Here is a 52,859-nt window from a genome sequence, read left to right on the forward strand (position 1 = left end):
TCACATCGGGGTCAAGATCGCCGCCGCGCTCGGCGCCGAGGTCACCGTGCTCGGGCATTCCCTGTCGAAGAAGGACGACGGCCTGCGGTTCGGTGCCGTCGACTACCGTGCGACGAGCGATCCCGCCGTGTTCAAGGAACTGCGCAGCCGGTTCGACCTGATCCTCAACACAGTCTCGGTCAACCTCGACATGGATCGGTACCTGTCGCTGCTGCGGCTGAACGGCGCCCTCGTCGAACTGGGCCTGCCGGAACATCCCCTCACCCTGCGCGCGTTCAGCCTCGGGGCCAACAACCGCGCGCTGGCCGGATCCAACGTCGGTGGCATCGGGGAAACCCAGGAGATGCTGGACTTCTGCGCGGAGCACGGTATCGGCGCGGAGATCGAACTGATCGGCGCCGAGCAGATCAACGACGCCTACGATCGGGTGGTCGCGAGCGAGGTGCGCTACCGCTTCGTCATCGACGCTGCGACGATCTGAGGCTCCGCACCGGCCGTTGTCAGAACTGGTCGCCGAGCTGCTCACGCAGCTGGGCCAGGGTCTTGGTGAGCAGGCGGGACACGTGCATCTGGGAGACCCCGACCCGGTCGGCGATCTGCGTCTGCGTCATGTTCCCGAAGAACCGGAGCAGCACCACCGTGCGTTCACGTTCGGGCAGGGCCTCCAGCAGCGGGCGCAGCGTTTCGTGGTTCTCGACCTCGGACAGGGCGGAGTCGTACTCGCCGAGCGTGTCGGCGAGGGTGACGCCGTGCCCGCCGGAATCGGTCTGGGCGCTGCGGTCGACCGACACGGTCTGGTAGGCGTTGCCCGCGACCAGGCCCTCGGCGACCTCCTCGCGGTCCAGGCCCAGTTCGGTGGCCAGCTCCGCGACCGTCGGCGCCCGCCCGAGCCGCTGCGACAGTTCGCCGGTCGCCTTGTTCAGGGCGATGTGGAGTTCCTTCATGCGGCGCGGCACCCGCACCGCCCAGCCGGTGTCGCGGAAGTGCCGACGGACCTCTCCCATGATCGTGGGGACCGCGAACGACACGAAATCCGACCCGCGCTCCGGATCGAAGCGGTCCACGGCGTTGACCAGCCCGAGCCGCGCGACCTGCACGAGATCGTCGAACGTCTCGCCGCGTCCGTCGAAGCGGCGCGCGATGTGTTCGGCGAGGGGGAGGCAGCGCTCGACGATCTTCTCGCGCAGGGCAGCGTGGGCCGGGTCGTCCACGCTGTGGGACTCGATCTCGGTGAACAGTGCGAGGACGTCGGCGTATTCGTCGGGGTCGCGCCTGTGCCCGGTCACCGAGCGGCACTCCCTTCGGTGACCGACAGATCGATGGTGGTGACGCTGCCGGCCGGGGTGTCGTCGACGCGCACGTCGACGGAGTCGGCAAGGGAGTTGAGGACGTGCCAGCCGAACGTGCGGGCGGAAGTCGTGGACGAGGGGCGGGTGCCGGCCGACACGCTGATGCGCAGGGCGGGTGCGATCGCCTGGAACCGGCAGGTCACGTCGGTCCCGTCGACGGCGCTCATGATCAGGCGCGTGGCGGCTTCGTCGAGGGCGAGCTTCACATCGGCGACCGTGTCGAGATCGAAGTCGTGCTGCAGTGCGATCGCGGCGGCGACAGCTCTCAGCACGGGGAGCTGTCCCGGGTCGGCGCGGACGCGCAGTTCCACGATGGGATGCGTGTGTGCGCGGTCCGAGTCGATCGAAGCGGTCGTCGCCATGGGTCCGGGCCCTTCCAGTCGGATTCTCGGGCGGTGGCCGGGTCGACGTGAGCCGGTACCGCCCGTTCGAGCGCAGAATACCCAAGTAGGCCGCGTATGAATCGCGACCGCGAAAGGTGGATTCGCATGAGCGCAGAGGGGGGATTCGCATGAGCGCAGAGGATGGACAGCAGCAGGAGACCGCGGCCGTCTTCACGAGGCTCGCCGGAATCGTGTACGGCCCCGAGGACTACGAGCAGATGTGTACCGCACTGTGCATTGCCGCCCAGATGCTCGTACCCGGTTGCGACCGTGCCAGTCTCATGCTGCGCCGGGGGTCGACGATCCGCACCGTCGCGGCCGGCGACGACGTGGCCCGCCGCATCGACGCCGCCGAACGTGAGCTGGGCGAGGGCCCGTGCCTGGACGTGCTGCACAACGACACCGCCGAACTCGATGCGGACCTGGCCGTCCGGACCCGCTGGCCTGCCCTGACGAAGTGGATTCTCGAATCCACCCCGGTCCGCGGGGCGGCGGGATTCCGCCTGCTCGTCGAAGGGGCGGATGTCGCGGCCCTCAACATCTTCTCCGACACACCGGGCGCGCTGACCGAGGACTCCCTCGATGCGGGTGCGGTGCTCGCGGCGTTCGCGTCGGTGGCGTTGACCGCCCGGGCGCATCGGGAGCAAGCGCAAACCCTGCGTCTCGGCCTCGAGAGCAACCGCGAGATCGGGAAGGCGATCGGACTGCTCATGGCGCTGCACGAGGTGCCCGAGGACGACGCGTTCACGTTGCTCCGGGAGGCGTCCCAGCGGATGAATCTGCGATTGTCGGATGTCGCGAAACAGGTGGTCGAAACGCTGAAGAAAACGGACGGGCCGTCCGAATCGTGAGATTTCGGTGTCTTCCGTTGAGCGCGGTGGCCCCCTGACGTAGGCTGAGTCCGGGTTGAGCACACAGCCTGGACCCGGAAGCATCGCGGGAGCGGGCATCCGTGGCGGGCGCCCACTTTCTGCGGTCCTTCCCATCGATTCGATGGGAGTGTCATGACTGTTGTTCCCAATTTTCGCGCCGCTACACGTTGGGGTGCCCGCGTGGGCGTGCCGGACGAGACGTCCGCCGGTGCGCGTTTCAGGACCGAGCGGATCAGCGGTGACGTGATGCGCGTCGGCGTGCAGGGCGAAATCGACCTGCTCAATGCTCCCGCGTTGCGGCGTTACGCCAGTGCGCGGCTGCGTCCGTCCGCACGGCTGGTGCTCGACCTGTCCGAAATCGAATTCATCGGGTCCGCAGGGCTTTCGGTGTTCGAAGGACTCGACGCGAGGGCCCACCAGTGCGACGCGCGGTGGGTCCTCGTCGGCAACCGCCCGGTGCAGCGGCTGTTGCTCGCTGCGGGGGAGACCCGGCTGCATCTGCATTCCTCGCTCGAGAGCGCGATGGGAGCGCTCCGGCTCTCGGCGTAGATCGAAGGAGTCACCCTCGTCGGCCGGACACCGGACGGCGAGGGTGACTCGTTTCATGGGGCACCCGGTTCCCGACGACGAAGCAGAAGAACAGGGGGAGTCCCGCCGACACTCCGACCAGGCACATGGCGAGCGCGACCCACAGTGCACGACCGGTGGTGATCCAGCCGGTGCCGAAGGCGGCCAGCAGCAGGACCAGGGCCGAGATCAGCACGTCGAGCCACGCGAACGCACCCAGCCGGGTCGCGGTGATCTCGTCCACGATCTGCGCGGTGTCGAGGCCGTGCTCGATCAGGAACGGAACCAGCGCGGCGTACGGAACGACGACACCGACAACCGTCAGTGCAGCGAACGCGATCGCGAGATGTTTCTCCTGCACGGTGCTGCCCTTCCGGTGACGACGTTCACTGGGTCGGTGCCGCTGTGGTCTCGCGGACATTCTCGACCACGGTCCGCATGCGTGAGAGGAATTCGTCGATCGCGGCGATCTGCTCGGGGGAGAAGGAATCGAGGACACCGACTGCCCGGCCGATGAGGGGGCCGAAGAAATCCCACCCGAGCCGTTCGGCGGACTCGGTGACCTGCAAGCGCACACGCCGGCGATCCTGCGCGTCGCGTTCCCTCGAGATCAGGCCGCTCTTCTCCAGGCGGTCGACGAGAGCCGTGGTCGACGCAGAGTTCAGTCCGAGTTGCCGTCCCAGCCATCCCGGCGTCGCGATCGTCCCGGCGCGGGCGGCGTCGAGCAGCGCGATCAGTGCACGTACGTCGGTGGCGTGCAGGCCGTGCAGGCGGGCGAACTCGGAGCCGAACAGATTCAGCTGCACCACGAGCTCACGCAGGCCGTGAACCATCGCCTGATGTCGGTTGTCCTCCGTGCCCGGCATCGCTGCTCCTCCGGCTCGACGTAATTACCTCGCCAGTCTACTATCTCGATCATCGAGATACTTTTCTGGCGGAGGTTGCAATGTCCCAGCCGACGATCGAAGAATTCGCGAACACCGCGGGCGGCGCCGCGTTCTACCGCGCCTACGACACGATCCTGGCCCGGTGGCCGGACGGCACCACATCGTTCGACGTCGAATCCCGCCACGGCAGGACCCGGATCAACGCGTACGGCCCGCCGGACGCGCCGCCCGTCGTTCTGCTCCCCGGCGGGGGTGCGACCTCGACGGCCTGGTTCGCCAACGTCGCGGCGCTCGGCGCGCGGCACCGCGTCCACGCCGTCGACATTCTCGGAGACGCCGGACGCAGCGTCGTCGGACCGCGGCCGCCGCGCGACGTCGACGACCTGCTCGACTGGTTCCTCGCTGTCGTCGACGGCCTCGGCCTGGAGACCTTCGCCGCCGTGGGCCACTCGTACGGAGCGATGATCGCGCTCGCCGCGGCTCTGCGCTTCCCTGAACGATTCGGCAAACTCGTTCTGCTCGACCCGAATTCGTGCTTCGCGGGGATGAGGCCCGGCTATCTGCTCCACGCGTTGCCGGTCCTGCTGCGACCGAACGAAGATCGCGAACGCGCCTTCGTCGCGTGGGAAACCGGAGGTCGCGGACCGGACGAGGAGTGGCTGGATCTTCTCGCGCTCGCCGCGACATTTCCGACCTCGAAGACGATCGTCCCGAAGCGGCCGCCCGCGAGGGCGTTCCGCGACTTCCACGTCGCGACCACGGTGATCCTCGCCCGCGACAGCAAGGTTCACGACAGCACGCGGGTCGAACGCGCGGTCCGGCAGGTCCTGCCGGACGCGCGGACGGTCGTGCTCGACGATGCCACGCACCACACGCTTCCCCTGCACCCGGCCGACGCGGTGAACGCCGCTCTCCTCGAGGGCCTCGGTACGGCCTGACCTGCGGTCACGCCTCTTGGGGTTTTCCGGGGCGGCCCAGCGGGTATGTCCTCGAAAACCCGATTCGATCGGAGGTTCGACATGGATGCGCTGGGCTGGATCGTGCTGGCAATCGTGATCGTCGTCGTCGTGCTGCTGGTGGCGTGGTTGCTGACCAGGCGGCGGACGCAACATCGCCGCGCCGAAGCGGCACATCTTCGCGCGCAGGTCGCCGAACGCGCACCGATCGCCGAACAGCGTGCGGCGATCGCGGACGAGACCGCCGCCAAGGCCCGCCGGGCCGCCGCGGAGGCGTCCGAGAAGCAGGCCGAGGCGAACCGCCTGGAGAACCGCGCCAAGGTACAGCAGGAAGAGGCCCGCTCGACCCGCAGTGCGCTGGACGATCAGCGTGAGCGCGCCGACCGGCTCGATCCCGACACCCGGCCGGATTCCGACACCGATGTGCGGGCTGCGGAGACCGCGGGGCCGGAGGTTCGGGAACCTCGGGCACCGCAGCGGGACCTGCGCACCGATCAGGGCGGCGAGACGGATCGCGAGGGCCGGCACTCCCTCTGAGGGCGCAGCTCGCACCGGGCCGGGACCGTGCAGATCCAGCGGTCCCGCCCGGAGTCGTATCTGGCCACGCCCAGTTCGGCGAATCGATCGAGCCACCCGCGCATCGGCCACCAGCCCCATCTGCGGTGGAAAAGTGTTGCGTTGGTGACGATGTCGTGTGCGTGCTCGACGGGGGGATCGGACACCGGGTGGTGCTGGTGGAATGCGTGGGCGCCCCCGACCCAGGCGAGGTCCACGCCGGACCGGGCTACCGTGCAACCGAAATCGGTGTCCTCCCCGCCGTAGCCGGTGTACTCGGTGCAGAAGCCGCCGAGCCGCTGCCACGTCACAGCCCTCACTGCGAACGACAGGGACCAGAACAGATCGTGGTCTCGTGACGGAAGGACGGCGTCCTCGTCCGGGATCGGACGCGCCGGATGAGGATCGACCATCGCGGGCAGCCGGTTCAGGTCGTATCCGCCCACCGGCGGTGGCGGGAGGTACGTGACCGGCCCGCACAACAACGCCTCCCGGTAGCGATCGTCGCCCGCAACGTTCTCGTAGCGCCGCACCAGTGCGCGTCCGGGAATGCAGTCGACGTCGAGGAACACGAGCAACTCCGCGCCGAGTTCCAGGGCGCGGTCGGCTCCGAGGTTCCGGGCAGCCGCGAGCGGCAGGGGCCCGTCGTCGTGGGGCAGGAACACGGTGCAGGCATCGCTGCCCGCTCGCGTGACCGTCGATTCGATCTCCCGGTCGCCCATAGCGACGACGACATGGCCGTCGGGACGCCGATCGCCGTCCCGCAGCCCCCGCACCTGCAGCTCCAGATGGCGGTGCCGCCGGGCTGCGATGGTGACCACCCAGATCCTCATACGCGGGTCCTTCCGTCGGCGACCTCCTCGATCGCCGCTGCTGCCCGCGCCGCGGCGCCGTCTGTGCACCACAGGTCCCAGCGATCCGGGTCGGACCGGCGGGCACGGTCGAGCAACCCGGGCCAGGCATGCGGCTCCGGCCATGCCGTCAGGGCTACGGCGAGGCCCGCGTGGCCGAGGGCGGTGACGGTGGCGCACTGCTCGTCGAACGGCCGCTGCTCGGCGACGAGCACGGCCGGCCGCCGAGCCGCGGCGATGTCGGCAACGGTGTTCTGCCCACCGTGACCGATGACGATCCCCGCGCGGCACAGTGCAGGCCAGGGGTCGTCCACCCACTCGCGTCCGGCGACACCGAGGCCTTCCCACGCGAAGCGCGGATCGCATGCGGTGTAGGATTCGAGGTCGGCCGCCGTGAGGGACGACCCTCCGCTGCCACCGAGAACCAGTACCGTGTCCTCGCCGGACCCGGTCGCCGGCGACGAGGATCGGCCGTCGAAACGGCTGATGCCGCCGACGTAGTTGACCCGATCACGGAAGGGCTGCAGCCAGTCCGGTTCGTACATCGCCCGGGGCCACGCGGCGACGATCCGGTCCGACATCCGGTAGGCGAGCTGATGCGGTGCGTCGCTGCGGTTTCCGGGCATCGCGACGGTGACCACCGGGATGCCGAACAGTCGCGCCGTCAGCGTGACCTCGACGGACACGTCCACGACGATCGCGGTGGGCCGTGCCCGTTCGATCCACGCGGCGAGTGCCGCCTGGCGGCACCGCAAGCCGGGATCGAGCCGGGGAACCCAGTGCAACGTTCCGTGCGCGGTCGGGTCCTGCGTGGTCCGCGCGGCGTCGTCGCGGGGAAGGACGACGGTGTCGGCGAACACGCCGCCCGGGTCGGGAACCGGTTCGGAGCTCAGAGCGGTGACCGGGGTGCGCAGATGCGCGCAGATCGCAGCGGCGCGGGAACGGTGGCCGTGGCCGTGGTGGTGGATGTAGTAGCCGATCATCCGATCACTTCCGCTGGGCGACATGGGGTTCGGAGGAGTTGTCGATACAGGTCGAGGTAGGCGGTGACCATGGCCTGCTCGGAACAGCACGACTGCGCCCGCGCGCGGGCGGCCTCGCGGGAGAGCGTCGCTGCGACCGGCACGGCGTCCGCCATCGCGGCGGTGTCATCGTCGGGGACGAGGACCCCGCAGTCGGGTGTGAGGAGTTCGGGGATCGCTCCGCGGGCGAACGCCACCACCGGCGTTCCGCAGGCCAGTGCCTCGGCGACGACCAGCCCGTAGGGCTCGTCCCAGCACGGGGTCACCAGGACCGCGGCCGACCGGCCGACCTCCGCGGCGAGGTCGGCGCGGTCCAGATGACCGAGATGGATCACGTCGTCGCCGAGATGAGGTGCGATCTTCTCGTCGAAATAGGATGGGGCGCAGACCGGTCCGGCGATCCGGAGGGTCCGGCCCGCCCGGCGCGCCGCTTCGATGGCCAGGTGTGCGCCCTTCTCCGGCACCAGGCGACCGAACCACATCAGGTCCGTACCGCCCGGCCCGCGCGGCCACCCCTCCAGGTTCACACCGTTGTGGATGACGGTGGCCGGTGTCCCGAGTGCGGGACGCCACGCCGCGGCGGTGTGACGACTCACCGCAACGAACGTGGCAGGGCAACCGCCGGGTGCTGCCAGCGCGGATTCGATCCACGGCGTGGGGGGTGTGTGCAGCGTGCACACCACCGGAGTACCGAGCGTGTGGGCCATCGCCACCGGCAGGTAGTGGAGGCTGTGGTTGTGGATCACGTCGAACCGCCCCGACAGCGGGCCGGCCAGTTGCAGCATCAACGACAGATACGCGTGGTGGTCGGCCAGGAACGTCTCCGACACCATCGACTCGTCGGCCCGCGCCGCGGCACTCGGTTCGAAGGCGTGCACATCGAGGAGCGACGCGTGCAGTCCCGGGTCCGAGCCTTCCCCCGCGAACAGGGTCACACGGTGCCCGGCACCGGTGAGAGCGCGGGCCAGATGCCAGATGTGTGCCTCGAGCCCGCCGGCGAACGGCTCGCGAATGGGAAACCGGTTGGACGCGATCAGGGCGATCCGCAACGATTCGGTGTTCACGACCGCGCCCGTTCCTGCAGTGCCCGTTCGTAGAGTTCCCGGTGGTTGCGCGCGATGTCCCGGCGCTGGGCGAGCCTGCTCTCCCACTCGGCTCGGGGCAGGCGGTTCCTGCGGTGGTACAGATCGCGGATGCTGCGGTCGAGCGAACCGGGATCGAAACGGTGCTCGTCGAACTCGAAGACCGCGCACGTCTGCTGCTGTCCGTAGAACCCGCAGCTGGGCGCGGCGACCGCGGTTCCCAGATCGTGGCAGGCCTCGAGCCATCCCGAGTGCGTGCCGAAACGGTAGGGCAGAACCGAGACGGTGAGCGACGACAGATACCGCCACAGTTCGTCGTCGGAGAAGTAGGGATGGACGCGCACCTCGACGCCGGGACGGTCCGCGAATGCGGCCAGCGCGGCCCCGGTCCCCGGCGCGTACCAATGATTGTCCGGATCGAAGATCTCGTCGTGCACGTCGATGCGCAACACCGACCCGGGCAGTGAACCGACAGTTTCCGAGAGTGTTTCGACGACCGGGAGTACGTCCATGTTCGCGCGCAGGCTCTTGGCATGCACGCCGACGACGAACCTGTCCTGCGCCGGGCGTGGCCGATCGAACCATTCCTTCTCCACGACGTGCGGATGCGGCACGACCGTGGCGCTCCGGCCCCATTCCGCCTCGATCCGTGCCGCTGCCCCGGGTGTGAGGGTGATCAGCTCGGCGGCGGCGCGGACGAGAACCTCGAGTTGCTTGTCGTGCGCACCCGGAGCGTCGTGATGTGGATTGCGAAGATCGTGCACCGTGTACACCAGCGGGATCCGATGTTCGTCGAGTTCGGCGACGATGTCCTCGAGCTGGGCGGGCTCGATCGCGTCGAATCCGAAATGAACGTGGAAGACGTCGAACTCGGCGTGATGATCCGTGATCCAGCCGGGCTCGAGCATCAGCGGAGGCCACCATCCACCGGGGACCGTGCGGCCGTCCGCCGGCACCGGATCGGCCATCCGCGACACACCGTCGTCGGCCGGGTCCGCCAGGTGGCGGACGTAGACGTGCGAGGCAGGCACCGACGCAACACGAATGGAGCGCAACACAGTTCACTCTCTTCCCACGAGATCGGCCGTAGGGACGGTGTCCGGCCGGGGCGACGGCGCCCGGGTACCCGGGGCCACCGTCGGCCACACCCGGCAGCCGGGGAAGCCGAGATCGCCGAACGGTTTCCGACGCGGCGGACCGGGCTACCCGCCACAGGAGCAACCCGAAGGGAGGAAGCTCATGACAACGAGTCAGCGGGACGTGATCGAGGTCCTCACCCACGACCATCGCGAAGTGGAGCGGATGTTCGCAGAACTCGAGGCACTCCACGGCATCGGAACCGACGAGGCGCGGCAACGGCGCCGGGACCTCACCGACCAGGTCACCATCGAGCTGGTCCGGCATTCGGTCGCCGAGGAGGCCGACGTGTATCCGGCGGTGAAGAAGAAGGTCAGTGAGAGCGAGGCCGAACACGCCAAGGAGGAACACGCCGAGGCCGAGAAGACCATGAAGCGGCTCGAAGGGCTGAAGCCGGACGAGCCGGAGTTCGAAGCACAGCTCGCGTTGCTGATGCACGAGGTCCGCGAACACGTCGCCGAGGAGGAAGGCCAGATCTTCCCGCACATGCGCAGCGTCTTCACCGAGGACGAACTGGTGGATCTCGGCAGGAAGGTGGAGTCGACGAAGAAGCTGGCACCGACGCGGCCGCACCCGTCGGCCCCGGACGAACCACCGGGCGACAAGATTCTCGGCCCGATCACGGGTCTGCTCGACCGCATGCGGGATGCGGTGACCAGGCGCGGCACCGAACGATGAGTTCGGTGGCGGTCGAGGAGGGAGGTGCTACCGGGTGCCGCACGGACTCGGCAGCGGTACCCGAACCGCCGCGGTCCGCGAGCTGACGGGCGGCGTGAGTCCTACGGACCGGATTCGGTGGGGACCTCCGCACGATCCTCGCGCGGCACGGTCCGATCCACGGTCATGAGGAAGTGGTCGAACTCGTTGCGCCACGTGTCCGGAACCCTCGGTCCGGTCCCGCCGGTGACGGCGTCGACGATCCGCTGTGCCAGCGCCCGGAGCTTGATGTTCGTTTCCTGGGACCGCCACGTGAGGATCTCGAATGCATGATCGGCGGAGATTCCATACGCCAGCATCAGGACGCCTTTGGCCTGTTCGATGACGGCGCGGGACAGGGCGAATGTGGACAGCGCTTCGTCGACGTTCTCGCGGATGTCGTCCGCGTAGCTCTCCGTGAGGTCGACGTAGAACCCGGACGTGCCGATGACCGTGCTGTGGTCGTCGAGGAGTTCGTCGCCGACCACGACGACCTGTTTGACGTTGCCCCCGGTGTCGATGATCCGGTGCCGGCTGCTGAACGGTCGGTTGCTCGTGCGCTGCGATTCGAGCATCTCGGCGACCTGCGGGAGATCGTCCGGATGCTTGTGGGACAGAACCCGTTCGGTCGTCAAGCGCATGATGCCGGACTCGTACCCGTGCATCCTGGCCACCGCGTCGGACCACTCCCACTCGTCGGTGGCGACGACGTAGCGGAAGCTGCCCACCCGCTGCGGCCTGTCGGGCCGCGACTCGTCCGCGGCGCGGGGGCCCGTGGGGGAATCGGTCATCACTCGATTATGCCGTGAGCGACGCACGCGCGAGTCCGCACCCCGGCGTCGGGTGTGTCGGGAATGTCCCCCCTGTGGTTCGAGCCGGCCGGCCACTCGAACCGACCCCGGCGCAGGCCCGCAAAACCGACCGCGCGGTTGAGAAACCCGGCCGCGGGGTATCCCTGTTCGCACTACATGCGGCGGTGCGGCTCAGGAGGTATCGGTGTTGCGTTGGCGTCGGGGCATGGTCGCGGGAGCGGTGGTGGTGTCCTTGTCGTGCGGGTGCTCGGGCATGCCCGGCGGAACGGAAGGCGACCTCTCGAGGGCAGCGGCGGATGCGGCGTCGGCGACCGCGTCGGCGCAATTGGGCCTGTCCCTGGTCGCGGCCCATCGCACCACCGGCAACCACGCCGACGTCGTGCTCGACGACGCCCTCGAGGCGGTGCTCACCTCCTACAGCGCGGCGGCCACCGCCGAGACGTCGTCGGAGGACGAGGCAGCGCACCGTGATGTGCTGCTCGGCTACCTGGAGGACGCGGCGTCCGCGCTCGGGAGGGCACGCGGGCACGTCGCCGGTGTGCCCGGCTCCCCGGACGCGCCGGCCCTCGACGGGGAACTCGCCCGCCTCACCGACTCGCTGTCGGCGTTCGGTGAGGGGGCCAGGTGACGAAACTGTTCGCCGTCGCCCTCGGCGTCCTGACCGCGATCGGCGGATTCCTCGACATCGGGGACCTGGTCACCAACGCCGTCGTCGGCTCCCGCTTCGGGCTGAGCCTGGTCTGGGTGGTCGTATTGGGGGTCGGCGGAATCTGCCTGTACGCCAACATGGCCGGACGGGTCGCCGCGGTCAGTGGGCGCGCGACGTTCGAGATCATCCGCGAGCGTCTCGGTCCGCGCTCGGCGCTGGCGAACCTGGCCGCGTCGTTCCTCATCAATCTCATGACCCTCACCGCCGAGGTCGGCGGCATCGCGCTGGCTCTGCAGCTCGCGTCCGGAATCGGTCCGATGATGTGGCTGCCGGTCGCGGCATTCGCCGTGTGGCTCGTGATCTGGCGGGTGCGTTTCGGCCTCATGGAGAACGCCACAGGACTGGCCGGACTGTGCCTGATCGTGTTCGGCGTTGCGCTGTTTCTGCTCGGACCCGATTGGGGGGAGCTGGGGGAACAGATTCTCGCCCCGGCGATCCCCGAATCGGAGTCGACCGCGGTGTACTGGTTCTATGCGGTGGCGTTGTTCGGTGCGGCGATGACGCCCTACGAGGTGTTCTTCTTCTCCTCGGGTGCGCGGGAGGAGAAATGGACCGTCGAAGATCTGGGCAAGTCCCGGCTCAACGTGCTCGTCGGTTTTCCGCTCGGCGGGGTCCTGTCGGTGTGCGTGGCCGCGTGCGCCGCGGTCGTGCTGCTTCCGCAGAGTATCGGTGTCGAGTCCCTGTCCCAGATCGTGCTGCCCGTGGCGGAGGCCGGCGGTCGCCTGGCGGTGGCGTTCGCGATCGTCGGCATCGTCGCCGCGACCTTCGGTGCGGCCCTCGAGACGACCCTGTCCAGCGGCTACACGCTCGCGCAGTTCTTCGGGTGGCGGTGGGGCAAGTTCCGGGCCCCGGCCGACGCCGCCCGCTTCCACCTGGTGATGATCATTTCGTTGCTCCTGGGCCTCGCGATACTCGTCACCGGAGTAGATCCCATTCTGGTGACCGAGGTTTCGGTGGTGTTCTCGGCGGTGGCGCTGCCACTGACCTACATTCCGATCCTCATCGTCGCCAACGACCCCGAATACATGGGTGAGCACGTCAACGGCCGGCTCGTCAACGCCTTCGCGCTGGCCTACGTGCCCGTGATCCTGGTGGCCTCGGCCGCCGCCATACCACTGCTGATCATGACGGGAGCGGGCGCATGACCGAATCCGACGCACTGCCTGCGCTGCCGGTCGAGGGCCGGGTTCTGGACGCGCGGTTGCATCTGCTGGACCGGCTCGTAGTCGACGTCGACGGTCTTCCGGTCACCACCGTCGACGATCTGGAACTCGGCGGTGTCGAGCCGGGCCGGGAAATCCCGGCCGCAGCGGCTCCGCCACGGGTGGAAGCGATCCTGAGCGGCAACGCGCTGCCCACCCGCATCTTCGGGGGGAAACCCCCGGACTCACGCCTGGATCGCGTCGAATGGAGCGACGTGGACTGCGTCGATGTCGCGGTGCACCTGAGGGTGCACGGCGAGGACCTGGACCATCTGTGGGTCGAGCGGTGGGTGCGCGATCACCTCATCCGGCGGATTCCGGGAGGTCGTCGTGCGGCTCGGTGAGATCGTCGGGGCACAGGCACGGGACGGCGCCGGGCATCGTCTGGGCACGGTCGTCGACGTCCGGTTCACTCAGCAGGAGGGCTCCGCCCCGGCGTTGGTGGCGCTGCTGATCAGTCCCCGGTCGTCCGGATCGTTCCTCGGATACGAACGGAAATCGGTCGACGCACCGGCGCTGATCGCACGCTATCTGCGGTGGCGGCACCGGGGCGCGTTCCTGGTCCGGTGGACCGATGTGCGGCGCGTCGGGGACGGGTGGGTCGAGGTGCGTGACGGTTACCGGAGGTTCGCAGCCGCGCTGCCGTGAGCGGACCTGCGCGCAGCCGGTTCTACCCTTGCTGGCGCGGCCCCGAACGCTTGGCGATCACGAACACGACGACGCCGATGAGGATGAGGATTGCGATCAGTTCCATGAGGGGCGGGTACCCGGTGGCGAAGAATCGAACCAGCATCGAACGGGTACCCGAAGGGCATGAGCGGAGATCGCAAGGACCAGGGGAAGGCGCCGTTGCTCGACGCGCTCGCCGACTACCGGCGGCAGGACCGCTACGGCTTCAGTCCGCCCGGGCATCGCCAGGGCCGTGGCGTCGACCCACGTGCACTGGCTGTGCTCGGTGACGCCTACCGGTCGGATGTGTTGTCCACCGGAGGGCTCGACGACCGGCTCGCGCGCAACGAGTATCTGTCGGACGCCGAGGATCTGATGGCCGAAGCCGTGGGCGCCGAACACACGTTCTTCTCGACGTGCGGTAGCTCGCTGTCGGTGAAGGCGGCGATGATGGCGGTGGCCGGGCACGGCGGCGGGGGTGGTGGCGCAGGTGGACTCCTGCTCGGCCGGGACTGCCACAAATCCGTCGTGGGGGGTCTGATCTTCGGTGGTATCCAGCCGCGGTGGATCACCCCCCAATGGGATGCCGAGCGGCACATGTCGCACCCGCCGTCGCCGGAGCAGATCCGGGAAGGCTGGGAAAAGCACCCGGACGCGGCAGGAGCCTTGATCGTCTCGCCCAGTCCGTACGGGACGTGTGCGGACATCGAGGGCATCGCAGAGATCTGTCACGAGCGGGGCAAGCCGCTCATCGTCGACGAGGCATGGGGTGCACACCTACCGTTCCACGACGATCTGCCCACCTGGGCGATGAATGCCGGCGCCGACGTCTGTGTGGTCAGCGTCCACAAGATGGGAGCCGGATTCGAACAGGGTTCGGTCTTCCATACGCAGGGCGATCTCATCGACTTCGACCACCTGTCGACGTGCGCCGACCTGCTGATGACGACGAGCCCGAACGTGCTCGTCTACAGCGGCATCGACGCGTGGCGCCGGCAGATGGTCGAGCACGGCGAGAAACTCCTGGGCGACGCGCTGGAATTGAGCGGGCAACTGCGCGAACGACTTTCGCAGATTCCCGGGCTGCTGGTCCTCGAGGACGAGCTACTCGGCCACGAAGCCTCACACGATCTGGACCGCCTCCAGATCCTCGTCGACGTCAGTGAGACCGGAGCCTCCGGGTACCAATTCGCGGACTGGATCCGTGAGCACTGCCGGGTGGACATGGGTCTGTCCGACCACCGCCGCATCATGGCCACGATGTCCATGGCGGACGGCCCCGACACCGGCGACCGGCTGATCAGGGCGTTCGAAGACTGCGCGGCCGCGGCGGACGGATTCGACCCGCCCCCGCCGATCCGGCTGCCCTCACCCGACGAACTGCAGCTCGAATCGCGGATGTCGCCCCGGGAGGCGTTCTTCGCCCCGAAGATCGAGGACGTGCCCGCCGCCCAGGCATCCGGACGGATCTCGGCCGAAATGCTGACGCCCTATCCGCCCGGCATCCCGGTGGTCGTGCCCGGGGAACTGCTCGACGACGCCGTCGTCGACTACCTGCGCAGCGGCCTCGCGGCGGGGATGGCCGTGCCCGACGCCACCGATCCGAAACTCGACACGTTCCGGGTGGTCGCGCAGTAGGTGGCCGCGCAGCGGAACGGCCGGGTGACCGGGTGTGGGTGTCGCCACGGCCGGGTACCCGGCGGGCGTGAGGCTCGGTCTTCTCGACATCGGTTCCAACTCGGCGCAGCTGCAGATCGTCGAGGCGGCGGTGGGTGCGCCCCCGCTGCCCGTGCACGCCATCAGGGTGCCGACGCAGCTGGCCGACGAGATCCTGCCGGACGGTTCGCTCAGTGTCGCGGGCGCCGATCGCGCGGCCGGTGCGGTCGCGACGGCGATCGAGGCCGCATACCACTACGAGGCGACCCGCCCACGCCCAAGGAACTCAAACGGATGCGCCGAGACGTGCGGGACACACTCGGCGACGCGTCCGACCAGCTGAAGTGGGAAGGCGATCCGCACGTCACCGTCGGAGCGTCGAATACGTTCAAGCAGCCGGCGCGGTTGACGGGGTGCCCGGCACAGCGCAAAGGGCCGTTCGTGACCCGCACCCTGCAGCTCGACGAACTGCACCGGGTGATCGAGAAGCTCGCGGGAATGCCCGCGCAGCACCGCAGCCGCCTGTCCGGGGTGTCGGAGTCACGGGCGCGGCAGGTGGTCGCCGGCGGGATCGTCGCCGAATGCGCGATGACGGCGTTGGGGCTGGACAGTCTCGAGATCAGTCCGTGGGCATTGCGCGAGGGAATCGTGTTGCGGCACCTGTCGTCGGTCGCCGACGACCGTGACGCGCTGCCACTGCAGGCGTTACCGCCCCGCCCGGAGGTGGGCGCGACGGTGACCACCCTGCCGAAGTAGATCTGACACGCGGAGCAGAACCGGCTCCGCCGGACTCAGGCCGACACCGCGTCCACGTCCCGCTCCCACACCCTGTGCCGGGCCATGATGTCCGCGAAAACGTCGAAGAACTCGTCCGCCAGCGATGCCTCGGCGGCGGTCGAAGTCACTACACCCGCATAGGTGACGACATCGCTGCCCTCGGCAACCGGGCAGTCCAGTCCCGCGGCGGGCAGCAGGTCCAGTCCCGCGCCGAACGCGGCGATCGGCTTGTTGTGCTTGTACGCCTCGGCCAGGAAATGCAGTGTGTAGCCGTCACTTCTGAGGGCCGCGACCGAGTCGGGACCGCACGGGACGACCACGGCGTCGTACAGCACGGACGCCATGGTGGTGATCGCGCGGTCGACGGCGATCTCGCCGCCGGATCCGCCGGCGAGGACACCGCCGGCCTTGGGCGCGAGCACCTCGACGATCGCGCCGCGTTCGGTGAGTGCTTCGACGAGGCGCTCGACGCCTGTGACATCGACACCGTCCGCGGCGAGCACGGCGACCTTCCGGCTGACGATGCTGTCCATGGCGGTGTTGAGTTGCGACAGCGCGGGGGAAGGCGCCGCGATGTCGACGACCGGGGATTCCGGGGGAGTCCCGAGTCCGAGCTCGGTTGCGACCCGGGTTGCCAGGCCGTGGTGGACGAGGTCGAGCTGGGCCACCACGCGTTCGCGGATGTCGATGTCGGTGACCTTGCCGAGCTCGAAGGCGAAGGCCGCGACGATGTGATCGGCTTCGATGCCGGACATGCTGCGCCAGAACAGACGCGGCTGGCTGTAGTGGTCGGTGAAGCTGTCACTGCGGGCCCGCACGACGTGCCCGTCCACATACTTCGCGTAGTGTGAGAACACTTCCTGGTCGGCCAGTGCCGGGCACCCGCTGCCGAGCGAATTCTTGTGGTACGACGCCTTTCCCCGCTGGATCGTGGGCTGGCTGTAGCCGTCGTGCTGGTGGGTGCGCACCTCGGCGACGGGCCGGTTGACCGGGAGATGCGAGAAGTTCGGGCCACCCAACCGGATCAACTGGGTGTCGAGATAGGAGAAGTTGCGGGCCTGCAGCAGTGGATCGTTCGTGAAGTCGATGCCCGGCACCAGATTCGCGGTGTGGAAGGCGACCTGCTCGGTCTCGGCGAAGAAGTTGTCCGGGTTTCGATCGAGCACCATCCTGCCGACGGACCGCACTGGAACCTGCTCCTCGGGAATGATCTTCGTGGCGTCGAGAAGATCGAAATCGAAAGCGAATTCGTCGGACTCGGAGATCAATTGCACACCCAGTTCCCACTCGGGATACTGCCCCGAGTCGATCGCGTCCCACAGATCACGGCGGTTGAAGTCGGGATCCTTACCCGCGATCTTCTGGCATTCGTCCCAGACCAGGGAGTGCGTACCGAGCTTCGGAGTCCAGTGGAACTTGACGAACGTTCCGGTGCCCTGTGCGTTGACGAACCGGAACGTGTGGACGCCGAAGCCCTGCATCATCCGGTAACTGCGCGGCAATGCCCGGTCCGACATCAGCCACATCACCGTGTGCAGCGTCTCCGGCTGCAGCGACACGAAATCCCAGAACGTGTCGTGGGCGGATTGCGCCTGCGGAATCTCGTTGTCCGGCTCCGGTTTCACCGCGTGCACGAAGTCCGGGAACTTGATGCCGTCCTGGATGAAGAAGACCGGAAAGTTGTTGCCGACCAGATCATAGTTACCCTGCGCGGTGTAGAACTTCGTCGCGAACCCCCGGACGTCGCGGACCGTGTCCGCGGAGCCGCGGGATCCCGCGACGGTCGAGAACCGCACGAACACCGGGGTCCGCAGCCCCGGGGTGGTGAGGAAGCGGGCGGCGGTGAACTCGGCGAGCGACTCGTCGTAGGGCTCGAAGAAGCCGTATGCGCCGGCGCCCCGCGCGTGCACGACCCTCTCCGGGATGCGCTCGTGGTCGAAATGGGTGATCTTCTCGCGTGCGTGGAAGTCCTCGAGAAGAGTCGGTCCCCGGGTTCCGGCCGTGAGGGAGTCGTCGTCGTGGTCGACGCGCACGCCCTGCTGAGTGGTGAGATACCCGGAGTTGCGGTCGACGCGGAAGCCGTCGAGCTGCGCGTCCTTCGGATCGCGTTCTTCGGGCTCGCGCGCAGACCCGTTCGGGCCGGTCTTCGACATGATGTCCTCCGTTCCGGGTGCCACGTGTCGCAGGGGGCAACTGCGTTCACACGTGGCTACCCGCAGAGGGGACCGGCGAATCGTCAGCCGCTGACGAGAACACCGAAGGAGAACATCAGGAACACGATCATCGCGACGAGCAGCGCCCATCCGACGCCCTGCCAGATCGGCCACGAGCCGTGCCGCTGCCACGTGCGGTAGGACCGGAACAGCGCGCCGAGCCCGCCGATCAGCAGAACGGCGGGCGGCCCGATCGCGAGGATCTGCTTCGCCGGGGTGGTGCACACCGCGAACGACTCCTCGGCGCAGCGGTCCCCGGCGGCGGCCAGGCCCCACACCACCGCCACGGCCATCACGACCAATGCGACGGCCACCACGATCGCCGCGTACCACAACGCGGACCGGAAGGTCGCCGGGTCGCTCCACCGCTTCTCGACATCCTGGCTCATGGAGACCCTCACACGTGCGCGGCGCGGTCGGTGACTTCGGGCCGGCCGGCGGCCCGCGCGCAGTGCGCGCAGCAGTAGATGGTGTCGTCGACCTCGACGCCGTGGCCGAGGATCCGGCAGTCGCAGTGCGCGCACGTCGGGGCCATCGCCTGGGCTGCGCATTCGAAACTGTCGTAGGTTCCGGTCACGCTGTCACGGGTCACGGTGAACGTCTTGTCGTAATCGTTTCCGCAGGTGTCGCATGTAGGCATGCCATTCCCTCCTTCCGTTGGGCTCAGCAGTCGAGTGCCCGCGCGCGTACCCGACCAAACGAGACGCGGCGGGGGCATACTGAAAACCACAGTGGTGTCGGATTCGTCCGGCGTGGTGTTCCCGTTCCGCTGGATCAGCGCGGCGCCGGTCCTGCGGATGTGAGGAGAGCGTGATGGCACGGCCGTCGGGTGACGAGGTGGTGGTCCGGGGGTTCACCCTCTACATCGAGCAGGTTGCTCAGGAACTGGGCGTCCCCGCCGGGAACTGGGCGGTGCAGGAGGACGGCGCCTGGGAGGCCTACGTGGGCATCCCGGCGCTCGAGCTGTACCCGGGGCGCGAGGTGGCTCTCGTGTGGACACCGGACGAAGGGTGGGCGCTGGCCGTGGAGACCGGGTCCGGCGAGGACATGATCCTCGCCGGCTACCTCGGATCGGTACGGGTGCCGACACCGGCGGCGGTGCTGTCGTTCTTGGAGCGTCTCCGGCGTGACGGACGGGCGCTGCGCACGACCCCGGCCCGTGGGACCCGCGAGGAGGCGCTGCGAGCGGTCGCGGACTACGGCGGTGTCGCGGGAGGTGTTGCGGCCGTCGAGTGAGGGTACGCGGTGTGGACAGCATGTTCGTCCGGAAGGTGGCTCTCCGATGACCGTTCCCGATCCCGAACAACACGGCAACACCGATCCAGATCCCGACACCACACCCGGTCTCGAGCCCGGTGGGGGGGGGTTCCCCCCGGCACGACCCCTCCCGAATCGGCCGGCACATCCGGGCTGTCCGCGCCGGAACCGGAGACGAGAAAGGGCCTCCCCGCGACCGGATGGATGACACTCGGCGCGGTGGTCCTGATCGTGATCGTGTTCGTCGCGGTCATCATCGGTCTGATTGCCGCAATCGTGTGATGTCGACCGCCGGCCGGTTGAGGCCGGCCCCGGCGGGGTAGCCCCTCGGTGTCAGTGAAGAGATCCGACAGGAGGATTCGCATGGCAGACGAGAAGAGCGGTCCCAGCGAGGGCGTCAAGGGCGTCGTCGAGGATGTCAAGGGCAAGGCCAAGGAAGCCGTCGGTGCCGTCACCGGCAAGGACGACCTGACCCGCGAGGGTCGCGCTCAGCAGGACAAGGCGGAAAGCCAGCGCGAGGTCGCCCGCAAGGAGGCGGAGGCGGAGAAGGCCAGGGCCGAAGCCGAGGCGGACGAAGCCAGGCAACGCTCACAGCAGTGATGTCGATGTAGTGACGGATCGGGTGCGGCCGGAGTCCCACGGGGCCCGGCCGCACCCTTGTCCTGCGAGAACGGTCAGCCCAGGCGCAGATCGCCGAGGAACGTTCGAGCCCACCGGTCGACGTCGTGTTTCATCACCTGGGTGTGCATCGAGCGCATCCGTCGCGATGCGACCGGGTGTTCCTCGGTGACGGCGGCGACGATCGCGCGTTTGACGGCGTCGAGATCGTGCGGGTTCACCAGGTGTGCGCGGCGCAGTTCCGAGGCGGCACCGGTGAATTCACTGAGGACGAGAGCGCCGCCGCCTTCACCGTGGCACGCGACGTACTCCTTGGCGACGAGATTCATCCCGTCGCGCAGCGGTGTCACGAGCATTGCGTCCGCGCATGCGTACATCGCGATCAGTTCGTCCCGGTCCACCGGGCGGTGCAGGTAGTGCACGACCGGGCGGCCCAGGCGGCCGAATTCACCGTTGATGTTCCCGACCTGCCGCTCCACGTCGTCGCGGAGCTGCGCGTAGGCGGACAGTCGTTCGCGGCTCGGCGTGGCGAGCTGCACCATGACGACCTTCTCCGGATCCAGGGTGCCTTCCTCGAGGAGCTCGCGGAGCGCTTCGAGCCGGATGTCGATGCCCTTCGTGTAGTCGAGGCGGTCGACGCCGAGCAGCACCGTGTCGGGATCGCCGAGCTCGACCCGAATCTGTTTGGCCCGCAACTGGGTCGATGCGGAGCGTGCCTGCTCGTCGATGTGGGCCGAGTCGATCGAGATGGGGTATGCCCCCACCCGCACGAGGCGGTCGCCGCTCTCGACCGTGCCGAGGGATCCGGTTCGGGAGGTGGGCGTGGAGAGCAGCCGCCGGGTCAGGAAACGGAAATTCTCGGCGCCGCCGGGAAGGTGGAAGCCGACCAGATCCGCGCCGAGCAGACCTTCGATGATCTCGGTGCGCCACGGCAACTGGAGGAACAGTTCCGGCGGCGGGAACGGGATGTGCAGAAAGAAACCGATCGTCAGGTCCGGTCGCGCGTCCCGGAGCATGCGCGGCACGAGCTGGAGCTGGTAGTCGTGCACCCACACGGTCGCCCCGGGGGCTGCGGTGCGGGCGGCTTCCTGTGCGAATCGCTCGTTGACCTGCACGTACGTCCGCCACCACGTCCGATCGAAGGTCGGCGTGATCACGGCGTCGTGGTAGAGCGGCCACAGGGACGTATTGGAGAAGCCTTCGTAGTATTCGGCGACCTCGGTTTCGCTGAGCCGGACGGGATGTAGTGCCAGCCCGTCCTCTTCGAACGGTTCGAGATCGACATCGGGTGTTCCCGGCCAACCCACCCATGCGCCGTTCGTCCGGCGCAGGATGGGTTCGAGCGCGGTGACCAGCCCGCCGGGGCTGCGATGCCAGGATCCCGGACCGCCCTCCGGGTCGGGTTCGAGGTCGACGGGCAGCCGGTTGGCCACGACTACGAAGTCTGCGGAGGTCGCGTGTGTCACGATGTTCAGCCCCTGATTCACGAATGCGGCAGCGCCTGCGCTCTGTACCCCCCTGAGAACGTGGCGACGCCTCGGCCTTCGGGATTCTTCCCGAAAGTCCTTGCGGAACTGCGGTCCGGAGTCCGGATCCGACGGCGCGATTGTATCAGCTCACCCGTTCGAAGCCTCGAGAACGCTGTCGAGGTTTAACGTGGGAATCGAACGGGTACACGACGAACATCGTCCGTACGCAGTGTCCGAACGGTAGTGGAGCAGGACATTGCAGTCGAGAGGAGAACGCATGGGTAAGTTCACAGTTCCGGGTCTCAGCGAGAAGGACGGCGGGCGCGTGGCGGACATCCTCCAGGAGCGTCTCAGTGCCTACAACGATCTGCATCTGACCCTCAAGCACATTCACTGGAACGTGGTGGGCCCGAACTTCATCGGCGTGCACGAGATGATCGATCCCCAGGTGGAGCTCGTCCGCGGTTACGCCGATGACGCCGCCGAACGCATTGCGGCCCTGGGAGCGTCTCCGCAGGGTACCCCCGGTGCGATCGAGAAGCACCGTACCTGGGACGACTACTCGGTGGGGCGGGACAGTGCGCAGGCCCATCTGGCCGCCCTCGATCTGGTGTACGACGGTCTGATCGCGGACAACCGCAAGGCGATATCCGAAGTGGGAGAACTCGATCCCATCACCGAGGACCTGCTGATCGGACAGACCGGTCAGTTGGAGAAGTTCCAGTGGTTCGTTCGCGCGCACCTCGAGAACGCATCCGGGACGCTCGCCAACACCGGCGCCGCCACCGAGAAGAAGGCCGCCGACAAGGCACGCGCCGAATAACCGATCTGACGAAAAGGACAGCCGCACACGGATCTCCGTGTGCGGCTGTCCTGCCGTGCGGTACGAGTCGTTGCTACCGATCAGCCCTGCGTGGTTCGCGAGAACACATCGACGATCGCGTCGCAGAAAGCCGGCAGATCGTCGGGGTTACGGCTCGACACGAGGTTCCGGTCGATGACCACCTCCTTGTCGACCACCGTGCCACCGGCGTTGCGGATGTCGGTGCGCACACTCGGATACGACGTGAGCGTGCGGTCGCGCACCACGTCGGCCTCGACGAGCGTCCACGGCCCGTGGCAGATGACACCCACCGGGCGTCCGGACGAGACGAAGTCCCGGACGAACGCCACCGCGTCCGAATCCTGCCGGAGGTGATCGGGATTCGTCGTGCCGCCCGGCAGGAGCAGGGCGTCGAAATCGTCGACGGAGGCCTCGGCCACCACCTGATCGACGGGATGTTTGCCCGCCGGATGCACGTCCGAGTTCATCGCCTGGATCTCTCCGGAGGACAGCGACAGCAGCCGGGTTTCCGCGCCGGCTCGTTCCACGGCGCGTCGCGGCTCGACGAGCTCGACCTCCTCCACTCCGTCGGTGGCCAGGATCGCGACCCGGCGCGCGGCCAGCGGGCCCGTGTCCGAAGAATTCATGGTCGACCGTCCTTTCGTCTCGTTGGTCGTTCGCCACGGGTACCCGCAGACGAGTGGAGAAACACGCAGTGTGTAGGAGCGGCCGATTCGGGATATTCCCCCCGAAGGCGACACGCGTCCAGTGGAGGTCGGATGAACTTGCGACGCAGCGCGACCAGCGCGCCCGGTATCCGGCGGGTGCGCCGCGGTCGCGGCTTCGCCTACCTCGGTGTCGACGGCGCCACCGTGTCGGCCACCGTCCGTGAGCGTATCGATGCCCTCGTGATCCCGCCGGCCTGGAAGCAGGTGTGGATCTGCCCGCACGGCAACGGCCACATCCAGGCGTTCGGCACCGACGTCGCCGGCCGTCGCCAATACCTGTATCACGAGCAGTGGCGCGCCGAACGCGACGAGGAGAAACACGACCGCGTGCTCACCATGGCGGCGAGACTGCCGAAGTGGCGGAAGCAGGTCCAGGACGATCTCGTGCGGCGCGGAGCGGGACGACGTCGCGTCGAGGCCGTGGCGCTGCGATTACTGGACCGGGCCGTGTTCCGGGTCGGGGGAGAGGAGTACGCGGAGGAGAACGGCACCCACGGTGTCGCGACCCTGCTGCGCAGCCACGTCCGGATCAGCGGCGGTGTGCTCACCTTCGACTATCCCGCGAAAGGCGGTATCCGGCGCGTCGTCGCCGTCGACGATGCGGACCTCGCGACCGCGGTGCGGGCACTGCGCCGTGTCCCGAGCGAGTCCGGCCGGTTGCTGGTGTACCGCGACGGCGACACCGTGCGGGAGTTGCACGCCGACGACGTCAACGCGCGGTTCAAGGAACTCGCCGGCGACGATTGCAGTGCCAAGGACCTGCGCACCTGGAACGCCACCGTGCTGGCCGCCGCCGCCTTCGCCGAACAGGACCCACCGGCCGACGACCGCGCCCGGGCGCACGCCGAGGCCGAGGTGATGCGCCGGGTCGCGGAGGAACTCGGCAACACCCCGGCGGTGGCGCGCGGTTCGTACGTCGATCCCCGCGTCGTCACGGCGTACGAGCAGGGGCGCACGGTACGGGCCGCGCTGCGGCGAGCGGCGCGCACCGGGTCCGACGACGAGGCCCGCGGGATCGTCGAACGCGCCGTGATCCGGCTGCTCGGCCGAGTGTGAATCCCGCTGCTGCATCCCCGGGCGTTTGAATGCCGCCGCCCGGCGGTAATCGGGGGCAGGGGATCAGGTCAGGGGGAGCACGAGAGGAAGGACCCGACGATGAAGGCCGTCACATGGCAGGGCAAGCGCAAGGTCGAGGTGGACACCGTGCCGGATCCTCGGATCGAGGAGCCGACCGACGCCGTCATCCGCGTCACCACCACCAACATCTGCGGTTCGGATCTGCATCTGTACGAGGTGCTCGGAGCGTTCATGACCCCGGGTGACATCCTCGGGCACGAACCGATGGGGATCGTCGAGGAAGTCGGCAGCGAGGTGACGAACCTGAAGGCCGGTGACCGGGTGGTGATCCCGTTCCAGGTCTCGTGCGGTGGTTGCTTCATGTGTGGGCACGGCCTGTTCTCGCAGTGCGAGACCACCCAGGTGCGCGAATACGGCAGCGGCGCAGCGCTGTTCGGATACTCCAAGTTGTACGGCAGCGTGCCCGGCGGGCAGGCGGAATATCTGCGGGTGCCGCACGCGCAGTCCACGCACATCGCGGTCCCGGAGGGCCCGCCCGATTCCCGGTTCGTGTACCTGTCCGATGTCCTGCCGACCGCATGGCAGGCCGTCGAATACGCCGACATCCCCGAGGGCGGCACGGTCGCGGTTATCGGCCTGGGGCCGATCGGCGACATGTCCGCGCGGATCGCGCAACACCGCGGCGCTCGCGTGATCGGCGTGGATCTCGTTCCGGAGCGGCTGGCGCGAGCCGAGGCCAGAGGGATCGAGACGATCGACCTGAGCGCGACCGACGGCCCGCTCGGCGATCGGATCCGCGACCTCACCGACGGGCGCGGTACCGACTCCGTGATCGACGCGGTGGGTATGGAAGCGCACGGCAGCCCCGTCGCGAAATTCGCCCAGACCGCCGCCGGTCTGCTGCCGTCGGCGGTCGCCGAACCGTTGATGCAGAAGGCGGGCGTCGACCGCCTCGCCGCGCTCTACAGCGCGATCGACGTGGTGCGACGAGGCGGGACCGTCTCGCTCAGCGGTGTGTACGGCGGCGCGGCCGACCCCATGCCGATGCTGACCATGTTCGACAAGCAGATCACACTGCGCATGGGGCAGGCGAACGTCAATCGCTGGGTGCCGGAGATCATCCCGTTGCTCACCGACGACGATCCGCTCGGCGTCGACACCTTCGCCACGCATCGGCTCCCGCTGTCGGAGGCTCCCCACGCGTACGACATCTTCCAGCGCAAGGCGGACGGCGCCGTGAAGATCCTTCTGGAACCCTGATCGACCGGACCGCCGGCGTCACCGATCCGCCGGCGCGACCGGCTCTGCGAGCACCGGATCGTAGGCGGGGCCGTTCGCGTCGGCATCGTGCGTCTGCGCACGCGGTGACACTCCCGCACCGAGTGCATATGCCAGGTGGCCGCCGAGCGTCCCTCCGACTCCGATCAACCCGAGTCCGGCCAGGCTGAGCGCGACCGCGGGCCCCGACGATTCGGGTACGCATCGCCGACGGCGGAAGGACGCGGCCGTCAGCGCGATCCCGGCGGCATTGGTCACCGCGTGGATCAGGCCGACGCGCCGCTGGATCGTGGTGCAACGAGACCAGTCGGACCACCCGGTGAGCAGCGTCGGCGCGGCGGCGGCAAGGCCCACCCCGAGAAGCCGCCGCGCTGCGTCCGGGCGGCGGAAGACCAGATCGAAGACCGCCGCCGACGACCACGCGCCGATCGGGACCGCCACCAGCGCGGGGTGCAGCGGGTGCCCGAGGAACTCCCCGCGCAACACGGCCCCGGCCGGGCCGTCGGCGATCGGGCGCACGAGTCCGCGGACCACCGTGGCAGGCCGGTCGAGCCAGGACGCCGACTCGGTGCTTTCGAGCAGCCGGGCGACGGGAGAGGACGAGTTCGGAGTCTGTGTGGACATGTCCGTCGCGTACCCCGCCGCTCACCGGCGGAAACGCGGCAACCCGGCGCCTCGACGACGGCCGGACCTCGCCGCGCCGCGCCGGGCAGAGCGGTCAGATCCGCCGCATCACCGACACCACCTTGCCCAGCACCACGGCTGCGTCGCCGTCGAGCACCGGATATGCCGGGTTCCGCGGCTCGAGCCGGACGTGCCCGTCGCGCCGGCGCAGCACCTTGACGGTGGCCTCGCCGTCGATCATCGCGGCCACGATCTCACCCGAATGGGCCTCGCTCTGCTGCCGCACCACCACGACGTCACCGTCGCAGATCGCCGCGTCGATCATCGAATCGCCCCGCACCCGCAGGCCGAACACCGTGCCGGAACCGACGAGCTCGCGCGGAAGCGCCAGAACGCCCTCGGCGTGCTGCTCGGCGAGAATCGGTACGCCGGCCGCAATGTCGCCGACGACCGGAACCGGGACCGTCCCGTCGGACCCCGAAGGCGACGCCGCGGCGAGGAACGGGCGCACATCCAGCTGCCGCGCCACCGCCGAACCGCGACGGAGGAACCCCTTGTCCTCGAGGCTGCGCAGATGGCTGGACACCGACGACGTCGACCGCAGGCCCACCGCGTCCCCGATCTGCCGGGTGCTCGGCGCACATCCGTTGGCGGCCGCCCAGTCCCGGATCACCGCCAGGATCTGCTGCTGCCGCAGCGGCAGGGCCGAGGCGTCGAGGCCGCCGAACATGTCGAGATCGTCGTAATCGGTCACCCGGCGAATCGTAGTCGCGTGTGCGGACCGATCCGCCGGCCCGTCACCCCACGTCGAAGGTCGCGGGGTCGCCGCCGAGCCGGTTCGCGGTGTCCAGTGCCGCGATGGCGTCGAGGTCGGCGGCGGCGAGCTCGAAGTCGAACACGTCGAGGTTCTGCCGGATCCGGTGCGGGGTCACCGACTTCGGGATCGCCACGTTGCCGATCTGCAGATGCCACCGGAGTACCACCTGTGCGGGCGTGCGTTCGTGCTCGTGCGCGATGCGGGTGAGCGTCGGATCGTCGAGCAGGCCCTGCCCCTGACCCAAAGGTGACCACGCCTCCGTGACCAGGCCCAGTTTCTCGTGCACCGCCCTCAGTTCGGCCTGCGCGAAATCTGGATGCAGCTCGATCTGGTTGAGCACCGGGACCACGCCCGTGTCGTCGATGATCGTGCGCAGCTGCTCGGGTTCGAAATTGGACACACCGATCGAGCGTGCACGGCCGTCGGCCTTCAATTCGGTGAACGCCTGCCAGATCGTGCGGTAGTCCTCGCGCATGGGCCGCGGCCAGTGGATCAGGTACAGATCGACGTAGTCGAGTCCGAGGCGGTCCAGTGACGCGTCGAACTCGGTGAACACGCGGTCCCGGGTCCAGGGGCGATCTGCGCTGTTCCACAGCTTGGTGGTGACGAACAATTCGTCGCGGGGCACTCCGGCAGATGCGATCGCCCTGCCGGTACCGGACTCGTTCCCGTAGATCGCAGCGGTGTCGATACTGCGATAACCGATGGTCAGAGCACTGGTGACCGCGGTGAATGCCTCGTCGTCGGGTACCTGCCACACCCCGAACCCGATCCGGGGAATCGAGTTCCCGTCGTTGAGCATCACATTCGGTACCGAATTCGCGGAAGTCATGCCCGAACCAACGATCGGACCCGGAATCTTGTTCCGCGCCCGCCCGGTTTCGGCCGGGGTGTGATCGGGTATCCACCCGTATGGCGAATACAACGAATCGCGGTGGCTCCACGACGGGAACCCGGCTCGCGGGCTGGGTCGGCTATGCGTGCGTCCTGGCGGGTATCGCCGCGATAGCTCTGGTCCTGACCGCCGCCGGTGGCGGTTTCGAAGGCTGGACGGCTGTCGGAACGGTCGTTGCCGTTGCCCTGATCGTCGTGGGCGCGGTCATGATCGTGCTCAATTTCCGGCGTCGTCGGCTCGGCGGTTCCGGTGGCACCTCCACCCACGAGCCCGGGGTCCTGTAGCCGTGCGGGCGGATCTGCTGTGGAGAATGCCGGGCGTGTACCGGCCGCAAGAGGATTCACGGCTGCTCGCGCACGCGTACGGATGCGCCGGTGTGCCCCCGGACGCGAAGGTCCTCGACTTCTGCACCGGCACCGGAATCCTCGCGGTCACTGCGGCGGAAGCCGGTGCGAAATCGGTTACCGCGCTTGACATCGCACCGCGTGCCGTGCTCACCGCCCGGCTCAACGCGTGGTCGCGCCGGCTGCCCATCCGGGCGCTCCGCGGTGACCTCGGTGTAGCCCGGGGGCTCGCGCCGTTCGACGTCATCGTGTCGAACCCGCCCTACGTGCCCGCCCCGACCGGGGCGCGGGACCCCCGGTGGGACGCCGGACCCGACGGTCGCGCCGTCGTCGATCCGCTGTGCCGTGAAATCCCGAACCTGTTGCGGCCCGGAGGCTTCGCACTCATCGTGCATTCCGAGTTCACGGGCGTGGACACCACGCTCGACATGCTGCGCGAGGGCGGTGTGAAAGCCACCGTGGTCGCGCGGGAGCGCATCCCCTTCGGTCCCGTGATGCGGGGCCGTACCGGCTATCTCATGGAACGTCGAACCGAATCTCCGGCAGTCGCATTCGATTCGTGCGCCGGGAACGAGACCGAGGAAGTGGTGGTGATCCGTGCCGACCGACCGGAATTCCGGTGACACCCGTGCTGAGGGTGACACCCGTGTGGACCCACTCGTCGACACCTGCACAGACGCACGGACCGTCCGGCTGGTGCCGGGCGGTCCGATGCTCGTCGAGGGGCCGGTGCGGATTGTGGGTGAGGACGGGGCGGAAGTGACGTCCGATCGTTTCGTCGTCGCCGTGTGCCGATGTCATCGCAGCGGGATCTATCCGTTGTGCGACACGAGTCACCGCCGGGGCGCGCGTACGCCCCGGCGGTGAGCGGCGTCAGTACCAGTGCCTGCGGCCACCGATGGCCCGTCCGGTGGCGCCGAGCAGTGCGAGGATGACGCCCACCACGAGAAGGATGATGCCGAGTGTCCACAGAATCGAGATCCCGGTCAGGAATCCGACCACGAGAAGGATCAAGCCGAGGATGATCATGTTCGTCACCTTGCTGTCGGTGCCCGTGCTCCGTATCGGCTCGGGCGATGGAAGGTGATACCCCTCGCCGTGGCATTCCAAACCGACCGGAAGCTCGGATTCCTCGTTCCCCGGACCGGTCCAAACTTGCCGGATACCCGTTCCCGCAGCGCAATACACCGGTGTGGCGGAACCCGCCGGAGGGTGGCATGGTCGAAGCATGCCTACTTCGGAGAATCCCGGGGCGAGCGTCCCCGGCGAGTACAGCGTCGACGACGAAGACCAGTTGCAGCCCGAGGACACCCTCATCGATCGCGGGGTCGACGACGTTCTGGACGAAGGGATCTCACCACCCGAGCGCCCCCTCGCCCTCGAACCGCACGACGACCTCGATTCCCGTCTCGCGGAGGAAGAACCGGACGTCGGCCCCGGTGGCGCCGACACCAGCCGAGCGGGACGCCTCGTCGCGCCGGACGAGGGAACGGGGGAGGACACCGAACCCGAACTCCTCGCCGAGGACGTCGGAATCGACGGTGCCGGCGCCGGAGCCGAGGAAGCGGCCGTCCACGTGGTCGACGAGGACGACATCGACAGGGGCTGAGCGGGGCTCAGCTCGCCCCGGCCGGCTCGAGCAGCGACGACTCGTCCCGGGACCACCGGTCGAGCAGGTGGCTGCCGAGCCGGCCCTCGAGGAACTCGATGGCCTCGGCTCCGAACACCACATCGCGCGCCGCATCCGGTTCACGCTCGAGCAGGTCTCCCACGACGTCGTGCCTCAACACCAGTTCGTGCACCGCGTCCGCCTCGACGTGCTCGGTGTAGAAGCGCACACACGCCGGGTCGGCATCCAGTCGCTCCAGTGCCTGCACCATCCGGCGTGCACTCGGGCCGGTGGTCATCTCGGCGGCTGCGAACTGACCGACGAGCATGCCGATCCGGGACCGGTGCAGCGCGCACATCGACATGAAGTTCACCGGGGCAAGGGTGAGCGCGGGCGCACGGTCGAGATATCCCAGATACGTGTCGTCCAGGCCGGCCGCGACCATCAGATCGGCGAAGAGCTGCGCGTGCACACGATCGGCGCGCCCTCCGCCGTACTCGTCGAACTCGACGGCCACCAGCGTGGCCTTGGCCCGGCCGGTGAGCCGAGGAATTGCCCACGCCTGCGGATCGGCCTCCTTGAGCTGGTAGATGGACCGGTGCACGAAATACTCGCGCAGCTGCGGCCACGTTCCCTGATCGGCCAGGTGATGGGACACGCTCCACGCGTCGCGCGGCTCACGGCACACCGCATCGAAGGTCGCGTCGACATCAGTGCCTGCCGGGACATCGATGTGCAGGCGGTCCAGGAACGACCGCTCGAGCGCTGCACGCACGCCGAGGGGACCCGGCGCCCACTCCCAGCCGGGATCTACGCCCGGGAATCCGCGGTAGTGCAGTTCGTAGAGCACTGTCAGTGCCAGCTGCACGTCGTCTCCGTAGGGGTCCGCGTCCACGGAAGGCCGCGGCCACGGCGAATCGTCGGGCGTCCCGCACAGGCGGGTGATCACGGCATCGGATATCGGCCCGCGCGGCCGCGGCAGCGGGGCGGAAGCAGGTACACGCATGGCCGGTGGATACCCGGAGCGTGAGAGAAGGAAACCGGGGGTGTGAACCGCGCAGCGGCGGGTATCCGCCGGTCATGAGCACCGATGACCAGGAACACGTCCATCCCCCGCACACCATCGACTACCCCGGCGAAACCGCCGACATGGCCGATGCGCCCCAGGACGAGATGCGCGGATATCGCGGTCGCGGACTGCTCGACGGCCGCAAGGCGCTGATCACCGGCGGGGACTCGGGTATCGGCCGGGCGGTCGCGGTCGCGTTCGCCAAGGAAGGCGCGGACGTCGCCATCGCGTACCTGGAGGAGGACCGGGACGCAGAGCACACGGCGGAGCTGGTACGGCACGAAGGGCGTGACTGCCACCTGTTCCGGGGGGATCTCGCCGATCCGGGGCACTGCCGGAGGGTGGTTGCCGAGGCGGCCGACCGGCTCGGTGGCCTGCAGATCCTGGTGAACAACGTGGCCTACCAGAAGCCGGTCGACGACTTCGCCGATCTCGACGAAGCGCAGTGGCGCCGCACGTTCGCGGTGAACATCGACAGCTTCTACCACGTCACGCATGCCGCGCTCGAACATCTGCCGCCGGGGTCGTCGATCATCAACACGTCCTCGATCAACGGGTTGCGCGGCAACAAGACCCTCATCGACTACGCCGCCACCAAGGGGGCCGTCCTGGCGCTGACGTATTCGCTCGCACAGTCGTTGCAGGAGAGAGGGATTCGAGTCAACTGTGTGGCGCCGGGGCCGGTGTGGACCCCGCTGATCCCCGCAACCATGGACGAGGAGAAGGTCGCCGACTTCGGAAAGCAGGCGCCCTACGGCCGTGCGGCGCAGCCCGACGAGATCGCACCGTCCTACGTGTTCTTCGCCTCCAACACGATGTCGTCGTACTACAGCGGCGAGGTGCTGGCGCCGATCGGGGGCGAGACGCTGCCGGGTTGACCGGATGCCGACCGCGGTGCGGGCGGCATCACTCGTTCCGGTGTTGTTCGCTCTGTGCCGGCTCGGGGAATCTCGCAGCGCGCCGACGGTAGCGCCACGGATAGATCAGCCAGAGCGCGACGAACAGCACGGCGGTGCACACGCCGGCGGCGGTCGCCGCGGTCGAGTTCACCACGAGGCCGACGACGAGGATGACGACTCCGGTCAGCGAGACCCCGAGCAGGAGCAGGCCGGCGAGCGCGAACCGGTGGGCGGTGAGCACCAGCCGATCCAGTTGCCTGCGCCGGAACAGCAACCGGTGCATGCTGACCGGCGCGACGAGCAGGATCGTGGCGGCGATCGAGGCGAGCACGGTGATCAGGTAGATGGTCTTCTCGTTCGTGGAGAGCGCCGTGAACCCGGGCTGGAACGGCAGTGTCATGAGGAAGCCGGTCAGCAGTTGCACGCCGGTCTGTACGACGCGCAGTTCCTGCAGCAGGCTGGACCAGTTCCGGTCGAGTCGCTGGGCGTCGCTCTCGTAGCGGCGCGTGTATCCGGCCTCGGACGGCTCGTCGTCGGACCGGTCGGTGCGCGTCATGAGACAAAACTGCCATGGTCCCGGGCCCTGCGGTGCCGATGTGGGCGTTTCGCTGTCTTGTGACACACATCACCGGGGGGTAGCGTCGGCTGCACCAGCCTCGGACATCGTCCTCGGGGAAGGAGATTCGAGATGAAACTCAACACCTTCGTGGCGTGGGCGGGATACACCCTCGCCCTGCTCGCGATCGCGTCGCTCGCGCTGTTTCTGCTCGCGGCGGGATACGGCCACACGGGGCCGGCGATCGTCGCGGCCATCGGGGCGGTCGTCGCAGCCGGGCTCGCGATGGCGATGATCGGCGGCACCATCCATCACGATCACAAGGTGCACCAGGTCACCCCCAGGCTGTTCTGACCGGCAGCTGTTCTGACCGGCAGCTGTTCCGACCGGCGCGCCCGCGCTCGTCAGGCCTGCGCCAGGCGTTGCTTCTCGAGTTCGAGGTCGAACGTCGGCGCGGGCCAGTCCAGGTCGAGGCGCTCGAGCGCGTCGATCAGCAGTTCGCCGACCGCGATGCGGCTGTACCACTTGCGGTTGCACGGGACGACGTACCAGGGCGCGTAATCGGTGTTGGTTCTGTCGAGCATCGCCTGGTACGCCTCCTGGTAGTCGGGCCACAGGGCGCGTTCGCCGACATCCGACGGGTTGTACTTCCAGTGCTTGTCCGGGCGCTCGAGGCGCTCGGCCAGGCGCTTCTTCTGTTCGTCGAGCGAGACGAACATCGCGACCTTCACGATGGTCGTTCCGCTGTCGACGATCTCCCGTTCGAACTGGTTGATCTCGTCGTAGCGGGTGCTCCAGACGCTTTCGGGCACGAGGTTGTGCACGCGCACGACCAGTACGTCCTCGTAATGCGAGCGGTCGAACACGCCCAGCTGGCCGGCGCGCGGCAACTCCTTGGAGATCCGCCACAGATAGTGGTGCTGCTTTTCTTCCGGGGTGGGCACCCCGAAGGACGCGTGGTCGACGCCCTGCGGGTCGACGTGCCCGATCACGTGCCGCACCATGCCGCCCTTACCTGCGGTGTCCATGCCCTGCAGCACCAGCAGCACCGAGCGGCGATCACCGGTCCTGCCGTTCGCGTACAGCCTCTCCTGCAGGCCGGACAGGTACGCGCCGCGTTCCTCGAGGAGTTGCGCGCCGAGTTCCTTGCCGCCCTCGAAACCGGGTGTGGCGTTCGCGTCGATGTCCTCCACCCGGGTGTCCGGACCGGCGCGCAGCGCCTCGACGGCGGGCATCGACCACGGGCTCTTCTCGTCGTCCTTGGGCATGGCACGAAGCGTGCCACACGCAGGTCCCTGCCGGTGGTGTTCGCGGCGGGTGTCGCGGCAGCGCAGGTGCGGTCTCAGGGAAGGTCGGTGTCGAGCAGATCGGCGTCGTCGGGGCCCACCGGGTAGGGCGGAGGGTCGATGCCGTCGATCATGTGGCTGCCCCACAGGTCGACGTCGGTCACGCGCGCGGTCGCGGTGCCGGCGTGACCGCGGTCGGGAAGTGTCAGCGTGAGCTCGGTGCCGGTGGCCGGGGGCGCGTCCGGTGCGAGCGCGGCGGCCAGGTCGCGCAGCCTGCCCCGCCAGCGGTGGCGGCCGCTGATCGGATCGAACCAGTCGGCCAGTTCCACGTCGACGACGATCTGCCTGCCGCCGACGACGACCTCGGCGCGGCCACGGTATCCCTCGGACATACCTCGATTTTACACGTAACTCGAAGTTACGTGAAACTGGTCACTCTGCGCCGGATTCGCGGTCGTCCTCGCGCCGCAGCGGATGCGGCTGCGACTTGAACTTGACGGGCGAGCCGTCCGCCGACGCGATCCCGGTCATCCCGCCCCAGGTCATCATCGTCAGGTAGTCGATGAGATCCTCCGCCGTCATCGACTTGTTCGAGATCCACCAGTGCGTCGCGAGCTGGATTCCGCCGACGATGCCGTACGCCCACGGGACGGATCCCCCCGAATCCATCTCCAGCAGCCGCAGGCGCTCACCGAGGACCGTCGCCACCAACTCGGCGATCATCCGCTCGGAATCGGCGACCACGTCGCGGCTCGCCGACGAGCTGTTGCTCATCACGTACAGGTAGACCTCGGGATCGGAGGCGACCGTCTCGACGTAGGCGGCGATGGCGACCCGGGTCAGTTCGTACTCGTCGAGGTCCTCGGCGACCGCCGCGTAGATCTTCGGCGCCAGGATCCGCTCGACGTACCGCAGCATCGTCGCGGTCGTCAGATCGTTCTTGTCCGTGAAGTAGCGGTAGAGGACCGTCTTGGAGACGCCGATCTCCGCGGCGATCTCGTCCATCCCCACATCGTGGCCGCGCACGCGGATCGCGGCGATCGTGCCGTCGACGAGTTCCTCGCGCCGCGCGATCTTGTGCTCGTGCCACCGGCGCTTGCGTCCGTCCTGTTTGGCGGGCGCCGACTGCGGGGCCGAGGATTCGAGGGGGGAGGTTTCGAGGGGCGAGGTCGGGGAGGGCGCACTTTTGCTGGGCACTGGGTTGGCACATCCGTTCGGTTTCGATCGTCGGCTCAGTCTACGGCGACCGGTATGTGTCGCGGAGGTCCCGCAGGTGTCCGTCCGATTTCGGCACAATGGCGAAGGTGCAGCTTCTGAGCAACGACGACGCCGTCAAGCGCGGCGACCTCCGCCGCATGAAAGCGGTTGCCACCGGGTTCCTGGTCTTCGCCACGGTGGTGTATCTGTTCTGCCGCTGGCAGGAAACCCGGGGAGCCGGTGAGTGGGTCGGCTACGTGCGCGCGGCCTCGGAGGCGGGCATGGTCGGCGCACTCGCCGACTGGTTCGCCGTGACCGCCCTGTTCCGGCACCCCCTCGGAATCCCGGTGCCCCACACCGCGATCATCAAGAAGAAGAAGGATCAGCTCGGTGCGAGCCTGAGCTCGTTCGTCGGTACCAACTTCCTGGCTCCGGAGGTCGTGTCGGCAAAGATCGAGTCCGCGCAGATCCCGCTGCGGCTGGGCGCGTGGATGGCCCAGCCCGCGAACGCGCACCGGGTCGCGCAGGAGACCTCGACGGTGTTGCGCGGCATCGTGACGGTGCTGCGCGAGGAGGACATCCAGCAGGTCATCGACAACACGATCGTCAAGCGCATCGCCGAGCCGGAATGGGGGCCGCCGATCGGCCGCGTGCTGACCGAGCTCATCGCCGAGGAACGTCACCTGCCGCTGATCGACATGCTCGCCGAGCGGGCTCATCAGTGGGCGCTGGGAAGCCAGGAGACCATCGACCGGATCATCTCGCGCGATTCGCCGTCGTGGTCGCCGAAGTTCGTCGACATGCTGCTGGGTGAGAAGATCCACCGCGAACTCGTCGAATTCACCTGGAAGGTCCGGTCCAACCCGGATCACGAGGTCCGGCTCGCCGCGAACAAGTTCCTCGCCGACTACGCCCGCGATCTGCAGACGGATCCGGCGACGATCGCCAAGGCCGAACGCGTCAAGGCCGAGATCATGGGCCGGGACGAGGTGACCCAGCTCGCGGCCGCCACGTGGCGGACCGCCAAGCGCATGATCCTCGAATCCGTCGACGATCCGAACAGCACCCTGCGCACGAAGGTCGCCGAGAACGTCATGCACTTCGGGGCGCGGCTGCGCGACGACGACGAGCTGCGCGGCAAGGTCGACGGCTGGCTGCTGGCCGGTGCCCGCTACATCGCCGCGAACTACGCGGACGAGATCACCGCGGTGATCCGGGAGACCGTCGAGCGGTGGGACGCCGACGAGGCGAGCCGGAAGATCGAGCTGGCCGTCGGGCGTGATCTGCAGTTCATCCGCATCAACGGCACGGTCGTCGGCTCGCTCGCCGGTCTGGCCATCTACACCGTCTCCCAGCTGCTGTTCGCGTGAGGTCGCTCACTTGCTAGCAGAGTGCTTGCTGTAGCTAGCACCCGCTCGTATGCTGGGGACATGCCCACGAATCAAGGGGACGCCGCACCGGTCGACAGTCCGGACGGTGACGGATCCGGAATCACCGGACCGAGCGACCTCGCGTCGCGTGTCGTGAACACCGCCGCTCAGGACATCGGCGGGTTCATCCGCTCCCAGCGCGAGGCGGCGCAGGTGTCGCTGCGGCAGTTGTCGCAGCTCGCCGGCGTCAGCAATCCCTATCTCAGCCAGATCGAACGTGGGTTGCGCAAGCCCTCTGCGGAGGTGCTCGGGCAGATCGCCAAGGGCCTCCGGTTGTCCGCGGAGGTTCTCTACGTGCGGGCCGGGATTCTCGAGCAGCGGCCGCACAGCGCGGTACGTGACGCGCTGCTGGCCGATACCGCGCTCAACGAGCGGCAGAAGCAGGTCCTGCTCGACATCTACGACTCGTTCTGTCGCGAGAACGAATCCGCCCCGCCCGGGCAGGCGCCGGACACCGATTCCGGGACCGCCGCCCAGTACGAGACCGACCCCGATGAACAGGAGAAATGACATGACCGATCCCAATGTCGCCATCCGTACCTCCCTCTACGCCGCGGTCGGCGCGGGCGACGCCGTGGTCCAGGCCGTCGCCGACGTCGTCGCCCAGGTGCGCGAGCGCGCCGAAACCAACCGGAGCGACGTCAACGAGCGCGTCGAGAACGCCCGCGAGAAGCTTCTGGGCCTGCCCGCGGACCTCACCGAGACCGTCGAGTCCCTGCGCGACCGTCTCGCCGGACTGCCGGCCGAACTGCCCGAGGAGATCGCCGAACTGCGCGAGAAGTTCAGCCCCGAGGAGCTGCGCAAGGTCGCGGAGGCATACCTGAAGGTCGCGTCCGATCTGTACACCTCGCTCGCCGAGCGCGGCGAGGAGACCGTCGAGCGGCTCCGCAAGCAGCCCGCCGTCGAAGAGGGCCTCGGGCGCGCCGAAGCCGCGTTCGGCGACGCCGTCGATCTCACCGAGGACGCTCTCGGCACCGTCGCCCGCCAGACGCGCGCCGTCGGTGAGCGTGCCGCGAAGCTCGCCGGTATCGCCGCCGGCCGCATCTCCGAGACCGCCGAGGGGGTCGGCGACGCCATCGCCGACGCCGGCGACGAGGCGGCGCTGAAGGTCCTCGAGTTCGCGGACCAGGCCGAAGAGGTCGCCGACGAGGCTGCCGATCGCGTCGAGGGCGCCGCGCTCGAGGTGGACGAGGCCGCCAAGTCCGTGACGGAGAAGGCGGCGCCTGCCAAGGCCGCTGCCGGGAAGGCTCCCGCCAAGGCCGCGCCGGCCAAGGCGCCCGCCAAGACCGCCGCGGCGAAGGCTCCCGCGAAGAAGGCGGCGCCGCGCAAGACCACCGGCGCCTGATCGCAGGTTTCGCAGCAGAACCAGGGCATCGGCTCCCGTGCGGCAGTGCACGGGAGCCGATACTCGTAGGATGGAAACGTGCCGAATGTGAATTCTCTTGCCGGTCTGATCCTCTTCGCCCTGCAGATCCTGGCGATCGCAGGGGCGGTGTTCGCGCTGGTTCACGCGGTGCGTCAGCCGGCGGAAGCGTTCCCCGCCGTGGACAAGCTCACCAAGCCGGTGTGGCTCGGGATCCTCGCGGTCGCGCTGATCGTGCTGTTCTTCCTCGGGGCCATCGGGATGCTGGGCATCGTCGCCGTCGTCGCGGTGTGCGTGTACCTGGTGGATGTGCGCCCGCGCGTGGAGGAAGTGCAACGCCCGCGCTGGTGAGATGCGCGGCCGGGCGGTGAGGTGGTCCCCGCGGCTCCGGCTGTCGTCCCTTGACACCGCGCGGCGAGATAGTGACACTCGGAGTAACGGCTAAATTTCCGAGACGAGGTGATCGCCGTGACGCTCACCCGACCCGTCCGCACCGGTGAACGACAGGACACCGCTGCGCGGCTGCTCGAATCCGCCGCGCGCTCGTCGTTCGATCCCGAGATCGAAATCGACTGGGACGCGCCGATCCCGCCGGACAAATACGGCATGAGTCCCGAATGGTCGAGTCTCTACGGCACCGGCCTCTGGGACCGGATGACCGAGGACCAGCGCATCACCCTCACGCGGCACGAAGCCGCCAGCATCGCCGGAACCGGCATCTGGTTCGAGATGATCCTCATGCAGATGCTCGTCCGCGATCTCTACCGGCACGACCCGGCGACCCCCTACGTGCAGTTCGGCCTCACCGAAATCGCCGACGAATGCCGGCACTCGACGATGTTCGCCCGGTCCGCGCAGCACTTCGGTGTCCCCTCCTACCGGCCCCCGCGCTGGGTCCGCGAATCCGGACGCGCCTTCAAGGCCGTCGCCGGGGGCGCGCTCGCGTTCGGCGGGGCACTGTTCGCCGAGGAGATCCTCGACGCGATGCAACGCGACTTCATGCGCGACGACCGCGTCCAGCCGATCACCCGGACCGTGAGCCGCATCCACGTGATCGAGGAATCCCGGCACATCCGCTACGCCCGCGAGGAAACCGCGCGCCGCATGCGCGACGTGTCCCGCCTCGACCGCGCATGGATCCGGATGCATCTTGCCGTCTCGGCGTATTTCATCGTCACGAGCCTGGTCAACCCGCGCGTCTACGCGGCGGCCGGCCTCGACGTCGACGAGGCGAAGGCAGCGGCCCGGACCAACACCCACCACCAGGACCGCATCCGTCACGCCTCCCGCCGCACCGTCGAATTCCTCGACGACGTGGGGCTCATCGGCGGTCCCTCGACCGTGCTCCTGCGCCGCGCGCACATCATCTGACCCGGCATCGCACCCACCAGATCGGAGAAGAACACAGGTGAAGAAGCCCTCACGCCGGACCGCCCTCGCGGTCTCCGGACTCGTCGCCGTCGGCACCGCCCTCGGAACCGCAGCCGCCCGCCGTCGCGGCACCGCGGTCCGTAGCGTCGTGGCGGTTCCCGGGGATCCCGGCGACGCCCTGCTCGCGCATCCGCAGGCCGTCCACGACGAGGTCGACGTCAGCGCGGACGACGGGGCACGCCTGCACGTGCGCGCGTACGGCGACCCCGATGCCGACATCCTCGTGCTGAGCCATGGCTGGACCTGCTCCACCGACTTCTGGACACCGCAGATCAACGCGTTCGCCGAGAAGTACCGCGTCGTCGTCTACGACCAGCGCGGACACGGCCGCAGCGAGACCGGCAGCCGCGTCTTCGGACCCGACGTACTCGCCGACGACCTGGCCGCGGTACTCGCCGCGACCGTCCCCGCCGGCCGCAGGGCCGTGCTCGCAGGGCACAGCATGGGCGGCATCAGCATCATGGCGTGGGCCGAACGGCACCCGGACCAGGTGCGAGACAAGGTGTCGGGGGTGCTGCTCGCGAGCACCGGCATGGACAATCTCGTGGCCGCCTCGACGATCGTGCCGCTGCCGCAACGCGCACCGCGCGTCCCGGTACCCGTCGCCCGCCGGCTGATGGGCGCGACCGTGCCGCTGGTTGCATCCTCGGTCACCACCCGCGCGATCAAGTACGTCGCTCTGTCGCCGACCGCGACGCCCGCCGCCGTCGCGTTCTGCGAGAAGATCGTGCTCGGCTGCCCTCCCCGCACCCGCGGCGGCTGGGGTGTCGCGCTCAGCGCCCTCGACGTCCACCTCGGACTCGCGAACCTCATCGTCCCGACGACGGTCCTCGTGGGCAGCGCCGACCGCCTCACCCCGCCGAGCCACGCGGAGCGCCTGGCCGCCGGGCTCGACGAAGCCGGCAACCTCGAGCACCTCGTCGTCGTCGACGGTATCGGGCACATGAGCTCGGTCGAAGCGATCGACGTGTTCAACTTCGAACTGGAGCACCTCTTCGAACTCGCCGGGCAGCCCGTCGGCAGCTGACCGGCCGGCCCATCCGGCGGTGCCGCGGGTCCGAACCACCGGTGAGACACCGGAGGATCGCCATGGCCGAAACGCCGACCACCCCACCGCAGGCCACCCGGCCACCCGGGGCGCTCGCGCGCGCCGCGGCCGGCGTCGTCGCGGCCGGACTCGTCGTCGGGCTCGGTGAGCTGCTGGCCGCGGCGACCGTTCCGGCCGCGTCCCCGTTCTTCGCGGTCGGCGCGACGACCGTCGACCGGGCACCCGCCTGGGCGCGGGAGTTCGCGATCGGCACGTTCGGGACCGCCGACAAGGCGGCGTTGTTCGTCGGCATGTCGGTGCTCGTGGTGGCCTGCGCGATCGTGGCCGGTCTGATCGAACGTCCACGGAGGCCCTACGGTGGAGCCCTGCTCGCGGCGCTCGGGGCGGTCGGGGTGTACGCGGCGCTGCACCGCCCGGGAGCCGCCGCATCCGCCGCGGCCCCGACCGTGATCGCCGTCGTCGCCGGAATGTTGTTCCTGCAGTTCGCGATCCGGGTGCTGTGGACCCGGGAGGGAAGATCGTCGTCGCAGCCGGACATGGACCGTCGGCGTTTCCTCGCGGTTCTCGGCGCGGGCGTCGCGGTCGCGGTCGCCGCCGGTGCCGCCGGCCGGTACCTGGCGGACCGGCTGGCGCAGGTCCTCGAGGACCGCGGCCGGTTCCGGGTGCCGGCCGCCGCCGTCGCGGCGCCTGCCGTCCCACCCGGCGCCGACCTGACGACGGGACCGCGCGCCGTGCCCGGGGCCACCCCCTTCGTCACGGCGAACCGCGACTTCTACCGCATCGACACCGCGCTGCAGGTTCCGCGCCTCACCACCGCGGACTGGCGCCTGCGCATCCACGGCATGGTGGATCGGGAAACGACACTGACCTGGGATGATCTCGCCGAGTTCGAGGTGGTCGAACGGCTGGTGACGTTGACCTGCGTGTCCAACCCGGTCGGCGGCGACCTCGCGGGCAACGCCCGCTGGACCGGTTATCGCACGGCCGACATCCTCGACCGCGCCGGGGTCCGGACCGACGCCGACATGCTGCTGTCCACCAGCGTCGACGGATTCACGGTCGGAACACCGCTCGCGGTGCTGCGGGACGGCCGCGACGCACTCCTCGCCGTCGCGATGAACGGCGAACCGCTCCCGCTCGAGCACGGCTATCCGGTACGCCAGGTGGTACCCGGGCTCTACGGTTACGTGTCGGCGACGAAATGGGTCGTCGACTGGGAGCTCACCCGCTTCGACCGCGCGCAGGCGTACTGGACGCGGCGCGGCTGGGCGCCGCAGGGTCCGATCCGCACCGCGTCGCGGATCGACGTGCCGACCCCGTTCGCCCGGCTCGCGGCCGGGCCGGTCGTCGTGGCGGGCACCGCATGGGCACAGCACCGGGGGATCGGCCGCGTCGAGGTCCGAGTCGACGGAGGGTCGTGGCAGGAGGCGGAACCGGCCGACGAGTATTCGGTGGACACCTGGCGTCAGTGGCGGTGGGTGTGGGATGTGAGCCCCGGCGACCACACACTCGAGGTCAGGGCCGTCGACGGCGACGGGACTGTGCAGGAAGAGCAGCGGCGTCCACCGGTACCGGACGGCGCCACCGGGCTGCACAGCTGCCCCGTCACGATCGTCGCGTGACGGGGCCGGGCCGATCGAACCCCGTCAGTTGAACACGACGGTCTTGCGGCCGTGCACCAGCACCCGGTCCTCGAGATGCCAGCGCAGGCCCCGGGCCAGCACCAGCTTCTCCACGTCGCGCCCCTGACGCACCATGTCGCTGACCGTGTCGCCGTGACCGACCCGGATCACGTCCTGCTCGATGATCGGGCCGGCGTCGAGCTCGGCGGTGACGTAGTGGCAGGTCGCGCCGATCAGCTTCACGCCGCGCGTGAACGCCTGATGGTAGGGGCGGGCACCGATGAACGATGGCAGGAAGCTGTGATGGATGTTGATGGCGCGCCCGGCCCAGTGTTCGCACAACGTGGACGGCAGCACCTGCATGAACCGGGCGAGCACCACCGCGTGCGGATCGTGCACGTCGACGAGTTTGCGCACCTGCTCGAATGCCGGGCCGCGCTCGGCGGGATCCTTCGGGAACGACACGTAGTGGTAGTCGATGCCGTGCCGCCGCGCGACCGTCTCGAGCTCCGGATGATTTCCGACGACCGCGCAGATCTCGGCCTTGAGTTCCCCCGCCGCGACGCGTCCGAGGATGTCGTGCAGGCAGTGCGCCTCCTTGCTCACCAGCAGCACGACCCGCTTGGTTTCGCCCGTGTCCGACAGCGTCCACTCGGTCTCCGGGCCGATCTCCCCGGCGACGACCGCGAACTTCTCCCGCAGCTCCTCGATCCCGAACGGGATGGACGACGCCCGCACCGCCTGCCGCGTGAAGAACCAGCCACTGTCCTGGTCGGCGTGGTAGGCGGCCTCGACGATGGAGCCGCCAACCTCGGCGAGGAAGGTGGCGATCCGGGCCACGATGCCGGTGGTGTCCGGGCAGCCGAGGGTCAGGACGTAACGACGGTCGTCGGTGGAAGCAGCGGTCATACCGCCGATTGTCTCAGGTGGGTTCGGTGCGCCGGTCAGACGGTTGCCGGGGGACGCCGCACGGTCGCGGTGCCGACCAGGGTGGTCGCGTCGATCGTGTGCAGGCCGCGCTCGGTGACCTCGGTCAGCAGGTCGCGTCGCACCGCATCGACCACGGGCTCGTCCAATCCGGCGAGGGCGCCGCGCAAACCGGTTCCCACGACCAGGTTCCAGCACAGTTCGTCGGTGGCGGGCAGCAGGTTCGACATCACGTCCACCTCGACCGAGTGACATCCCGCGCCGGCGAGCCACGCCCCGAGTGTTTCCGGAGTGTCGATGCGGTGCAGCGGTGTACGGTCGCGCAGCGACAGCCGGTCGGCGACCTCGGGGGAGTACCGGGCGGCGACGTCGAACACCAGCGCCGTGAACTCGGCCATCGCACCGGACCGCCACACAGTCACCCCGACCCGGCCGCCGTGCCGGACCAGCCCGACGAGACGGGCGAAGCTCGCGTCCATGTGCGGCAGGAAGAACACCCCGTAGGAGACGGCGAGCGCGTCGTATCCGGCCTCCGGAACCGACGACGGCGGCTCCCACACGGTGGCATCGGCGCACACGAAGTCGATGTTCTGCAGGGCGCGGTCCTCGGCGGTCAACCGGCCGAGCTCGAGCAGATCCGCGGCGACGTCGACGGCATGTACCCGACCGGCCGGTCCGACCGCCGCGGCGGCCGGCAATGCGGACGATCCGGCGCCGCAGCACACGTCGAGGACGGTGTCACCCGGGTGCAGGCCGAGCGCGAAGACGAGCGACTGCCCGGCCGGCCCCCACACGGTCGCGGTGAGCCGGTCGAACCGGCCGCTCGCGTCGTCGAACGTGCGGGCCACCTGGTCGATCGGATCTGCCATGTGCGGAGACGCTAGCCGATCACGCGGAACGGTGGGGCCCAGCGGAACGGGCCCGTCGTGCCGGGGCGACGGGTGGTCGGCGCGCGGGCCCGGGAGTGCGGTGCCCACTCCGCGCATCGGGGGCGACGCCCGGGCCGCGCGGGCGGCGGGAACGGGGTGCGGTGGTGTGGGAGGCTGGCGGCATGCCGGACACCGCTCACACCCGCGCCCAGGTCGCCGCGATGATCGACCACACCCTGCTCAAGCCGGAGGCGTCCTCCGCCGACGTGCGCGCGCTCGTCGCCGAGGCCGTCGACCTCGGGGTGTACGCGGTGTGCGTATCACCGTCGATGCTGCCGCTGCGCACCGAGGGCGTCACGGTCGCGACCGTCGTGGGATTCCCGTCCGGCAAACATCATTCGCTGGTCAAGGGTGCCGAGGCGCGGCTCGCCGTCGAGCAGGGTGCCCGCGAGGTGGACATGGTCATCGACATCGGCGCGGCGGTCGCCGGGGACTGGAACGCGGTGCTCGCCGACATCCTCACCGTCCGCGAGGCGATCGGTTTCGACCCCGTGCTCAAGGTGATCATCGAATCCGCGGTGCTGTCCGACGGCGCCATCGTCGAAGCGTGCCGCGCCGCCGAGCGCGCCGGTGCCGACCTCGTGAAGACCTCCACCGGGTTCCATCCGGCCGGCGGTGCGTCGGCGCACGCGGTGCGCCTGATGGCCGAGACCGTGGGTGGCCGGCTCGGGGTCAAGGCCAGCGGCGGCATCCGCACGGCCGAGGCGGCGCTGGAGATGATCGACGCCGGCGCCACCCGGCTCGGCCTGTCGTCGTCGCGGGCCGTGCTCGACGGCCTTCCGGACTGAGCACGCGGCTTCTCAGATCAGGCTGCAGCCCTGCTGCGGCTGCTGGCCCTGACCTTCCTGCGGGCGCGGCATCGTGAAGCTGCCGCCCTCGAGGGTGAGGTTCACCCCGTTGTCGTCGACGGCCACCTCGGTGGCCTGCATGCCGAGCGGATACTGCTGCAGACCGGTCGCGAGGATCTGCACGACCCCGTCCACGAGGGCCGTGGGCAACCCGAAGCCCAGGACGGACGCGTCGACGGTCTCGACCGCGACGACACCGTCCTGCACGACCGGGCGCACGGTGAACTCGGCGAGACCCTCGCCGCCGACGGTGAACCGCAAGGTTCCCGCGGACGCGTCGGGGGTGACGGCCGTGACGAGGGAGCCCAGGCTCTGTTCCTGGACGGTCGCGAGGATGCCGCTGGCGGGCCACACGACCTCGGCCCGCGAGCTGCCGATCGTTCCGGTGCTGTCGGCCGTCGCGTTCAGATCGACGTCCTTCGCGACGGCGTGGACGGTCATCTCCTTCGCCGGACCGAAGGCGGTGTCGTCGCTGTCGAGCGTCACCGACGGCACCTTCTTGTCGATCAGCTGCAGCAGCACGGGTTTCCAGCTGAGATCGACGTCGACGCCGGTTCCCAGTTCGGATTCGAGCGATTGCGCAAGGCACGTCGTCGCCCGGTTGCGGACGTAGACCTCGGCGCCGACGAGCACCGCGACGAGCGCGACGACGACCACGGCGGCGACGGTGGCGAGGGTGGAGCGCTTCGAGTTCGTCATGATGCCGATTGTTTCCGACAACTCTGAGGATCTTCTGAGCCGCGCGCGGCAACCCGCCGCACGAAACTGTGAGCTGGGCCACAATTGTTCGGTACTGTGGCGGCATGACGAGTTGGACGGGTTCTGGGTACGGGGCCTCCGGGCGGGCCGACGCGGACGAAGCGCTCCGCCGACTCGCACTGACGCAGGCCGGATTCTTCACCGCCAGACAGGCGATCGGGCACGGCATCGACGCGGACGCTTTCGTCACGCGCATCGATGCGGGGCTGTGGATGCGCGTCGAGAACGAACTGTTCCGGCTCGCCGAGAGCCCCCGCACGAAGTTCGACGAGTTCGCGCAGTGGTGCGCCTGGTACGAGGGCGCCGCGGTCGTCTCACACCAGAGCGCCGCGGAACTGCACGCGATGGGTCACCTGCAGCCGAGGTTCCTGCACCTGTCGACGCTCGATCAGCGCACCGTGCCGAGCAATCGGCTCGCACTGCATCACCGGGCGCTGGCGAACGAGGATTGTGAGATGGTCGGCTGTTTCCGGGTGACCACACCCGCGCGCACCGCCGTCGACCTCGCCGCGGGCGGCGTGTCCCAGGAAGTGCTCGACGAACTCGTCGGCGACGCCATCGCGATCGGCCGGGTCGACTCCGACCAGCTGCACGCCGCGGTGGCGAATCAGCCTGCTGCGGTCGCCGACCGCATCGAGCTCGCGCTGCTCGCTGCCGGTTGAGCGGTGACACACCGGCGCGAGGCGCACCCTATGCCGGGGCGACCGCGTCCCACGGCACCGTCAGCACGCAGTCGCGCAGACGCCGACGCTGAGGGGCGATCGGAACCCCTTGTGCACGTAGCAGATCCAGTGTGGCCCGCCATCGGATGCGGGGTCCGAACGCGGCGTGCGGGGCCGCGGTCGCCCACGCCCGGTCCGCGGCCTGCAGCAGATCGTGGATCCGCTCACCGGGAACGTTGCGGTGGATCAGGGCCTTCGGCAATCGCTCCGCCAGATCGGACGGCGTCTCGATGTGGAACGGACTCCACGCCAGCGTCAGGCTGCGCGGACCGTCCCGGTCCAGCAGCACCCACGCGCAGCGCCGGCCCAGCTCGTCGCACGTGCCGTCGACGAGCAGACCGCCCGGCGCCAACCCCGACCGCAGCCGCTCCCACACGGGTGCGACCGCGTCCTCCGGGTACTGCCGCAGCACGTTGAACGCGCGGACCAGCACCGGTCGCAGCCCGGCCAGCTCGAAACCACCCCGCGCGAAGCGGACTCCGTCGCGGCCCGGAACCACCCGCTCCGGATCGATCTCGAGACCGACCATCCGCAGGTCGGGACGCACGGTGCGCAGACGCGACGCCAGTTCCAGCGTGGTCACCGGCATCGCCCCGTAGCCGAGATCGACGACCAGCGGATCCGGCGCGGAGCGCAACAGCCGGACGATGTCGGGATGGTGCACGGCCCAGCGGTCGCTGCGGCGCAGGCGGTTGATGCCGGTGGTGCCGCGGGTGACGACACCTTCCGGACGTGGGGCTCGCACGATCGGGACCGGCCTACTGCCGGGCCAGCCAGTCGGCCGTGATCTCCGCTTCGGTGCGGAACAGCTCGACGAGGTTCTGCAGCATCAGCTCTTCGAGCTTGCCGCCGACGAACGGCAGATGCACCTTCGCCTCCGACGTGGTGCGCAGCGTGCACCCCCCGTCACCGGCGAACAGTTCCATGGTGCCGGTGAGGCTGCCCGGACCGGCCGGGATCGACGCCTCGTAACGGCCGGTCGCCTTCCCGTCGAATGCGCTGTAGGACTCCGTTCGGGTGATGACCATGTCCTTCTTCATCACCGTCTGCGCGATCTCCGGCAGCTCCGAGCGGGGCAGGATGTGGTGCAGCACCAGCGCGATACCGGAGTCCGACACCTCGAACGATTCGACGTGGTTCTGCGAATACTTGCGCATCTCCACCATCCGGGCCTCCCAGTGGGCCGGGTCGCGCAGCGCCGCGTACACCCGCTCCGCCGGATACGGATAGCGGGCGGAATAGTCCATGCGCCGTGCCATAGCGGGCCAGGCTACCGGCTCGCCTCGATCACGCGGAAATCCTCAGGAGTCGGATCGGCCCAGCCAGCCGGCCGTGAACTCCTGCTCGGCGTCGAACAGTTCGACGAGCTGTTCGACGATCAGGCCCTCGATCTTCCCGCCCAGGAACGGGATCTTCACCTCGACCTCACCGTCGATCTCGACGACCGTCCCGGTGCGTCCCGGGGCGAGCGTGAAGGTGCCTTCGACCTTGCCCGGCATCCCGTCGACCCCGGCGGAGAACCGGCCGTGCGCGCGGTCGCCGACGAGCGGTTCCCACGATTCGTGGCGGTGGATGACCAGATCGCCGGGGCGGATGTTGGTGACCACGCTCGGCAGGTGCTCGGCGGCGATGGCCTGCTTCATGTGCAGATCGATCGTTCCGGCGCCGGTCGTCGCGTTCTCGACGGCGGCGCCGGGACCGCCGACCCGCGCCAGGCGCTCACGCCAGTACTCGGGGTCGACGAGCGCAGCGTGCACCGTCGCCGCAGGGAACTCGTAGTGGGCGGAATGGTCGATAGGGGTACCCATGGACCGTCACGCTACCGTTTGCGGGTGCCCGATCCACGTATGACGTCCCGGCTCGCCGACGCGGGAGCCACGGTTTCCGAGCAGGTGCCGCTGTCGACCCTGACGACGTTGCGGCTCGGCGGACCCGCCCGCATCCTCGCCGAATGCGCCACCACCGACGTGCTCGTCGACGTCGTGCGGCTGCTCGACACCGAGAACGTGCCGACGCTGATCGTGGCCGGCGGCTCCAACCTCGTCGTCGGTGACGCCGGGTTCGACGGGGTCGTCGTGAAGGTCACGACCACCGCTGTCGAACTGGGCACCGATCGGGTGCGCGCCGAGGCCGGTGCGGTGTGGGACGACGTCGTCGAGAAGACCGTCGCCGCCGGGTTCGGCGGCCTCGAGGCACTGTCCGGGATACCCGGATCCGCCGGCGCGACCCCCGTGCAGAACGTCGGGGCGTACGGCGTCGAGGTCGGTTCGGTGCTGCGCCGGGTGCGGCTGCTCGACCGCCGCACCGGTGACGTGCGCTGGGTGGGCCCGGAGGATCTGGGGCTCGGATACCGGACGAGCGTGCTCAAGCATTCCGACGCGGCGCTTGTCGTCGACATCGAACTCGAGGTGCGTCCCGACGGTTCGAGTGCGCCGCTCGGCTACCGGGAACTCGCGACGGCGCTCGGTGCGGGGGAGGGCGAACGACGACCGGCCGCGGAGGTCCGCGAACAGGTGCTGACGCTGCGCCGCGGCAAGGGCATGGTTCTCGACGCCGCCGACCACGACACGTGGAGCGCCGGGTCCTTCTTCACCAACCCGGTCGTGCCCGACGACGCCCTGCCCGCGGTGCTCGCCGCGGTCGCCGCTCGGGTCGGCACCGAGGTGCGGGTGCCCCGGTTCCCTGCGGACGGCGGCACCAAACTGTCCGCCGGGTGGCTCATCGAACGGGCCGGATTCGGCAAGGGCTTCCCGTCGGAGGACGCCCCGGCGCGGTTGTCGACGAAGCACACCCTCGCCCTGACCAACCGCGGCCACGCGTCCACCGCGGACCTGGTGGCCCTCGCCCGGCAGGTCCGGGACGGCGTGCAGGAGGCGTTCGGGGTGCGGCTCGAACCGGAACCGGTGCCGGTCGGCTGCCGGATCTGAGCCGCCCGCCGAACCCGCCGGGGACGCGGACCACCGAGAGCTGGGCCACACCGAACGCGCGCGTACCGTGAAAAGGGTGCACGACCTGCGTAAACGGACAAATCGGTTGGTGTGGCTCCTGTGTGTGGGCCTGGTGACGTTGCTCGCCGCCTGTTCCACCTCGGACGGCGGGGCGATCGCCGCCGACCCCGAACCCGCCGTCACGATCACCGCGAACCCGGCCGACGGTGCCACCGACGTGAACCCCACCGCGCCGGTCTCGGTGACCGCCACCGACGGCACGCTCCGCGACCTCGCGCTCACCAACAGCGACTCGGGCGTCGTCGTCGACGGGACGCTCGCCGCGGACGCCCGCAGCTACACCGTCACCGAACCCCTCGGTTACGGACAGACCTACCGATGGTCGGGAACCGGCATCGCGCCGAACGGCGACGAGGTCGCGGTCGAAGGCGAGTTCTCGACCGTCGATCCCACCGACGTGATCGGCGCGACCCTGAACATCGCCGACGGTCAGGAGGTCGGGATCGCCGCGCCGATCATCGTGCAGTTCGACGGCCCGATCGAGGACAAGGCCGCCGTCGAGAAGGCCCTCGTCGTCACCACGAACCCGCCGACCGAGGGCGCTTGGGCATGGCTGCCCGACGACAACGGCGGCGCGCGGGCGCACTGGCGACCCCGGCAGTACTGGGCGCCCGGCACGACCGTGAGCCTGGACGCGCGGCTCTACGGGCTCGCCTACGGCGACGGCGCGTACGGCGCCGAGGACCTGACCCTCGACTTCGGTATCGGCCGCAGCCAGGTCGTCGTCGCGAACGCGCAGAGCCACCGCATGCAGGTGGTGCGTGACGGGCAGACCGTCATGGACATCCCGGTCAGCTACGGCGAGGGCAACGAGACCCGCAACGTCACCCGCAGCGGCATCCACGTGGTCAGCGAGAAGCACGAGGACTTCCTCATGTCGAACCCGCCGTACTACGAGAACGTCCGCGAACGCTGGGCCGTGCGCATCTCCAACAACGGCGAGTTCATCCACGCCAACCCGCTCACCACCGGCCAGCAGGGCGCGTCCAACGTCACCAACGGATGCATCAACCTCTCGATGGCGGACGCCGAGGCGTACTTCGCGATCGCGATGTACGGCGATCCGGTGGAGGTCAGCGGCACCTCGATCGACCTGTCCGAGGCGGACGGCGACCTGTGGGACTGGGCCGTGGACTGGCCGACCTGGCAGTCGATGTCCGAACTGTAGGCCGGGCGGACCGCTCTACCAGCGGTTGCGGACCTCCTCGGCGAAACCGAGCAGGTTCTCGATCTCGAGGCGGGTGCCGTCGTCGAGCAGCACGTGACCGCTGTACCGCCCGAACACCTGATGCTGGGTGGACCGCACGATGAGCGCGTTCACGTCGGCGGCCCGGTCGACGATCGGCTCGAAGTCCATCTCGAAGCGGCTGTCGCTGCTCGTGAACCGCCACGGTCCGCCGTCGTACGTGCCGTGCGGACGGTGGAAGTGGACGCGGTCGAGTTTGTGCGCGACCCCGTCGTGGAACAGCATGTTCTCGGTCGCCGCGGTGGTGTCGCCGAAGCCGTACCCGATGTTGAATCCGAACCGGGTTCCCTCGTGCAGGCCGGACGCGGACCCCCAGTACCAGGTGTTGTCGTATGTCCACACGCCGCGACCCCAGTCCAGGACACCGAACGTCGAGGCCGCATCGAACTCGTAGGGGCGGCCACGGACGGTGAGCGTGCCCGCTGCGGGGAGACAGTTGATCTTCTGGTTGTAGTAGAACGCCTTCGGCGCGCGCGGGAACGGCGTGGCGATCACCATACGGTCGTCGGCGGGCTGCTGCAGCAGCAGTTCCCCGGACAGCCCGCGACCGCCGTCGAACCCGGGATGATCGACGATCAGGCGACGGCCCCGGCTCTCGTGCCGGAACTCGACGCGCAACGCACCCCGGTGCACGACCACGTCTCCGGCATCGGCACTCGCCGGCATCCGCATGCGGCCGAGCGGGAAGGGGATCAGTTTGTTCTCGGTGACCTCCGTGCCGGCGGCCAGATCCAGCCAGCTCAGCCCGACCAGGCCCATGTACCCGTTGTCGGCGACCGTCAGCGCGAGACCGACCGGACCGGCAGCGGTATCGGAGATGAGGCAGTAGTAGTCCCACTCCTTGATCCGCAGCCGTGACGCCGAGATCCGCGCCCGGTCGTAGGTGCGGATCTCGGCGGTGGCCCAGCCGGGCTGCTCGAGACGACCACGGTCGTCGAGCAGGGGTCCGGGCGACAGGCGCTGCTGCTGCATACCTCCAGAGGCTAGTTGCTCACCCGGTGGAACCGGCCCGCACTCGCCTGATCACGCGGCTTGACGATGATCTGATCCAGGTTCACGTGCGACGGACGGGAGGCGACGAACCCGACGATCTCCGCGATGTCCTGCGCGACGAGCGGCGTGATGCCCTCGTACACCTTGTCGGCGCGTTCCTGATCACCCTCGAACCGCACCAGCGAGAACTCGGTCTCGACCGCGCCCGGGGCGATCTCGGTCAGCCGCACCGGCTTGCCGAGCAGTTCACCGCGCAGCGTCCGGTGGACCACCGCCTGGGCGTGCTTGGCCGAGGTGTAGCCGGACCCGTTGTCGTACGCCTCGAACGCGGCTACCGACGTGATCGTCACGATCAGGCCGTCACCGGAATCGATCAGCTTGGGCAGCAGCGCCTTCGTCACGCGCATGGTGCCGATGACGTTCGTCTCCCACATCCAGCGCCAGTCGTTCTCGTCCGCCTCGGCGACCGTTGCCAGCCCCTTCGCGCCACCGGCGTTGTTGACCAGCACGTCCACCCGCGGCAGCACCGTGGTGAACGCGGTGACCGAATCCTCGTCGGTCACGTCGAGTTCGAGTGCGGTGCCGCCGATCTCCTCGGCGAGCTTCTCGAGCCGGTCGAGACGGCGGGCACCGACGACGACGTGATAGCCCTGCGCGGCGAGGGTGCGGGCGGTGGCCTCGCCGATGCCGGACGAGGCCCCGGTGACGACGGCGACGCGGGAATCGGCGACACGGAGATTCGGGGAGTTGGTCATTCCCCGATCCTAGGCGGGGGTGGCGTCGGTCTCGACGATCGAGTACGCGTCGGCGTCACCGGCGATCGAGCGGCTGCGCTCGCCGTGGATGTTGACCGGGACGTCGCCGGCGAGGGTGATCCGGTGCAGGCGACGGTACTGCTCGTCGTAGTCGGCGACCGCGTAGTGCTGGGTGGCGCGGTTGTCCCAGATCGCGACGTCACCGGCCTGCCAGTTCCAGCGGGTGGTGTACTCGAGCTTCTGGTGGTGTTCCTGCAGCAGCCGGAACAGGGCGTGCGACTGATTGCCGCTCAGGCCGGTGAAGTTCTTGACGAAGTGACCGAGCAGCAGCGACCGCTCGCCGGTCTCGGGGTGCACCCGCACGACGGGGTGTTCGGTCTCGAACAGTTCGGAGCGGAACTCGTCGCGGTACTCGGCGGTTCGTTCGGTCGCGCGTTCGGCGCTCTCGGCGGCGTAGTCGTAGACATTGGTGTGGACCGCCCACAGGTTCTCCACGAGGGCCTTGAGCGGAGCGGGCAGACCCTCGTACGCGGCGACCCCGGACGCCCACACCGTGGACCCGCCGTACTCGGGCAGGGTCACCGCACGCAGGATCGACGCCTTCGGGATGCGATCGACGAACGAGACGTCGGTGTGCCAGCTGTTTGCCTTGCCGTAGTCGGAGTCGATCGGCAGGATCCGGACACCGCGCGACTTCACGGTCGGATGCGCCGTCGTCGGCGTGCCGAGCAGTTCCGCGAACGCGTACTGCGCGTCGTCGTCCAGATGGTCCTGGCCGCGGAAGAAGACGACCTTGTACTCGGCGATCGCGCGGCGGATCAACGCGACCGTCGCCGG

69 protein-coding genes (1 of these 69 running past the window's edge) are annotated in these 52,859 nt (G+C 69.0%); 36 read left to right on the top strand and 33 right to left on the bottom strand.

Annotated elements, in window-relative coordinates; translation table 11 throughout:
* A partial coding sequence (locus A8G15_RS10795; RefSeq protein ID WP_156665335.1) for a zinc-binding dehydrogenase occupies positions 1-481 on the top strand: 481 nt, incomplete at its 5' end.
* A 19-nt stretch (positions 482-500) separates the two neighbouring features.
* On the opposite strand, the gene A8G15_RS10800 is transcribed toward A8G15_RS10795, so the two are convergent.
* Both A8G15_RS10800 and A8G15_RS10805 read right to left on the bottom strand, forming a co-directional pair.
* Complete coding sequence (locus A8G15_RS10800) at positions 501-1,286, bottom strand: SigB/SigF/SigG family RNA polymerase sigma factor (protein ID WP_068158942.1); 786 nt, start codon at positions 1,284-1,286, stop codon at positions 501-503.
* A complete protein-coding gene (locus A8G15_RS10805) occupies positions 1,283-1,711 on the bottom strand; it encodes an ATP-binding protein (RefSeq protein WP_068158944.1) in 429 nt (142 codons plus the stop codon). Before A8G15_RS10805 ends, A8G15_RS10800 begins: the two co-directional genes overlap by 4 nt.
* Positions 1,712-1,860: 149 nt before the next feature.
* Here A8G15_RS10805 and A8G15_RS10810 point away from each other — a divergent pair, with 149 nt between their 5' ends.
* Both A8G15_RS10810 and A8G15_RS10815 read left to right on the top strand, forming a co-directional pair.
* Entirely contained in the window at positions 1,861-2,583 is a 723-nt protein-coding gene (locus A8G15_RS10810; protein ID WP_068158946.1) for a GAF and ANTAR domain-containing protein, read from the top strand.
* Positions 2,584-2,784: 201 nt separating this feature from the next.
* Positions 2,785-3,153, top strand: a complete 369-nt coding sequence (locus A8G15_RS10815; RefSeq protein WP_245687795.1) for an STAS domain-containing protein — start codon at positions 2,785-2,787, stop codon at positions 3,151-3,153.
* A gap of 10 nt (positions 3,154-3,163) precedes the next feature.
* Here the strand turns inward: A8G15_RS10815 and A8G15_RS10820 are convergent, their stop codons facing one another.
* Both A8G15_RS10820 and A8G15_RS10825 read right to left on the bottom strand, forming a co-directional pair.
* Positions 3,164-3,532, bottom strand: a complete 369-nt coding sequence (locus A8G15_RS10820) for a DUF2834 domain-containing protein (RefSeq protein ID WP_068158947.1) — start codon at positions 3,530-3,532, stop codon at positions 3,164-3,166.
* A 25-nt stretch (positions 3,533-3,557) separates the two neighbouring features.
* Positions 3,558-4,037: a MarR family winged helix-turn-helix transcriptional regulator gene (locus A8G15_RS10825; protein ID WP_068158949.1), complete on the bottom strand. Its 480-nt coding sequence runs from the start codon at positions 4,035-4,037 to the stop codon at positions 3,558-3,560.
* Positions 4,038-4,117: 80 nt separating this feature from the next.
* Between A8G15_RS10825 and A8G15_RS10830 the strand changes: the two genes are divergently transcribed.
* Both A8G15_RS10830 and A8G15_RS10835 read left to right on the top strand, forming a co-directional pair.
* Positions 4,118-4,996, top strand: coding sequence for an alpha/beta fold hydrolase (locus A8G15_RS10830; RefSeq protein WP_068158951.1), 879 nt, complete (start codon positions 4,118-4,120; stop codon positions 4,994-4,996).
* Positions 4,997-5,077: 81 nt separating this feature from the next.
* Positions 5,078-5,551 (top strand): hypothetical protein, encoded by a 474-nt coding sequence (locus A8G15_RS10835; protein ID WP_068158953.1) that lies wholly within the window; start codon positions 5,078-5,080, stop codon positions 5,549-5,551.
* On the opposite strand, the gene A8G15_RS10840 is transcribed toward A8G15_RS10835, so the two are convergent.
* The 4 genes from A8G15_RS10840 to A8G15_RS31770 are packed head-to-tail and all read right to left on the bottom strand — an operon-like array spanning position 5,509 to position 9,555.
* Positions 5,509-6,402 carry a glycosyltransferase family 2 protein gene (locus tag A8G15_RS10840; RefSeq protein WP_068158954.1) on the bottom strand — a complete coding sequence of 298 codons (894 nt, stop codon included), beginning with the start codon at positions 6,400-6,402 and terminating at the stop codon, positions 5,509-5,511. The two genes, A8G15_RS10835 and A8G15_RS10840, sit on opposite strands and share 43 nt — an antisense overlap.
* On the bottom strand, positions 6,399-7,403 hold the full coding sequence (locus A8G15_RS10845; protein ID WP_068158955.1) for a glycosyltransferase family protein: 1,005 nt from the start codon (positions 7,401-7,403) through the stop codon (positions 6,399-6,401). Before A8G15_RS10845 ends, A8G15_RS10840 begins: the two co-directional genes overlap by 4 nt.
* Positions 7,400-8,506 carry a glycosyltransferase family 4 protein gene (locus A8G15_RS10850; RefSeq protein ID WP_068158957.1) on the bottom strand — a complete coding sequence of 369 codons (1,107 nt, stop codon included), beginning with the start codon at positions 8,504-8,506 and terminating at the stop codon, positions 7,400-7,402. Before A8G15_RS10850 ends, A8G15_RS10845 begins: the two co-directional genes overlap by 4 nt.
* On the bottom strand, positions 8,503-9,555 hold the full coding sequence (locus A8G15_RS31770) for a glycosyltransferase family protein (RefSeq protein ID WP_068159085.1): 1,053 nt from the start codon (positions 9,553-9,555) through the stop codon (positions 8,503-8,505). The genes A8G15_RS10850 and A8G15_RS31770 overlap by 4 nt, the downstream gene beginning before the upstream one ends.
* Positions 9,556-9,763: 208 nt before the next feature.
* Here A8G15_RS31770 and A8G15_RS10860 point away from each other — a divergent pair, with 208 nt between their 5' ends.
* Positions 9,764-10,339 (top strand): hemerythrin domain-containing protein, encoded by a 576-nt coding sequence (locus A8G15_RS10860; RefSeq protein WP_068158959.1) that lies wholly within the window; start codon positions 9,764-9,766, stop codon positions 10,337-10,339.
* 101 nt (positions 10,340-10,440) lie between these two features.
* Here the strand turns inward: A8G15_RS10860 and A8G15_RS10865 are convergent, their stop codons facing one another.
* Positions 10,441-11,148 carry a PAS and ANTAR domain-containing protein gene (locus A8G15_RS10865; RefSeq protein WP_068158961.1) on the bottom strand — a complete coding sequence of 236 codons (708 nt, stop codon included), beginning with the start codon at positions 11,146-11,148 and terminating at the stop codon, positions 10,441-10,443.
* A 205-nt stretch (positions 11,149-11,353) separates the two neighbouring features.
* On the opposite strand from A8G15_RS10865, the gene A8G15_RS10870 reads away from it, so the two are divergent.
* From A8G15_RS10870 to A8G15_RS10885, 4 genes are read left to right on the top strand one after another with little or no spacing between them, the layout of a single operon-like run.
* Positions 11,354-11,797: a hypothetical protein gene (locus A8G15_RS10870; protein WP_245687796.1), complete on the top strand. Its 444-nt coding sequence runs from the start codon at positions 11,354-11,356 to the stop codon at positions 11,795-11,797.
* On the top strand, positions 11,794-13,023 hold the full coding sequence (locus tag A8G15_RS10875; RefSeq protein ID WP_068158965.1) for an NRAMP family divalent metal transporter: 1,230 nt from the start codon (positions 11,794-11,796) through the stop codon (positions 13,021-13,023). Before A8G15_RS10870 ends, A8G15_RS10875 begins: the two co-directional genes overlap by 4 nt.
* Positions 13,020-13,424: a hypothetical protein gene (locus A8G15_RS10880; protein ID WP_068158967.1), complete on the top strand. Its 405-nt coding sequence runs from the start codon at positions 13,020-13,022 to the stop codon at positions 13,422-13,424. Before A8G15_RS10875 ends, A8G15_RS10880 begins: the two co-directional genes overlap by 4 nt.
* Entirely contained in the window at positions 13,411-13,728 is a 318-nt protein-coding gene (locus A8G15_RS10885; protein ID WP_068158969.1) for a hypothetical protein, read from the top strand. Before A8G15_RS10880 ends, A8G15_RS10885 begins: the two co-directional genes overlap by 14 nt.
* Before the next feature lie 22 nt (positions 13,729-13,750).
* On the opposite strand, the gene A8G15_RS32220 is transcribed toward A8G15_RS10885, so the two are convergent.
* The gene (locus A8G15_RS32220) at positions 13,751-13,873 is read right to left on the bottom strand and encodes a hypothetical protein (protein ID WP_281180624.1); all 123 of its coding nucleotides are present in this window, start codon (positions 13,871-13,873) and stop codon (positions 13,751-13,753) included.
* A 20-nt stretch (positions 13,874-13,893) separates the two neighbouring features.
* Between A8G15_RS32220 and A8G15_RS10890 the strand changes: the two genes are divergently transcribed.
* The 3 genes from A8G15_RS10890 to A8G15_RS29815 all read left to right on the top strand — a co-directional run bounded on the left by A8G15_RS10890 (position 13,894) and on the right by A8G15_RS29815 (position 16,161).
* Complete coding sequence (locus tag A8G15_RS10890; protein ID WP_068158971.1) at positions 13,894-15,387, top strand: aminotransferase class I/II-fold pyridoxal phosphate-dependent enzyme; 1,494 nt, start codon at positions 13,894-13,896, stop codon at positions 15,385-15,387.
* A 67-nt stretch (positions 15,388-15,454) separates the two neighbouring features.
* Positions 15,455-15,748: a hypothetical protein gene (locus tag A8G15_RS30560; RefSeq protein ID WP_169833882.1), complete on the top strand. Its 294-nt coding sequence runs from the start codon at positions 15,455-15,457 to the stop codon at positions 15,746-15,748.
* Positions 15,700-16,161 carry a Ppx/GppA phosphatase family protein gene (locus A8G15_RS29815; RefSeq protein ID WP_156665337.1) on the top strand — a complete coding sequence of 154 codons (462 nt, stop codon included), beginning with the start codon at positions 15,700-15,702 and terminating at the stop codon, positions 16,159-16,161. Before A8G15_RS30560 ends, A8G15_RS29815 begins: the two co-directional genes overlap by 49 nt.
* Positions 16,162-16,196: 35 nt before the next feature.
* On the opposite strand, the gene A8G15_RS10905 is transcribed toward A8G15_RS29815, so the two are convergent.
* The 3 genes from A8G15_RS10905 to A8G15_RS10915 form a co-directional block, all read right to left on the bottom strand.
* Positions 16,197-18,335 carry a catalase gene (locus A8G15_RS10905; protein WP_068159086.1) on the bottom strand — a complete coding sequence of 713 codons (2,139 nt, stop codon included), beginning with the start codon at positions 18,333-18,335 and terminating at the stop codon, positions 16,197-16,199.
* A gap of 83 nt (positions 18,336-18,418) precedes the next feature.
* Entirely contained in the window at positions 18,419-18,784 is a 366-nt protein-coding gene (locus A8G15_RS10910; protein ID WP_068158978.1) for a hypothetical protein, read from the bottom strand.
* An 8-nt stretch (positions 18,785-18,792) separates the two neighbouring features.
* Positions 18,793-19,035 (bottom strand): hypothetical protein, encoded by a 243-nt coding sequence (locus A8G15_RS10915; RefSeq protein WP_068158980.1) that lies wholly within the window; start codon positions 19,033-19,035, stop codon positions 18,793-18,795.
* Between the two features lie 173 nt (positions 19,036-19,208).
* Between A8G15_RS10915 and A8G15_RS10920 the strand changes: the two genes are divergently transcribed.
* The 3 genes from A8G15_RS10920 (at position 19,209) to mbp1 (ending at position 20,252) form a co-directional block, all read left to right on the top strand.
* Positions 19,209-19,631 carry a DUF6292 family protein gene (locus tag A8G15_RS10920; RefSeq protein WP_068158981.1) on the top strand — a complete coding sequence of 141 codons (423 nt, stop codon included), beginning with the start codon at positions 19,209-19,211 and terminating at the stop codon, positions 19,629-19,631.
* Positions 19,632-19,640: 9 nt separating this feature from the next.
* Complete coding sequence (locus A8G15_RS31775) at positions 19,641-19,934, top strand: DUF6480 family protein (RefSeq protein ID WP_425415085.1); 294 nt, start codon at positions 19,641-19,643, stop codon at positions 19,932-19,934.
* An 81-nt stretch (positions 19,935-20,015) separates the two neighbouring features.
* A complete protein-coding gene (gene mbp1, locus A8G15_RS10925; RefSeq protein ID WP_068158984.1) occupies positions 20,016-20,252 on the top strand; it encodes a microaggregate-binding protein 1 in 237 nt (78 codons plus the stop codon).
* Between the two features lie 74 nt (positions 20,253-20,326).
* On the opposite strand, the gene A8G15_RS10930 is transcribed toward mbp1, so the two are convergent.
* Entirely contained in the window at positions 20,327-21,757 is a 1,431-nt protein-coding gene (locus A8G15_RS10930) for an alpha,alpha-trehalose-phosphate synthase (UDP-forming) (RefSeq protein WP_169833883.1), read from the bottom strand.
* A 259-nt stretch (positions 21,758-22,016) separates the two neighbouring features.
* Between A8G15_RS10930 and A8G15_RS10935 the strand changes: the two genes are divergently transcribed.
* Positions 22,017-22,562 carry a Dps family protein gene (locus A8G15_RS10935; RefSeq protein WP_068158985.1) on the top strand — a complete coding sequence of 182 codons (546 nt, stop codon included), beginning with the start codon at positions 22,017-22,019 and terminating at the stop codon, positions 22,560-22,562.
* Positions 22,563-22,642: 80 nt separating this feature from the next.
* Here the strand turns inward: A8G15_RS10935 and A8G15_RS10940 are convergent, their stop codons facing one another.
* The gene (locus A8G15_RS10940) at positions 22,643-23,209 is read right to left on the bottom strand and encodes a type 1 glutamine amidotransferase domain-containing protein (RefSeq protein ID WP_068158987.1); all 567 of its coding nucleotides are present in this window, start codon (positions 23,207-23,209) and stop codon (positions 22,643-22,645) included.
* A 132-nt stretch (positions 23,210-23,341) separates the two neighbouring features.
* On the opposite strand from A8G15_RS10940, the gene A8G15_RS10945 reads away from it, so the two are divergent.
* Positions 23,342-24,346, top strand: coding sequence for a DNA topoisomerase IB (locus tag A8G15_RS10945; protein ID WP_068158989.1), 1,005 nt, complete (start codon positions 23,342-23,344; stop codon positions 24,344-24,346).
* 99 nt (positions 24,347-24,445) lie between these two features.
* The gene (locus tag A8G15_RS10950; protein ID WP_068158992.1) at positions 24,446-25,627 is read left to right on the top strand and encodes a zinc-dependent alcohol dehydrogenase; all 1,182 of its coding nucleotides are present in this window, start codon (positions 24,446-24,448) and stop codon (positions 25,625-25,627) included.
* 18 nt (positions 25,628-25,645) lie between these two features.
* Here A8G15_RS10950 and A8G15_RS10955 read toward each other — a convergent pair whose 3' ends face one another.
* The 3 genes from A8G15_RS10955 to A8G15_RS10965 all read right to left on the bottom strand — a co-directional run bounded on the left by A8G15_RS10955 (position 25,646) and on the right by A8G15_RS10965 (position 27,918).
* Positions 25,646-26,269: a DUF2231 domain-containing protein gene (locus A8G15_RS10955; RefSeq protein ID WP_068158994.1), complete on the bottom strand. Its 624-nt coding sequence runs from the start codon at positions 26,267-26,269 to the stop codon at positions 25,646-25,648.
* Between the two features lie 94 nt (positions 26,270-26,363).
* Entirely contained in the window at positions 26,364-26,999 is a 636-nt protein-coding gene (gene lexA, locus A8G15_RS10960; RefSeq protein WP_211270148.1) for a transcriptional repressor LexA, read from the bottom strand.
* Between the two features lie 67 nt (positions 27,000-27,066).
* Complete coding sequence (locus A8G15_RS10965; RefSeq protein WP_068158999.1) at positions 27,067-27,918, bottom strand: aldo/keto reductase; 852 nt, start codon at positions 27,916-27,918, stop codon at positions 27,067-27,069.
* An 80-nt stretch (positions 27,919-27,998) separates the two neighbouring features.
* On the opposite strand from A8G15_RS10965, the gene A8G15_RS10970 reads away from it, so the two are divergent.
* The 3 genes from A8G15_RS10970 to A8G15_RS10980 all read left to right on the top strand — a co-directional run bounded on the left by A8G15_RS10970 (position 27,999) and on the right by A8G15_RS10980 (position 29,192).
* Complete coding sequence (locus tag A8G15_RS10970) at positions 27,999-28,265, top strand: hypothetical protein (protein WP_068159002.1); 267 nt, start codon at positions 27,999-28,001, stop codon at positions 28,263-28,265.
* A 35-nt stretch (positions 28,266-28,300) separates the two neighbouring features.
* On the top strand, positions 28,301-28,948 hold the full coding sequence (locus A8G15_RS10975) for a HemK2/MTQ2 family protein methyltransferase (protein WP_068159090.1): 648 nt from the start codon (positions 28,301-28,303) through the stop codon (positions 28,946-28,948).
* 88 nt (positions 28,949-29,036) lie between these two features.
* Positions 29,037-29,192 carry a CDGSH iron-sulfur domain-containing protein gene (locus A8G15_RS10980; RefSeq protein WP_068159091.1) on the top strand — a complete coding sequence of 52 codons (156 nt, stop codon included), beginning with the start codon at positions 29,037-29,039 and terminating at the stop codon, positions 29,190-29,192.
* Positions 29,193-29,198: 6 nt separating this feature from the next.
* On the opposite strand, the gene A8G15_RS31075 is transcribed toward A8G15_RS10980, so the two are convergent.
* The gene (locus A8G15_RS31075; protein WP_169833884.1) at positions 29,199-29,354 is read right to left on the bottom strand and encodes a DUF6131 family protein; all 156 of its coding nucleotides are present in this window, start codon (positions 29,352-29,354) and stop codon (positions 29,199-29,201) included.
* Between the two features lie 199 nt (positions 29,355-29,553).
* Here A8G15_RS31075 and A8G15_RS10985 point away from each other — a divergent pair, with 199 nt between their 5' ends.
* Entirely contained in the window at positions 29,554-29,934 is a 381-nt protein-coding gene (locus tag A8G15_RS10985) for a DUF5709 domain-containing protein (RefSeq protein ID WP_068159003.1), read from the top strand.
* Positions 29,935-29,941: 7 nt separating this feature from the next.
* Here the strand turns inward: A8G15_RS10985 and A8G15_RS10990 are convergent, their stop codons facing one another.
* Positions 29,942-30,940: an iron-containing redox enzyme family protein gene (locus tag A8G15_RS10990; protein WP_068159006.1), complete on the bottom strand. Its 999-nt coding sequence runs from the start codon at positions 30,938-30,940 to the stop codon at positions 29,942-29,944.
* A 74-nt stretch (positions 30,941-31,014) separates the two neighbouring features.
* Here A8G15_RS10990 and A8G15_RS10995 point away from each other — a divergent pair, with 74 nt between their 5' ends.
* The gene (locus A8G15_RS10995) at positions 31,015-31,881 is read left to right on the top strand and encodes an SDR family oxidoreductase (protein ID WP_068159008.1); all 867 of its coding nucleotides are present in this window, start codon (positions 31,015-31,017) and stop codon (positions 31,879-31,881) included.
* A 28-nt stretch (positions 31,882-31,909) separates the two neighbouring features.
* Here A8G15_RS10995 and A8G15_RS11000 read toward each other — a convergent pair whose 3' ends face one another.
* Positions 31,910-32,458, bottom strand: coding sequence for a DUF6328 family protein (locus tag A8G15_RS11000; protein ID WP_068159010.1), 549 nt, complete (start codon positions 32,456-32,458; stop codon positions 31,910-31,912).
* A gap of 132 nt (positions 32,459-32,590) precedes the next feature.
* Between A8G15_RS11000 and A8G15_RS11005 the strand changes: the two genes are divergently transcribed.
* Positions 32,591-32,812, top strand: coding sequence for a hypothetical protein (locus tag A8G15_RS11005; protein WP_068159013.1), 222 nt, complete (start codon positions 32,591-32,593; stop codon positions 32,810-32,812).
* Positions 32,813-32,862: 50 nt separating this feature from the next.
* Here A8G15_RS11005 and A8G15_RS11010 read toward each other — a convergent pair whose 3' ends face one another.
* The 3 genes from A8G15_RS11010 to A8G15_RS11020 form a co-directional block, all read right to left on the bottom strand.
* Positions 32,863-33,726, bottom strand: coding sequence for a polyphosphate kinase 2 family protein (locus A8G15_RS11010; RefSeq protein ID WP_068159015.1), 864 nt, complete (start codon positions 33,724-33,726; stop codon positions 32,863-32,865).
* A gap of 74 nt (positions 33,727-33,800) precedes the next feature.
* Complete coding sequence (locus tag A8G15_RS11015) at positions 33,801-34,136, bottom strand: DUF4873 domain-containing protein (RefSeq protein WP_068159017.1); 336 nt, start codon at positions 34,134-34,136, stop codon at positions 33,801-33,803.
* Positions 34,137-34,176: 40 nt separating this feature from the next.
* Entirely contained in the window at positions 34,177-34,941 is a 765-nt protein-coding gene (locus A8G15_RS11020) for a TetR/AcrR family transcriptional regulator (RefSeq protein WP_068159020.1), read from the bottom strand.
* Between the two features lie 98 nt (positions 34,942-35,039).
* Here A8G15_RS11020 and A8G15_RS11025 point away from each other — a divergent pair, with 98 nt between their 5' ends.
* The 7 genes from A8G15_RS11025 (at position 35,040) to A8G15_RS11055 (ending at position 41,835) form a co-directional block, all read left to right on the top strand.
* On the top strand, positions 35,040-36,311 hold the full coding sequence (locus A8G15_RS11025) for a DUF445 domain-containing protein (protein WP_068159022.1): 1,272 nt from the start codon (positions 35,040-35,042) through the stop codon (positions 36,309-36,311).
* Positions 36,312-36,371: 60 nt separating this feature from the next.
* Positions 36,372-36,881: a helix-turn-helix domain-containing protein gene (locus A8G15_RS11030; protein WP_068159024.1), complete on the top strand. Its 510-nt coding sequence runs from the start codon at positions 36,372-36,374 to the stop codon at positions 36,879-36,881.
* Between the two features lies 1 nt (position 36,882).
* Positions 36,883-37,716: a heparin-binding hemagglutinin gene (locus tag A8G15_RS11035; protein ID WP_068159026.1), complete on the top strand. Its 834-nt coding sequence runs from the start codon at positions 36,883-36,885 to the stop codon at positions 37,714-37,716.
* Positions 37,717-37,794: 78 nt separating this feature from the next.
* Positions 37,795-38,085 carry a DUF2516 family protein gene (locus tag A8G15_RS11040; protein ID WP_068159029.1) on the top strand — a complete coding sequence of 97 codons (291 nt, stop codon included), beginning with the start codon at positions 37,795-37,797 and terminating at the stop codon, positions 38,083-38,085.
* Positions 38,086-38,202: 117 nt separating this feature from the next.
* Positions 38,203-39,105 carry an AurF N-oxygenase family protein gene (locus A8G15_RS11045; protein WP_068159093.1) on the top strand — a complete coding sequence of 301 codons (903 nt, stop codon included), beginning with the start codon at positions 38,203-38,205 and terminating at the stop codon, positions 39,103-39,105.
* A gap of 37 nt (positions 39,106-39,142) precedes the next feature.
* Complete coding sequence (locus tag A8G15_RS11050; RefSeq protein WP_068159031.1) at positions 39,143-40,192, top strand: alpha/beta fold hydrolase; 1,050 nt, start codon at positions 39,143-39,145, stop codon at positions 40,190-40,192.
* 62 nt (positions 40,193-40,254) lie between these two features.
* A complete protein-coding gene (locus A8G15_RS11055) occupies positions 40,255-41,835 on the top strand; it encodes a molybdopterin-dependent oxidoreductase (protein WP_068159033.1) in 1,581 nt (526 codons plus the stop codon).
* Between the two features lie 24 nt (positions 41,836-41,859).
* On the opposite strand, the gene purU is transcribed toward A8G15_RS11055, so the two are convergent.
* Both purU and A8G15_RS11065 read right to left on the bottom strand, forming a co-directional pair.
* The gene (purU, locus tag A8G15_RS11060) at positions 41,860-42,744 is read right to left on the bottom strand and encodes a formyltetrahydrofolate deformylase (RefSeq protein WP_068159035.1); all 885 of its coding nucleotides are present in this window, start codon (positions 42,742-42,744) and stop codon (positions 41,860-41,862) included.
* Positions 42,745-42,779: 35 nt separating this feature from the next.
* On the bottom strand, positions 42,780-43,631 hold the full coding sequence (locus tag A8G15_RS11065; RefSeq protein WP_068159038.1) for a class I SAM-dependent methyltransferase: 852 nt from the start codon (positions 43,629-43,631) through the stop codon (positions 42,780-42,782).
* A 182-nt stretch (positions 43,632-43,813) separates the two neighbouring features.
* Between A8G15_RS11065 and deoC the strand changes: the two genes are divergently transcribed.
* A complete protein-coding gene (deoC, locus tag A8G15_RS11070) occupies positions 43,814-44,479 on the top strand; it encodes a deoxyribose-phosphate aldolase (protein WP_068159039.1) in 666 nt (221 codons plus the stop codon).
* Between the two features lie 12 nt (positions 44,480-44,491).
* Here deoC and A8G15_RS11075 read toward each other — a convergent pair whose 3' ends face one another.
* Positions 44,492-45,238 (bottom strand): LmeA family phospholipid-binding protein, encoded by a 747-nt coding sequence (locus A8G15_RS11075; RefSeq protein WP_068159041.1) that lies wholly within the window; start codon positions 45,236-45,238, stop codon positions 44,492-44,494.
* 104 nt (positions 45,239-45,342) lie between these two features.
* Between A8G15_RS11075 and A8G15_RS11080 the strand changes: the two genes are divergently transcribed.
* A complete protein-coding gene (locus A8G15_RS11080) occupies positions 45,343-45,960 on the top strand; it encodes a type IV toxin-antitoxin system AbiEi family antitoxin domain-containing protein (protein ID WP_068159044.1) in 618 nt (205 codons plus the stop codon).
* 28 nt (positions 45,961-45,988) lie between these two features.
* On the opposite strand, the gene A8G15_RS11085 is transcribed toward A8G15_RS11080, so the two are convergent.
* Genes A8G15_RS11085 through A8G15_RS11095 form a run of 3 tightly spaced genes read right to left on the bottom strand, consistent with a single transcriptional unit; the run spans position 45,989 to position 47,828 of the window.
* Positions 45,989-46,768, bottom strand: coding sequence for a class I SAM-dependent methyltransferase (locus A8G15_RS11085; RefSeq protein ID WP_245687799.1), 780 nt, complete (start codon positions 46,766-46,768; stop codon positions 45,989-45,991).
* Positions 46,769-46,778: 10 nt separating this feature from the next.
* Positions 46,779-47,279, bottom strand: a complete 501-nt coding sequence (locus A8G15_RS11090) for a DUF2505 domain-containing protein (protein ID WP_068159048.1) — start codon at positions 47,277-47,279, stop codon at positions 46,779-46,781.
* 42 nt (positions 47,280-47,321) lie between these two features.
* Positions 47,322-47,828, bottom strand: coding sequence for a DUF2505 domain-containing protein (locus tag A8G15_RS11095; protein WP_068159050.1), 507 nt, complete (start codon positions 47,826-47,828; stop codon positions 47,322-47,324).
* Between the two features lie 39 nt (positions 47,829-47,867).
* Here A8G15_RS11095 and A8G15_RS11100 point away from each other — a divergent pair, with 39 nt between their 5' ends.
* Both A8G15_RS11100 and A8G15_RS11105 read left to right on the top strand, forming a co-directional pair.
* Positions 47,868-48,947 (top strand): UDP-N-acetylmuramate dehydrogenase, encoded by a 1,080-nt coding sequence (locus A8G15_RS11100; RefSeq protein WP_068159051.1) that lies wholly within the window; start codon positions 47,868-47,870, stop codon positions 48,945-48,947.
* Between the two features lie 76 nt (positions 48,948-49,023).
* A complete protein-coding gene (locus A8G15_RS11105; protein WP_281180630.1) occupies positions 49,024-50,196 on the top strand; it encodes an Ig-like domain-containing protein in 1,173 nt (390 codons plus the stop codon).
* Between the two features lie 15 nt (positions 50,197-50,211).
* Here A8G15_RS11105 and A8G15_RS11110 read toward each other — a convergent pair whose 3' ends face one another.
* The 3 genes in view from A8G15_RS11110 to A8G15_RS11120 are tightly spaced (at most 11 nt apart) and all read right to left on the bottom strand, a layout consistent with a single transcriptional unit that may run on beyond the window.
* Positions 50,212-51,246: a DUF2804 domain-containing protein gene (locus A8G15_RS11110; RefSeq protein WP_068159054.1), complete on the bottom strand. Its 1,035-nt coding sequence runs from the start codon at positions 51,244-51,246 to the stop codon at positions 50,212-50,214.
* Between the two features lie 11 nt (positions 51,247-51,257).
* Entirely contained in the window at positions 51,258-52,022 is a 765-nt protein-coding gene (locus A8G15_RS11115) for an SDR family NAD(P)-dependent oxidoreductase (protein WP_068159055.1), read from the bottom strand.
* Between the two features lie 9 nt (positions 52,023-52,031).
* Positions 52,032-52,859, bottom strand: the 3' portion of a protein-coding gene (locus A8G15_RS11120) for a TauD/TfdA dioxygenase family protein (protein WP_068159095.1). It continues 117 nt past the right edge of the window; only the last 828 of its 945 coding nucleotides appear in the window; its start codon lies off the right edge, out of view — the gene reads right to left on this strand; the stop codon is at positions 52,032-52,034.

Source organism: Rhodococcus phenolicus (assembly GCF_001646785.1).
In the GTDB taxonomy this organism is placed as follows: Bacteria; Actinomycetota; Actinomycetes; order Mycobacteriales; family Mycobacteriaceae; genus Rhodococcus; species Rhodococcus phenolicus.

Coding starts and splice junctions, on each gene's coding strand:
- A8G15_RS10970 (WP_068159002.1), top strand. CDS start 27,999: ATGGCGAATACAACGAATCGCGGTGGCTCCACGACGGGAACCCGGCTC.
- A8G15_RS11005 (WP_068159013.1), top strand. CDS start 32,591: ATGAAACTCAACACCTTCGTGGCGTGGGCGGGATACACCCTCGCCCTG.
- A8G15_RS10905 (WP_068159086.1), bottom strand. CDS start 18,335: ATGTCGAAGACCGGCCCGAACGGGTCTGCGCGCGAGCCCGAAGAACGC.
- A8G15_RS11025 (WP_068159022.1), top strand. CDS start 35,040: ATGGCGAAGGTGCAGCTTCTGAGCAACGACGACGCCGTCAAGCGCGGC.
- A8G15_RS10965 (WP_068158999.1), bottom strand. CDS start 27,918: ATGACTTCCGCGAATTCGGTACCGAATGTGATGCTCAACGACGGGAAC.
- A8G15_RS11075 (WP_068159041.1), bottom strand. CDS start 45,238: ATGACGAACTCGAAGCGCTCCACCCTCGCCACCGTCGCCGCCGTGGTC.
- A8G15_RS10915 (WP_068158980.1), bottom strand. CDS start 19,035: ATGCCTACATGCGACACCTGCGGAAACGATTACGACAAGACGTTCACC.
- A8G15_RS10940 (WP_068158987.1), bottom strand. CDS start 23,209: ATGAATTCTTCGGACACGGGCCCGCTGGCCGCGCGCCGGGTCGCGATC.
- A8G15_RS10920 (WP_068158981.1), top strand. CDS start 19,209: ATGGCACGGCCGTCGGGTGACGAGGTGGTGGTCCGGGGGTTCACCCTC.
- deoC (WP_068159039.1), top strand. CDS start 43,814: ATGCCGGACACCGCTCACACCCGCGCCCAGGTCGCCGCGATGATCGAC.
- A8G15_RS11100 (WP_068159051.1), top strand. CDS start 47,868: ATGACGTCCCGGCTCGCCGACGCGGGAGCCACGGTTTCCGAGCAGGTG.
- A8G15_RS10830 (WP_068158951.1), top strand. CDS start 4,118: ATGTCCCAGCCGACGATCGAAGAATTCGCGAACACCGCGGGCGGCGCC.
- A8G15_RS10835 (WP_068158953.1), top strand. CDS start 5,078: ATGGATGCGCTGGGCTGGATCGTGCTGGCAATCGTGATCGTCGTCGTC.
- A8G15_RS10825 (WP_068158949.1), bottom strand. CDS start 4,037: ATGCCGGGCACGGAGGACAACCGACATCAGGCGATGGTTCACGGCCTG.
- A8G15_RS11055 (WP_068159033.1), top strand. CDS start 40,255: ATGGCCGAAACGCCGACCACCCCACCGCAGGCCACCCGGCCACCCGGG.
- A8G15_RS10880 (WP_068158967.1), top strand. CDS start 13,020: ATGACCGAATCCGACGCACTGCCTGCGCTGCCGGTCGAGGGCCGGGTT.
- A8G15_RS11035 (WP_068159026.1), top strand. CDS start 36,883: ATGACCGATCCCAATGTCGCCATCCGTACCTCCCTCTACGCCGCGGTC.
- A8G15_RS10810 (WP_068158946.1), top strand. CDS start 1,861: ATGAGCGCAGAGGATGGACAGCAGCAGGAGACCGCGGCCGTCTTCACG.
- A8G15_RS10860 (WP_068158959.1), top strand. CDS start 9,764: ATGACAACGAGTCAGCGGGACGTGATCGAGGTCCTCACCCACGACCAT.
- A8G15_RS11115 (WP_068159055.1), bottom strand. CDS start 52,022: ATGACCAACTCCCCGAATCTCCGTGTCGCCGATTCCCGCGTCGCCGTC.
- mbp1 (WP_068158984.1), top strand. CDS start 20,016: ATGGCAGACGAGAAGAGCGGTCCCAGCGAGGGCGTCAAGGGCGTCGTC.
- A8G15_RS11015 (WP_068159017.1), bottom strand. CDS start 34,136: ATGTCCGAGGGATACCGTGGCCGCGCCGAGGTCGTCGTCGGCGGCAGG.
- A8G15_RS10990 (WP_068159006.1), bottom strand. CDS start 30,940: ATGCGTGTACCTGCTTCCGCCCCGCTGCCGCGGCCGCGCGGGCCGATA.
- A8G15_RS10935 (WP_068158985.1), top strand. CDS start 22,017: ATGGGTAAGTTCACAGTTCCGGGTCTCAGCGAGAAGGACGGCGGGCGC.
- A8G15_RS11030 (WP_068159024.1), top strand. CDS start 36,372: ATGCCCACGAATCAAGGGGACGCCGCACCGGTCGACAGTCCGGACGGT.
- lexA (WP_211270148.1), bottom strand. CDS start 26,999: ATGTTCGGCGGCCTCGACGCCTCGGCCCTGCCGCTGCGGCAGCAGCAG.
- purU (WP_068159035.1), bottom strand. CDS start 42,744: ATGACCGCTGCTTCCACCGACGACCGTCGTTACGTCCTGACCCTCGGC.
- A8G15_RS11010 (WP_068159015.1), bottom strand. CDS start 33,726: ATGCCCAAGGACGACGAGAAGAGCCCGTGGTCGATGCCCGCCGTCGAG.
- A8G15_RS10845 (WP_068158955.1), bottom strand. CDS start 7,403: ATGATCGGCTACTACATCCACCACCACGGCCACGGCCACCGTTCCCGC.
- A8G15_RS11090 (WP_068159048.1), bottom strand. CDS start 47,279: ATGGCACGGCGCATGGACTATTCCGCCCGCTATCCGTATCCGGCGGAG.
- A8G15_RS10980 (WP_068159091.1), top strand. CDS start 29,037: ATGCTCGTCGAGGGGCCGGTGCGGATTGTGGGTGAGGACGGGGCGGAA.
- A8G15_RS29815 (WP_156665337.1), top strand. CDS start 15,700: ATGCGCCGAGACGTGCGGGACACACTCGGCGACGCGTCCGACCAGCTG.
- A8G15_RS11065 (WP_068159038.1), bottom strand. CDS start 43,631: ATGGCAGATCCGATCGACCAGGTGGCCCGCACGTTCGACGACGCGAGC.
- A8G15_RS10910 (WP_068158978.1), bottom strand. CDS start 18,784: ATGAGCCAGGATGTCGAGAAGCGGTGGAGCGACCCGGCGACCTTCCGG.
- A8G15_RS11110 (WP_068159054.1), bottom strand. CDS start 51,246: ATGCAGCAGCAGCGCCTGTCGCCCGGACCCCTGCTCGACGACCGTGGT.
- A8G15_RS10805 (WP_068158944.1), bottom strand. CDS start 1,711: ATGGCGACGACCGCTTCGATCGACTCGGACCGCGCACACACGCATCCC.
- A8G15_RS10890 (WP_068158971.1), top strand. CDS start 13,894: ATGAGCGGAGATCGCAAGGACCAGGGGAAGGCGCCGTTGCTCGACGCG.
- A8G15_RS10945 (WP_068158989.1), top strand. CDS start 23,342: ATGAACTTGCGACGCAGCGCGACCAGCGCGCCCGGTATCCGGCGGGTG.
- A8G15_RS10950 (WP_068158992.1), top strand. CDS start 24,446: ATGAAGGCCGTCACATGGCAGGGCAAGCGCAAGGTCGAGGTGGACACC.
- A8G15_RS32220 (WP_281180624.1), bottom strand. CDS start 13,873: ATGCTGGTTCGATTCTTCGCCACCGGGTACCCGCCCCTCATGGAACTG.
- A8G15_RS11095 (WP_068159050.1), bottom strand. CDS start 47,828: ATGGGTACCCCTATCGACCATTCCGCCCACTACGAGTTCCCTGCGGCG.
- A8G15_RS11000 (WP_068159010.1), bottom strand. CDS start 32,458: ATGACGCGCACCGACCGGTCCGACGACGAGCCGTCCGAGGCCGGATAC.
- A8G15_RS10985 (WP_068159003.1), top strand. CDS start 29,554: ATGCCTACTTCGGAGAATCCCGGGGCGAGCGTCCCCGGCGAGTACAGC.
- A8G15_RS10995 (WP_068159008.1), top strand. CDS start 31,015: ATGAGCACCGATGACCAGGAACACGTCCATCCCCCGCACACCATCGAC.
- A8G15_RS10865 (WP_068158961.1), bottom strand. CDS start 11,148: ATGACCGATTCCCCCACGGGCCCCCGCGCCGCGGACGAGTCGCGGCCC.
- A8G15_RS10840 (WP_068158954.1), bottom strand. CDS start 6,402: ATGAGGATCTGGGTGGTCACCATCGCAGCCCGGCGGCACCGCCATCTG.
- A8G15_RS31075 (WP_169833884.1), bottom strand. CDS start 29,354: ATGATCATCCTCGGCTTGATCCTTCTCGTGGTCGGATTCCTGACCGGG.
- A8G15_RS11080 (WP_068159044.1), top strand. CDS start 45,343: ATGACGAGTTGGACGGGTTCTGGGTACGGGGCCTCCGGGCGGGCCGAC.
- A8G15_RS10955 (WP_068158994.1), bottom strand. CDS start 26,269: ATGTCCACACAGACTCCGAACTCGTCCTCTCCCGTCGCCCGGCTGCTC.